The sequence below is a fragment of the Glycomyces mayteni genome, from assembly GCF_042428885.1.
In the GTDB taxonomy this organism is placed as follows: domain Bacteria; phylum Actinomycetota; class Actinomycetes; order Mycobacteriales; family Micromonosporaceae; genus Glycomyces; species Glycomyces mayteni.
Map to the genome: position 1 here is coordinate 896,281 of NZ_JBHMBP010000004.1, position 54,933 is coordinate 951,213.

Consider the following 54,933-nt stretch of genomic DNA (forward strand, 5'->3'; position numbering starts at 1 on the left):
GGAGGCGGCGCGGCTCGCGGACGAGCGCGGGTGGCTCTAACGAGGGCTCGAACCTGCGGCCGTCTGATGAGAAGTCCGATGGCGCACCGTTCGAGCCCGCGAAGCGCGCCGGGGTCGTCCCCACGACCCGCTTGAAGTGCCGCGTCAGGTGCGGCTGGTCGTAGAAGCCGGTGGCCGCGGCGACCATCGACGCGGGCATCCCGTCGAGGAGGAGCCGCCGGGCGCGGTCGACGCGGCGCGTCACGAGGTACCGGTGCGGCGCGATCCCGAACTCGGTGCTGAAGGCCCGCAACAGGTGTACCGGATGGGCGTGCAGCTCCCCCGCGGCCTCGCGGAGGGTCACGCCGGAGGCGATGCGGCGGTCGAGGAGGTCGCGCAGGCCGCGGGCGAGGCGCCGGTCCCGCACCGGCGCCGCGACGGGCTCGCGGCCGAGCAGGTGGCGGCGGAGCCGGTCGGCCACGAGCGCCACGCGGCTCTCGGCCTCCAGCTCGTCACCGGGCCGCAAGGACTCGTGGACCCCGTGGACCGCTTGGCGCAGTTGCGGATCGGCGATCTCCGGGCCGTCCACGGCGCGGCCGATGAGCGCGTCGTCCAGGAGGGTCCCGTCGAGGTAGAGCACCCGCTTGCGGAACCCGTGCGGCGTGGCCGACTGGCCGTCGTGCGGGACCTGCGGCGGCAGCAGCGTCACCATGCTCTGGAGCGCGCCGTGCTCGTGCCGGTCGAGGTCGTAGCGGACCGCGCCCTCGTCGATGAGGAGCAGCGTCCACGTGTCGTGGACGTGCATCGGGTAGGCGTGGTCGGTGAAGCGGGCGTGGAACGCCTCCGCGACCCCGCCCACGGCCGGGCGCCACGCCCTGACCTCGGCTGCGACCACCATGCTGCAAACGTACAAGACTCCGGGCCGCGGCCGTTCGTACCGTTGCGGCATGGATCAAGCAGCACCTGTCCGGTTCGACACCAAGATCGCCGTCCTGCTCCGGGGCGACCTCGCCGTCTGGCAGCGCCTCAACGTCACGGCGTTCCTGGTCAGCGGCCTCGGCACGGCCGAGCCCGAGGTGGTCGGGGAGCCCTACGAGGACGCCGCGGGGAACGCGTACCTGCCGATGTTCCGCCAGCCGGTGATGGTCCTGGAGGCGACGGCCGAGCAGCTCGCCGCCTCGCACGCGAAGGCGCTCGCCCGAGGCCTGCGCATGTCGCTGTTCACCGCGGAGCTGTTCGCCACCGGCAACGACGGGGACAACCGCGCCGCGGTCCGCGCGGCCGACAAGCTCGACCTGGCGGGCCTTGGGGTCTACGGCCCGAAGAACGCGGTCGACCGGGTCGTCAAGGGCGCCCGCATGCACCCGTGAGCGGTCCCGGGCGGGCCGACCCGCCCGGGACCTCCTGCTACGCGCCCCAGTCCGCGGCGGCCCGGCGGCGCCGGACCAGCACGAACCCGAGGACGCCCAGGACCGCGGCGCCCGCGAGCGCCGCCGTCAGCGCGACGCCGGTCGTCGGGAGCTTCCCGCCGCCTTCGCCGGGAGCCTCGACGTCCTCCACGAACTCGGCGATCCCCCAGTTGGCGTTGGTGTTCCACGACAGCCCGGTCGAGTCGTACCAGGTGCGCACGGCCGTGCGGGCCCCGTCGGTGCCGTCGTTGACCTGGAGCTCCAGGCCGTGCTCGGTGCCGATCGCGGCCTGCTCGGGTGCCATCGCGATCGCGATCTCCACGACGTACCCGGTGTCGGTCACGGCGGCGGCGCTGGTGATCTCCCCGGCGTCGGGTCCGTTGCCGCCCACCGAGACCGCGTTGGTGAAGCTGACGCGGTACTGGCCGTCGGCGGGGCCGTACCCGCCCTCGCGGGTGTTGCCGGGGTTGAGGAAGACCTCGACGGAGTCCTGCTCCCAGGGGTTGGCGCTGCCCTCGTCCAGGGACGGGTCGGCGACCTCGAAGAGCGCGTAGAGGCCCGCCTCGTCCCACAGGAGCGAGACGTCGGCCGTCGCGCCGTCCTCGGCGCCTTCGATGACGACGTCGGTCGCGACCGTGGAGGCGTCGTCCCAGACGGTGTCGCGCTCGCCGTCGATCGCGGGCGCGGCGTCGGCGAGGGGCACCTGGACGCGCGCGTACTCGGGCTCCTCCTCGTCGGGGATGTCGGGCAGCACGCTCGGGTCGACGATCCCCCAGTACGCCCACTTCGATTGCAGCGCATCGGTGAACAGCAACGGGCTCTCCAGCGGCCGGGTCTCGGAGCGGAGCCAGGAGCGGCCGTCGTGGAGGCCCCAGACGGTCACGGACTCCAGGAGGTCGCCGTGCTCGCGGTACATGGCGAACAGGTCGCGGAAGTAGTGGCCCTGCTCGATGAGGCGGGCCTCCATCTGCGGGAACTCCTCGCCCTCGCCGGGGGCGCCGATCGCCACGTCGAGTTCGGTGACCGCTTGCAGCACGCCGAGGTCGGCGAACTTGAGGAGGCTGTCCTCGATCTGCGCGATGGAGGTGTTCAGGTTGATGTGGGTCTGGTGGCCGACGCCGTCGACCGGGACGCCGGCGTCGAGCATGTCGGCGACCAGGTTGTACAGGTTGTCGCGCTTGCCGGGGTTCTCGGTGCCGTAGTCGTTGATGAAGAGCTTGACGTCGGTGGCGCCCACGGCGTCGAACTGCTCGCGGGCGATGCGGAACGCCTCGTAGACGTACTCGGGGCCGTCGAAGATCTCGTACCAGCGGCTGTGGCGGTAGACCTCGGCGTTGTTGTCGCTGATGACCTCGTTGACGACGTCCCAGGCCTGGATGCGGTCGCCGTAGTGCTCGGCGAGCGCGCCGATGTGGGCTTCGAGGCGCTCCAGCATGATCTGCCGGTCCTCGTCGGAGTTGCCAAGGGGTTCACCGGCGTTGGGGTGGCCTTCGGGGTACTCGAACCACCACTCGGGGACCTGGGTGGTGTGCCACAGGAAGGTGTGGCCGTAGATCTCCATGCCGTTCGCCTCGGCGTAGTCGACGAGCTCGTCGGCGGCGCTGAAGGTGAACTCGCCCTCGGTCGGCTGGATCGCGTCGGGCTTCATGTGGTTCTCGGCGGTGATCTGGTTGAAGTGCTTGCTCAAGAGCTGCCCGGAGTCGCCGGTGGTGTCGCGGGCGTCGATCGCGGCGCCGATGCGGAAGTCGTCGGCGACGACGTCCTTGAGGTTCGGGATGTCGGGCTCGATGCCGGGCGGCTCCAGCTCGGTGACGGTGAAGTCGTCGATCCAGTAGGAGGCGTCCACTGTGGGGGACTCGACGTAGAACGTGAGCGCCGTGGCGGGCGAGGAGATCGTGTACTCGCCGCTGAGCTCGGTCCAGTCGCCCCCCGCGGGGGCCTGGTAGACGACGCTGTCGTAGGAGGTGCCGTCGGCGGTCTCGCGCTGCACGGTCGCGGTGAGGGCCTCGCCCTCGGAGCCGTCGGCGAAGCGCACGGACACGGCGATCTCGTAGACGCCGCCGGGGGCGATGACGCCGGTCAGGTCCACCGACGGGCCGTGCCAGTCGGCGCTGCGCCCGGTGGTGAGGAGCGCGCCGTCCTCGACGGCGAGGGTGACGGGGCCGCGCGGGGCCCAGTCGCCGACGGTGCCGTCCTCGAAGTCCGAGGAGTAGACGACACCGTCCTGGGCGGCGGCGGGAGGGGCGAACGCGAGGGCGGCGACGGGCAGGAGCAGGGCTCCCGCCGCGAGCGCGGGCAGCCGTCGGCGCCGTTCGCGGGTGTGGTGACTCATGTGTTGCAGGCTCCATCGCGGAGGAGGGATACGAAGGCTCCGAAAGTTTCAGTGATTCCGTGAAACTTTCAGGTGAGGGTGCCGCCATGATATGGGCGACTTCGATCCCTGTCAATCTCCGGGCCCGCTCAGGCGGCGGCGAGGGCCTCCCGGGCGCGCAGGCGGCGGTCGATCAGGTACACCGCCAGGAGCGTGAGGGCGATGATCGCGGCCAGGCCGGAGCGGTCGACCGCGTTGTGCGCCATGATGACCATGCCTCCGGCGCTGTGCGCGACGAGCGCGCCGCCGATGAGCGCGAGCGTGTGCCGGTCGGTCCACTCGCGCGAGTCGGTCCAGCGCAGCAGGGTCCGGTAGCCCCAGGCGATGCCGATCGCCGCGGCGGCGAGTGGCGCGAGGACCCACAGGCCCTCCGTGAACGCGGGCTGCCGGGCCCCGAACACGGGGAACGTCAGGGCGAAGAACACGAGGGTGGCGAGCCCGGAGGCGAGCGCGAGGGGCCGGAGGCCGGGGACGCGGGCGGCGGTGACCGGGCGGTTCGGCGCGGGCACGGCGGTCAGCGCGAGGACGCCGACGACGAGCACGACGGCGAGGCAGCCGATCACGAACGCCGGAGGCGCCTGGTAGCCGGGGTCCTCCGAGGGCGGGACGGAGACGCGCAGGACGAGCACGCCGAGGGCCATGACGATCGCCGTCGTCGTCAACCCGAAGCGGCCCATGTAGGGGCGGTCCCGGTGGGAGGGAAACAGCAGTCCCGTCAAGGCGATCGGGATCGCGACGGTGAAGACCGCGTGGTAGCCGGTGTTGGCGAACCAGTACGGCACGTTGAACCCGAGGAGGCGGGCGCCCCAGTCGGCGGCGTCGTACAGGCGCGGACTCGTCAACGCCTGCAAGCCGATGCCGTCTTCGAGGAGTTCGTAGCAGACGGCGAGGAGCAGGATCGTGGGCCAGCCGCGGCCGCGGCGGACCGCCAGCTCGCGGATGAGCAGCACGCCCGCGCCGTAGATCGGGATCCACAGCAGGACCAGCCAGGCCATGCGGATCGGGGTGGAGCCGAGCGCGAGCTCGGCGATGAGCGGGGTGATCGCGACGAGGGTCCAGGCGGCCCTGCGGCAGTACCGCTTCGTCGGGGCGTCAGCGGTCATGCGCGGCGCGGGTCGGCGCCCGCTTCCTTGACGAGGCGGTCGCCGACGTCGAGGTCGTTCCACAGCTCGCGCGAGACCCGGACCTTCGAGGCGGTGCCGTCGTCGAGCCGGACCACCACCCGCCGGTACATGTTCGCGCCGTCGAAGGCCGCGCGCTGCTTCTTCTCCACGACGCCTTCCCAAGCCTCCTCGGACATGGCTCCCCCTTCGTTCGCTCCACTCGAAGCTTATCACTGATAAACATGAACGAGAGTGAGGTTATCATCGATAAGCATCGGCGGGCGCGGGCCCGCCCCACCACACCGGAGACGAGGTCAGGGTGCCGCACCCACGACAACTGGAACGGTCGGCGATCGTCGCCGCGACGCTCGCCGTCCTCGACGAACGGGGCCTCGACGCCCTCTCACTGCACGCCATCGCCAAGCACCTCGGCGTGCGCCAGCCCGCGCTCTACCACCACTTCCCCAGCAAGGCCGCGCTCCTGGACGCCGCGGCGGCGGAGGTCCTCGACCGCCGCCACACCGAGCGGGTCCCCCGCGACGGCGAGACCTGGCGCGACTTCCTCGCCCGCAACGCCCGCAGCCTCCGCACCGCCCTCCTCGCCGTCCGCGACGGCGCCCGCCTCATCGCCGCCACCGGCCCCCGCGCCCCCGAACCCGCCGCCACCCTCGCCCGCATCGACTGCTTCGCCGCCCAAGGCGTCGGCCCCGCCGACGCCATCCTGGCCTCCATCGCCGTCAGCCGCTACGTCATCGGCTGCGTCCTCGAAGAACAATCCGCCCCCGCCACCCCACCGCCCCCCACCCCCGAATCCACCCGCCTCCACGCCATAACCGCCACCCTCGCCACCCTCACCCCCGACCGCGAATTCGACACGGGCCTGGAGGCCCTGATCCGGGGGCTCGAACCCCGCTAGGACGCGCACATGGACGCGTCCCGACGACCGCGACACTCGCCGGGCCCGTCTCCCCGTAAGGGAAGCGCGTCCAAGGCCGCGCGGACCTCCGCTGCGTCCTGGTGGCCGAGGCGGTCGAGGATCTCCAGCGCCCGCCCGTAGTGGACGCGCGCAGAGTCGGCATCGCCGGAGGCCGTGCAGTTCTCCGCCATGCGCACGAGCGTGTCGGCGGCCCGGTACCGGTTCCCTTCAGGACTCTCGTAGAAGTCCAGGGCGCGCTCGTAGCAGTCCTCGGCGGCCGAGTGCTCCCCGCGGGCGGCGTGGACGAAGCCGAGGCTGTCCCAGCAGACGGCGAGGCCGTCGCCGTTGCCGAGTTCGCGGTAGATCCCCAGTGCGTCGCGGCAGTGGCGCTCGGCGGTGTCGTACTCGCCGACCTGGGCGAGGCTCCACCCGATGTTGTTGAGCGAGTCGGCCTGCCCGTTCCGGTCCCCAAGCCGCTCATAGCGTTCGAGGGCGGCGACGTTGCACGCGGCCGCATCCCGATGGCGGCCCTGGAGGTAGTCGATGTACCCGCGGTTCTTCAGGACCGAGGCCTCGCCCTGGGCGTCGCCCTCTTCCGCGAAGACCTCCTGCGCCCGCGAGAACCGGGCCCGGGCGGCGTCGAACTCGCGGAGGTTGCCGTGGACGCGGCCGAGCTTGCGGTGCGAGGTCGCCTGCCAGTGCCGGTTCCCGGCGCGCTCGGCCGCGGCGAGGGCGATCCGCTCGATCTCCATCCAGGTGCGCCAGCGGTTGCGGCGGTGCAGCGTCTCGGTCACCGTCCACGCCAGGGGCCAGACCAGGTCGTCCCAGCCGCGCTCGTCGCACTCGCGCACCAAGGCCAGGAGCGCGGTCGTCTCGGCGTCGAACCAGGTCTGCGCCTCCGCGGAGGTCTTCAGGTCGGGGACGGTGACGCCGGGCCCGCGCTCGGGCAGGTCGATGGGAGGGCGGCCGGGGACGAGGAGCAGCGTCGCGGCGTGCGCGGTGTGCGCGTAGTGCAGGACGAGCCTGCGGAGCGCGGCGTCGCGCCGCTTGGGCGGGTCGGTCTGCTCGGCCTGCTCGACGGCGTAGGCGCGCAGCAGGTCGTGCGCGCCGTACCGTCCCGGCTCGTGCTCGGACGCGAGTCTGGCGGTGGCGAGCTCGTCGAGGAGGCGGGCGGTCTCGGCGGCGGGGCGGCCGGCGAGGCTCGCGGCGGCCTCGACGCTCGCGTCCGATTCGGGGGCGAGGGTGAGCAGGCGGAACAGGCGGGCGGCGTCGCGGCCGACCGAACGGTAGGACCAGGAGAGGACGGCGCGGACCCCGGTGGCGGGTTCACCGGTGTCGAGCGCGTCGAGGCGGCCGCTCCCCAGAAGGTGGCGGGCGAGGTCGGCGAGGGGCCGGGCGGGCCCGGTCTCGGCGCGGGCGGAGGCGACCGCGAGGGCCAGGGGAAGGCCCGCGCAGGCGTCGATGATCGCTTGGGCCGCTTCGGGTTCGCGGTCGAGCGCGGCGGCGCTGAGACGTGCGGCGAGCAGCCGGTGCGACTCGCCGGGGTTCAGCGTCTCCAGGGCGATCGACGCGGCGCGGTGCTCGACCAGCAGCCCGGTCAACGGATTGCGGCTGGTGATGAGGGTCAGGGCACTGCCCGCGCCGGGGATGAGCGGGCGCACCTGGGCGGCGTCGCGGGCGTTGTCGAGGACGACGAGGAGCCGCAGATCGGCGGTGACGGTGCGGAAGAGGCCGGTGCGGGCCTCGGTGTCCTCGGGGATCTCGCGGGGCGGCACGCCGAGCGACCGCAGGAACCGGCCGAGCACCTCGCCCGGGGCCGCCGGGGCGGCGTGCGGGCTGAATCCGTGGAGCTCGGCGTGGAGCTGCCCGTCGGGGTACTCCCCCGAGATCCGGTGGGCCCAGTGGATCGCGGTCGTGGACTTGCCGACGCCGCCGGCGCCGGTGAGGACCCGGACGGGGCGGTCCGAGCCCCGCAGCCGGTCCAGCGCGTCCTCGCGGCCGATGAAGACCGCGGGCGCGGCCGGCAGTTGCCGGGGCACGGCCGCGGGCGGGGGCCGGGACGGGCCCGCCGACAGCGGCCGCCCGGCGAGCAGGTCGGCGTGGAGCCGCCGCAGCTCCGGGCCGGGGTCGGCGCCGAGCGCGTCGCCGAGCGCGGCCCTGACGCCTTCGTACCGGTCGAGGGCTTCGGCGCCGCGTCCGCTGCGGTCCAGGGCGATCAGCAGCCGGGTCCACAGGGTCTCGCGCAGCGGATGGGCCGCGACCAGGTGCTCCATTTCGGGGATCAGCTCATCGTGGCGGCCTTCGGCGAGGTCGAGGTCGATGCGCCGTTCGACGGTCTCCAGCCGCATCGCGTCGAGGCGGGGTGCGGCGGTCGCGGCGAGCCAGTGGCAGTCGACGTCCTCGAACGCCTCGCCGCGCCACAGCGCCAGCGCCGCCGCCAGCTGGGCGCGGTCTCCGGCGCCGCGGGCCAGGCGCTCGAACCGGGCCGCGTCGACGTCCTCGTCGCACGCGTGGAGGACGAGCCCGTGCGGGCCGCCGCCGATGCGGTCGGCGCCGAGGAGGTCGCGCAGCCGCCCCGCGTAGGTCTGGAGCGTGCGCCGGAGGTGGCCGGGCGCCTCGTCCTCCCAGATCGCCTCGCCGAGGCGGTGGTAGGGGACGGTGCGTCCCGGGGTGAGCGCGAGGATCGCGAGCAGGCACCGGAGACGGCCGGCCGTCACCTCGACGGGCGATCCGTCCCGTCGGACCGTGAGCGGGCCGAGCAGGCCGATCGTGAGGTCGCCTTCGGTTTCGTCCATGATGCCTACCAAGCCTAAAGCCGTCTCCGGCGCTTCGCGGACCCGGTCGTGAACAGGCATGACGCCGCGATGGGAGCCGATTGAGGCGCACGCGGGCTCCCATTGGGCCGGACGGCGACGGGACCGGGGCGAGGCGCGCCCCGGCGGGCGACTCGGGGAGCGCATGGGTTCAGGCGAGGCGGGGTTCCGCGAGGTCTTCGCGAGCGGCGAGTTCCGCGTGCTGTGGCTCGCGCAGGCGCAGTCGCGCATCGGCGACCAGCTCGCCCGCGTGGCGCTGGCGCTGCTGGTGTTCGACCGCACGTCCTCCGCTGCGATGACCGCGCTGGTGTACGCGCTCACGTTCCTGCCGCCGCTGCTCACCGCACCGCTGCTCGCGGGACTCGCCGACCGGTACTCGCGGCGGTCGGTCATGGTCGCCGTCGACCTGCTCCGGGCCGTCCTCATCGGACTCATGGCCGTGCCCCAGATGCCGTTGGCGGCGTTGATGGTCCTGGTGACGCTGGCGACCTGCCCGCAGCCGCTGTTCTCGGCCGCCCGCAACGCGACCCTGCCGCAGGTGCTGCCCGACGGCCGCTTCGCGGTCGGGATGAGCGTCATCACCGCCACCGACGGCCTCGCGCAGATCGCCGGGTTCACCGTCGGCGGACTCCTGGTGGCCGCCACCGGGAACCCGCACCTCGTGCTCGCGGCCAACGCCGCCACGTTCGCGCTCTCGGCGGCCCTCCTGCGCTGGGGCATCGGCCCCCACCGGCCCGAACCCGACGGGGAGGACGGGGACAGGGCCCGCCCGGGGGGCTTCGCGCTGGCCGGCGTCCGGCACGTCCTGCACGACCGGACGCTCCTCGGGCTCGCCTCCCTCATGTGGATATTCGGATGCTTCGTGGTCCCCGAAGCGCTCGCCGTCCCCTATGCGGCCGAGATCGGCGCTGGCGACGAAGCCGTCGGCTTCCTCATGGCCGGCGACGTGATCGGCATGACCGTGGGCGCGGTCGCCATCGCCAAGACCGGGGCCCTTTGGCGGCGACGGCTGCTCGTGCCGCTCGCTGCGGCGACGGGCCTGCCGCTCATGGCGACCGCGCTCACTCCGAACGTGCCGGTCACGGTCGCGCTGTGGGCGGCCGCGGGGTGCCTCGGCACCTACATGGTCATCGCGCAGATCGCGTTCACGCAGCTCGTGCCCGACCGAATGCGGGCGCGCGCCATCGCGTTCGCGTCGGCGGGGCTCCAGACCGCGCAGGGCCTCGGGGTCATGTTCGGCGGGCTGCTCGCCGAGGCCGTGCCGCCTTCGACCGCGATCGCGGTGAGCGCCGCGGTCGGGTCGGTCGGGGCGCTGGTCGTCGGCATCGGGCACCGGCTCGGCCAGGTCGACCCCGATTCCCGCGGGCGGGAGCCCGCCGAGCCCGAACCGGCGCGGTCATGACGCGACGAGGGCAGCGGGCGTGTCGCGCGAGGACGACTGGCGCGTCCCGGCGTTGCGAGCCGAGACCGAAGCTCCCGCCCCGGACCCGGGGCGGGCCCGTCGAGCAGCGAAGGAGGTGCGCCATGCGAGGCCGCGACTACTAATGCCGCCTGTTGACGGCGGTCCGTGGGACGACGCCGTCCGACGCCCCGGTACGCCGGCCCTTGTACGGCGCGCCGGCTCCGCAACCGGGGCACCCGCGTCCGCGACGCTCCTCCTCGCGGGCACGGGGCAGACGGCGGCCCGAATCCACTATGGATTCGGGCCGCCGGTCCCGTGCTCCGGCCGCGGACCCGTCCGAGAGCGGCGCCTTCCGGCGCACGGCGGCGGGGCGAGGGGGCGGACGATGCCGGCGCCAGGCCATGCCGCCGAACCGACGACGATGCCAGGAAAGGACTTCTCTCCATGATCGTGACCACGACCGCCCGGCCGGACGAGTTCGCAACCGCCGCCGAGGTCCTCGCCGAGGCCTTTCTGCACGATCCCGTGGCCCGCAGCATAGTTCCGGCCGACGCCGACCGGCGAGAACGCCTGGCGCACTTGTTCACCGCGGTCCTGCGATCCGGACCGGGAGCGTGCGGCGTCGTCGACGTCGCACGGCGGGAACACGACGAGCGCATCATCGGCGTCGCGGCCTGGGAGGCCCCGGAGGCGCGCCAGGGGGCGCTGCGCCGCGAACTGGGGCAACTGCCCCGATTCATGCGCGCGTTCGGCCTCCTCGGGCTCCCCCGCGCGATGGTGATGGAGCACCGCCTCCAGCACCACCGCCCCGCCGCACCCCACTGGTACCTCGCCGACATCGGTGTCAGCCCCGCCGCTCGCGGACTCGGCGTGGGCTCGGCGCTGCTGCGGTCCCGATTGGACGCCGTCGATCGGACCGGGCTTCCGGCCTATCTCGAATCCTCCACTCCCGACAACCGCCGCCTCTACGCGCGCTTCGGGTTCCGCGAACTCGCGCCGGTCTCCGGGATTCCGGGCACCTCACCCGTCGCCATGCTCCGCTGACCGCGGCCGCGTCGGGTTCGGCCTCACCAGGTGACGAACAGCGCGGCGACGCAGGGTCCGGTGCTGACCTCGGCCGCTCCGACGGTGACGGCGACCGGCTCGCCGCCGGCGGACCCGGTGACGTCGGCGGTGACGACGCCGAACTCATCAAGTGCGAACGCCTCCACGAGGAGGTCGGGTCGCTCCCGGGCGAGGTCGTCGACGGCGGTGCGGACCATCTCCTCGCTGCCCTCGCAGACCAGTGTCATCGCACCCGCGGCGTCTCCGGCCTCGACCTCGTCGAGGAGGTCCGCGATGACCTGCTCGGTCGGTGTGGCCGCCTCGGCGTCCGCACCGCCGGTGGTCGGGTCCGGCACTGCTGGAGACACTGCGGAGGCGTCCCCTGTGGAGGCGGTGCCGGTGCCGTCGCCGCCTCCGCCGCCGCACGCGGCGAGCAGGACGCTCCCGGCGAGCAGACCCGCGGCCAGAATGAACGGCCACCTCTGGTTCATGAATCGACTCTCGTTGTCTCGACGGTCATCTCGGCGACTACTCAGGGTTCTCCTGAAGCGCTCGAACCTCGATGCGCGAGCCCAGGGCGGCCGACGCCTGCTCGGCCCAGATCAGCGCCCGCTCCTCGTCGGGGGCCTGGATGATCCAGAATCCGCCGACGTACTCGGCCGCCTCCACGAACGGGCCCGGCGTGCGTCGCGGAGTCCCGCCCGTGGCGTCGACGGTCACCGCGGTCGACGGCGGCTGGAGGCCACCGGCGGTGACGAAGGCGCCGGCCTCCCCGAGGTCGGCGTTGAACTTCTCGACGGCGGCCATCATCGCTTGCAGCTCGGCGGGATCGATGTCCTGCATCGACTCCATCGTCGGCTCTTCGGCGGACTCGTGCGGAACCGTGAGGAAGTACTGGGGCATGTGGTCTCCTTCAATCTGTCTGACGGACGCAGTACACCGCGCCCGCCACTCGGGTGTCCATGGAATGCCGACAGTCAAGGTCCGGCCGCTCTCGCCCCGGCCTCACCTCGGCCTCACCGCAGATCAGCCGATCACGGCACTGTGCCTACGGACGCACACGAAAAAACACCGGGAACATCATCGATGCTCCCGGTGTCCGTCTGTCGGGACGACAGGATTCGAACCTGCGACCCCCTCGTCCCAAACGAGGTGCGCTACCAAGCTGCGCCACGTCCCGGTTCGGCCGCTGCGCGGCCTTCGCAAGGGTACAGCACGGATGCCGGGTGGTGGGGGGCGGTGGCGGGGGCGGGGGATGGGGGTTGAGCTGGGGCGGGAGGTCAGACGGTGGGGGCGGCGGGGCCGTTGAGGAGGCGTTTTGTCAGGTTGGCGACGATCATCCAGAGGAGGAGGACGAGGGGGAGGCTGAGCAGGCCGAAGAGGACGACGAGGGGGATGAAAACGGCCCAGTCGCCGGCGCCGGGGGCCCAGGCGCGGGGCTCGTCGTAGCCGGTGAAGAGGGAGGGGCGGCCGGGCATGAGGCGGGCCTCGACCTGCTGGCCGATCTCGCAGCGGCCGTCGACCTCGATGCGGGCGTCGGTGGCGGGGCCGCCGCCGGCGGGGGTGAAGGTGCCGCGGCAGACCTGCTCGTCCTTGGTGTCGGTCGCGGTGGCGACCGTGGCGGTGCCGAGGGTGCCCGCTTCGCCGTGGGACGCCCGGTAGCCGTCGATCAGGGCCGTCGTGTTCGCGTGGAGCGCCAGGGGGAAGGCCGAGAGCACCAGGACCACGACGGTCAGGAGCACCGCGGTGAGCGCCGGGTGGAGGCGCTTGGCGGCGGGGTCGTCGGCCATTGCGGGCTCCCCGGGGTCGATCGGGACGGTCTTTCACAGGATGCACCGGCACTGCCAGCGCCCGGGCCAACGGGAGCCGAAAATTCGCGGATTTGCTTGCAACGCACGCGAGTCGGGCACGCGTAATTGGTGCGGCCGGGGTGATCCGCCCCGGAATCCCCACGAAAGGACGACATCGTGCCGAACACGAACGAGCCGCGCGCCCTGATTCGCCGCGCACTGGCGGCGGGCGGTGCGCTGACCGCCGCCGCTGCGGCGGCCGCGGTCATGCCGGTGCAGGCGGCGGTCGCCGCGCCGGGTGAGGAGGCGTGCGTCCTCCAGGAGCTGCCGATGCCCGAGGACAAGTACTTCAGCATCGTCACGGGCATGAGCGGCGACGGCGGCGTGGTCGCCTACCGGGCCTACCCGGCCGGGCTGGAGACCTACGAGCGCTACCCGTACCTGTACGAGGACGGCGAGGTCACCGAGGTCCCGATGCCCGGCGAGGACCAGTCGCTCAACGGCGTGAACGAGGACGGCGTCGCGGTCGGGTCGGCCTGGGTCGACGGCGTGGTCCTCCCCTACGTCTACAAGGACGGCGTGCTCACCGAGCTGGCCGCGAACGACGGCGGCGGCGCCAGCGACGTCAACGACGACGGCGACATCGTCGGCATGAACGGCCAGGACGTGCTCGTGCCGGTCGTGTGGCGCGAGGGCCGGGTCAAGCCCGAGGCGCTGCCGCTCCCCGAGGGCGCGAGCAGCGGCAGTGCCGGCGCGATCGACGAGGACGGGAACATCGCCGGGGGCGTGGCCTACGACGACGGGACCCGCGCGCCGTACGTGTGGCACGCCGACGGCACCGGCGAGGAGCTGGCGCTGCCGGACTGGGTCGACCCGGCCGAGGTGATGGCGTTCGCCGCGAACGACATCGCGGGCGAATGGGTCTCCGGGTACCTGCTCACGGCCGAGGAGGAGAACGCGGTCCGCTGGAACCTGGAGGACGGCACCGTCGAGGTGCTGAAGCTGAACTACGCGCCCGCGATCAACGAAGACGGGCTCACGGGCGGCGCGAGGGACCCGGAGGCCGCGGTCGTGAACGCCGACAGCGAGCTGACGTTCCTGCCGGGGCTGGTCGATCCGGCCCGGAACTGGTTCGGGGACATGGTGTCCGAGGTGAGCGAGGACGGCGAGCGGCTGGCGGGCCAGGTGTTCGCCGGTGAGGACGAGGCCGGGAACCACATCCTCAAGGCCGTGCTCTGGGAGTGCGACTAGTCAGGGGCCGGGCCCGAGAGGGCCCGGCCCTCACTCGTCCTCGGCGTCGCAGCGGCGGTGGGCGCAGAGGATCGGGTGGAGCAGGTGGGCGAGGTCGTGCTGGCCGGCGACGGGGCGGGCGAACTCCAGGCGCATCCAGCGGCGCCGCTCGCCGCGCGCGGAGCCGGGGCCGGGGTTGAGGTCGAGGACGATGCCGTAACGGTCGAGCCGCATGGCCTGCGGCGGTCCGTGCGCGAAGGCCCGGGGGTCGTCGAGGAGGCGGCGGAGGTAGTCCTCAAGCTGGGTCCGGTGGTGGTCGGCGAGGTCATGGAGGAGGTCCCGCTCGCATTCGTGGAGCGGGTCGGGCTCGGCGGCGGCGTACGCGGCGGGGTCGATGATCTCGGTCGCGCCGCCGCGCTCGGAGGAGGCGCGGCTGAGGGTGACGCGGGACGGTTCGAGGCGGTGGATCGCGACGCGGTCGCCGGGGTCGGAGCCGACGTCGAAGAGGTCGGGGTCGGCGCTGGAGCCCGCGTATTCGAGGACCGCCTCGCGGGTCTCGGCGGGCGACACGGGGCGCAGGTCGCCGACGATGCGGACGCGGCCGAGGCTGGGGGCGCCGGGGCGGGGCGGGACGTCGTCCACGCTGAGCGACAGGCGGACCGGGCCTTCGGCGCGGGCGAGGCGGGTCGCGAGCTCCTCCCCCGCCGGGGCGAGGAGCAGGGGCCGCCCGAGCCGGTCGGTGGCGTGCTGGATCCCCGCGACGGGCAGGTCGCCGAAGGGGCCGCCGGAGGAGGCGCCGGGGGAGGCGTCGCCGATCCGGACGAGGCCGGGCAGGCGCCCGCGGGCCAGGGTGCGGGCCGTCTCGGCCGCCGATGGGCGCATGGCGACTCCTTCCGTCGGGTTGGCGCAGAGCCGTGAAGTTAGCTGAGCCTACATGAATTTAGGCTAGGCTAACAAGCACCTCCCTAGGAGAACCGGCCACATGGCTGAAGCGCCGCGGCCGCGGCCGCGACCAGGATTGCCGTATGGACACCACCCCGCCCCTCCCGACCCGCCGCCGTCGCGAGTGGATGATCGCCGCCGGGCTGATCCTCCTCGCGCTCGTCCCCTCGATCGCCGGAGCCTTCCGCATCGGCGAGATCGCCTCGGGCGCAGCGCAGACCGAGGCGAACGCCCGGTTCATGCAGATGCCGCTGCCCGTCGTCCTGCACATCGCCGGGGCGCTCGTGTACGCGATCGTGGGCGCCTTCCAGTTCCTCCCGGGCCTGCGCCGCGACCACAACGGGTGGCACCGCTTCGCCGGGCGGTACCTCCTCGTCCCGGCCGGGATCGTCGTGGCGTCCACAGGGCTGTGGATGACCGCGTCCTACGACGTGCCGCCCACCGACACCGGCCCGGTCGCATTCTCGCGCTACGTGGTCGGCGGTCTCATGCTGGCCTTCATCGGCCTCGGGATCGCCGCGGTCGCGCGGCGCGAGTACGTCGCGCACGGCTCGTGGATGATCCGCGCCTACGCGCTCGGCATGGGCGCGGGCACGCAGGTCCTCACCTCGGGCCCGGCGCTCGTCATCCTCGGCGAGCCGGACGCGCTCATGCGGCTCGTGCAGATGGACGCGGGCTGGATCATCAACGCGCTCTTCGCGGAATGGGTGATCGCCCGCCGCCGCCGGGCGCTGCGGCTCGAAGCGGTCCCGGCGTGAACCGCCTGGGGCGCACGGCGGTCAGGGCCTGGGCGCGGCCCCGGGCCGCCGGGGGCGAAGGCCCGCGGGCCCGGGACGCGCTCCTGGTCGCCGGTGCGGCCCTGGTGTCCGTGTTCGAGGGCGCGGTGCGGCCCGACCTCGAATGGCCGCCGGCCACCGTGCTGGTGACGATCGCGATCCTCCCGGTCCTGCTGTGGCGCCGCTCCGCGCCGCTGGCGGCGGTCGCGGTCCTGACGGCGTGCACCTCGGCGTTCGCGTTCGCGCACAAGGCCGCCGGGATCGAGCCGAACGCGCTGGTGACGACGTTCGCGTTCCTGACCGTGCCGTACGCGGTCTTCCGCTGGGGCTCGGGCCGGGACCGGATCGCCGGAGCGTCCATAGTGGTGGCCGGGTTCGTGTTCACGAGCCTCCTCGGGAGCGACCCGGTGGCTGACATGATCGCCGCGGTCGCGTTCATGGGCGGCGCGTGCCTCATCGGGGCGCTGCGCCGCGAGCGCGTGGAGTCCCGTGCGCGGCAGGCGGACTCGGTGCGCTCGCGCGAGCGCGAGGCCCTCGCGCGGGACCTGCACGACACGGTCGCGCACCACGTCTCGGCGATCGTCATCCGCGCGCAGGTGGCGTCCGCGGACCCGGCGCAGGTCCCGGAGTCGCTGCGGGTCATCGAGGCCGAGGCGCAGGCGGTGCTCGCGGACATGCGCTCGCTCGTGCGCACGCTGCGCGCCCCGCCGGGCCTCGCGCCGATGCCGGGCCTGGAGGAGCTGGCGCGCCTGGCCGACCCGGGGCCGCCGCCGGTGGCCGTGCGGATCGACGCCCCGGTGGAGGTCCCGGGCATCGTGGCCTCGACGCTGTTCAGGATCGCGCAGGAGGGCGTCACGAACGCGCGCAGGCACTCCCGCGGAGCGAAGGGGATCGAAGTGGTGGTCGCAGTGGACGAGGCGTCGGCGCGGGTCGCCGTCACCGACGACGGCGCGCCGCCGCGTCCGGTCTCGGGCGAAGGCCATGGGCTGCAGGGGATGGCCGAGCGCGCGGCGCTGCTCGGCGGGGAGACGAGCGCCGGGCCGGGCCCGGACGGGGGCTGGACGCTGCGCGCGTCGGTGCCGCTGCGGGGTGCGCCGTGATCCGGGTGCTCGTGGCCGACGACCAGGAGCCCGTGCGCACCGGCCTGCGGCTCCTGCTCCAGTCGCTGCCCGATGTGGAGGTCGTGGGCGAGGCCGCCGACGGCGTCGAGGCGGTGCGGCTCGCGCGGGAGCTGCGCCCCGACGTGGCGCTGCTCGACATCAGGATGCCGGGGCTCAACGGGATCGAGGCGACCTCGCTGCTGGCGGGCGCGGCGGTCGGCGAGCCGGTCGCGGTCGTCGTCATCACCACGTTCGACCTCGACGAGTACGTGCACGGCGCGCTCCGCGCGGGCGCCAAGGGGTTCCTGCTCAAGGAGTCGGGCCCGCAGCTCATCGGCGAGGCCGTGCGCGCCGCGGCGAACGGCGACGCGCTCATCTCCCCGCAGGTCACCGCCCGGCTCCTCGGCGAGTTCTCGCGCCCCGCGAAGCGGGCGCGGCAGCCGAGCTCGCCGCTCACGGCCCGGGAGGAGGAGGTCCTGGCGCTGCTGGCGACGGGGCTGACGAACACCGAGATCGGCGAGCGCCTGTACCTGTCGCTCGGGACGGTGAAGACCCACATCGCGGGCGTCCTCGCGAAGCTCGGCGTGCGCAACCGGGTCGAGGCGGCGATGTGGGCCTACGAGACGGGCCGCGTCGGCTAGGAGCCGATGGGCTCGCCGGTCTCCAGGAGCGACTTCAGGCTCGACAGGAGCGCGGGCCAGCCCTGCGAGACCATGTCGCGGGCGGTGCTGAGGTCCGGGAAGCCGTCGTGCGTGACGGTGAGCTTGACGGCCCCGCCGTCGGGTTCGAGGTCGAAGCGCACCTTCGAGCGCGGCTCGGCGGCGAGCTTCGCGAGCACGTCGCCGGGGACGCCCACGCGCTCGGCCCACTCGGGCGTGAACGTGTGCCAGGTGTAGGCCAGGCGCTTCGGCGGGTCGTATTCGAGGACCTCCTGGCCCGGCGCCGACGTGGTCGCGCCGTTCTCGTCCCAGGTCATCGGCGAGCCGGGCGTCCAGTCGGTGTCGAAGGCGACGCCCCAGTAGCGGGTCGTGAACTCGGGTTCGGTCAGGGCCCGCCACACCCGCTCGGGCGGGGCCTTGACGTAGGTGACGCAGACGAACTCGCTGCCGCTCATGTCCTGCTCCTCCGGTCGACCGTGGCAGCGTATCCGCCGGTCCCGGCCGCGTGGCCCGGTCCGCGGAATCGAGCTAGCCTTGAGGCGGACGCGGCCTCGGCCGGCGCCCCGGACGAGTTCGCCGTACCCGGTCACGACAAGACGGCGGAGCAGTTGCCAGCTCTCGTCTTGGAGGTGCCGTCATGGCATGGGTCGTCCTCGTTCTCTCCGGAATCCTCGAAACCGTCTGGGCCGCAGCCCTGGGGGCCTCCGCGGGCCTGTCGAAGCTGCGGCCGAGCCTGCTGTTCTTCGCGGCCCTCGCCGCGTCCATGGCCGGGCTCGCGTACGCCATGCGCACCATCCCGATCGGCACCGGCTACGCCGTGTGGGTCGGCATCGGGGCGGTCGGGACCGCCGTGTACGGCATGGCCGTCCTCGGCGAGCCCGCGACCGTCCCGCGGATGCTGTGCCTGCTCCTGATCGTCGCGGGCGTGGTGGGCCTGAAGTTCCTGCACTAGCGGCGCAGAGGGCGGTGCCGTCCGCCGGCACCGCCCTCGCGCGTCAGAACGCGGCGTCGATGGTGGGGGCGGCGAACGCGGTCAGGGCGAAGGCGGCGGCCAGGAGGCCGAGGCCGACGCCGCGGGTGCGGCGCTTGCCGAGGGGCAGGGCGGCGGCCACCAGCAGGATGATGGCGATCAGGTAGAACAGGGCTTGGAACGTGGCCATGGGGGCCTCCTATCGTCGCGGCCGGCTCGCGCCGGCCTGCGTCGGAGGTACCCAGAAGCGCACAGGGGACACCGGTTCCCGTTCGTGCATTTCGGAGGGTGGGCGGGCGGGCGACCGCGCCCTGGAGACGACGAAGGGAAGGGGCCCATCGCTCCTTCCCACTTCAGTTTATACAACGACTCACCCGGCGACGGGTGCATCGGGGTCCCGAAAGGGCGTCTGACCTGCTGCACAATATGCATCCTGACCACGAGACGGGAGCCGGGTATGCGATTTCTGATGACGACCTTCGGGTCGCGCGGGGACGTCGAGCCGATCGCGGGACTGGCCGCGGCACTGCGGGCGCAGGGCGCAGAGGCGGTGGTGTGCGCGCCGCCGGACGAGGAGTTCGCGCGGCTCCTCGCCGGGCTCGGCGTCGAGTTGGCGCCGATGGGGGCGCCGGTGCGCCCGCAGATCAGCGGCCCGAAGCCGCCCTCGATGGCCGACGCGCCGAGGCGCGCGGCCGGGCTCGTCGAGACCCAGTACGCCGCGGTCGTGGCCGCGGGCGAGGGCTGCGACGCCGTCGTCGGCACCGGCCTGCCGCCGGTCGGGGCGCGGCTCGCGGCCGAGCGGCTCGGGACGCGGTTCGTCTACGCGGGCTTCGTGCCCGGCGTGCTGCCCTCGCCGCACGTGCGGCCCCACGGCAGGCCCGGGAAGCCGTTCCCCGAGGGCGAGACCGACAACCTCAAGCTGTGGGAGGTCGACCGGGAGAACCTCCACGCGCTGTACGGGCCGCCGCTGAACGAGCGCCGCGCCGCACTCGGCATGGAGCCGGTCCCCGACGTGCGGGACTACCTGCTCGACCACCGCCCGTGGCTCGCCACCGACCCGGAGCTGGGCCCGTGGACGCCCGCACCGGGCTACGAGGTCGAGCACCCCGGCGCGTGGTTCGCGCCGGACGACCGGCCGCTCCCGGCGGACCTGGAGGCGTTCCTCGACGCGGGCGATCCGCCCGTGTACATCGGCTTCGGGTCGATGCCGTTCCAGTCGGGCCGGGACGCGGCCGCGGCGGCGGTCGCCGCGATCCGCGACCGGGGCCGCCGCGTCGTGGTCTCGCGCGGCTGGGCCGAGCTCGCGGCGGACGGGGACGACTGCTTCGCCGTGGGCGAGGCCAACCACCGCAGGCTGTTCGCGCGCGCCGCGGCCGTGGTCCACCACGGCGGGGCCGGGACCACCCACAAGGCCGCGCTCGCGGGCGCGCCGCAGGTCGTGGTCCCGCAGATCGCCGACCAGCCGTACTGGGCCGGGCGCGTCGCGGCCCTCGGCCTCGGCGCGGCCCACGACGGGCCGGACCCGACGCGCGCGTCGATGGCCGCGGCCCTCGACGTCGCCCTCGCGCCCGAGACGAAGACGGCGGCGGCCGGGTTCGCCACCCGGATGCGCACCGACGGCGCCGAGCGGTCCGCGCGGCTCCTCATTGAAGGGGGCCGCCGGTGACGAGCCCCTTCGCGCTCCCCGACCGCCTCGCCGCCAAAGCGGACCCGGCGCTCATCGCCGAGGACGAGGCGCAGTTCGCGGCCATCGAGGCGAGCCTCGCGGCGTCCATCGCGGACCTCACCGCGCGCCTGGAGGCCGCCCGCAGGTCCGAGGGCGGGTCGGGCCAGTTCGACGGCCAGCACGCCGCCGACCGCGACCGCGACATCCACCGCCTCACCAACCGGCTCCAGACCCTCCGCCGGTACGGCCTGGACCTGTGCCTGGGCAAGGCCGTCGGCCAGGACGGCGGCACCGTCTACATCGGGCGGATCGGGCTCACCGACGGGAAGGGGACGCGCCTGCTCGTGGACTGGCGCTCCCCCGCGGCCGAGCCGTTCTTCGGTGCGACGCACGGCGACCCGATGGGCCTGGACAGCCGCCGCCGCTACCGCTGGACCGGGCCGCGGATCACCGACTACTGGGACGAGGTGTTCACCGCCGACTCCTTCACCGGCCACGCCGCCGCCCTCGACGACCAGTCCGCGTTCATCGCCAGCCTCGGCACCGAGCGGTCCGAGCGCATGCGCGACGTGCTCGGCACCATCCAGGCCGACCAGGACGCCGTCATCCGCGCCGGTTCGAGCGGCGCGCTCGTCGTGGACGGCGGGCCCGGCACCGGCAAGACCGTCGTCGCCCTCCACCGCGCCGCCTACCTGCTGTACTCCGACCCGCGCCTGGGCCACCACCGCGGCGACGTGCTCGTGGTCGGCCCCTCGGAGCCGTACCTCGCGTACGTCTCCGACGTGCTCCCCAGCCTCGGCGAGGAGGGCGTCCAGACCTGCACCCTGCGCGACCTCGTCCCCGGCGGCGCCGAGGCCGCGGCCGAGACCGACCCGGAGACCGCGCGGCTCAAAGCGAGCGCCGACATGGTGCGGGCGATCGAGCCCGCCGCGCGCCGCTACGAGCAGCCGCCGCGGCGCGGCCTGAGCGTCGAGACCAACTGGGGCGACGCGTACCTCACCGCCGCCGACTGGGCCGACGCGTTCGCCGCCGCCGGGTCCGGCACCGCCCACAACGAGGCGCGCGACCAGGTGTGGCGCGAACTCACCGAGATCGTCCTCGCGAAGCTCCCCGAGGACGCCGAGGTCTCGGAGGACCTGCTGCGCCGCTCCCTCGCCCGCAACCGGGAGCTGGTGGCCGCGTTCGACAAGGCGTGGCCGCTCATCGAGCCGGGCGACCTCGTCGCCGCGTTCTGGGCCTCCCCGGAGTTCCTCCAGTGGTGCGCCCCGCACCTCGGCGACGCCGACGTGCAGCGGTTGCAGCGGAAGGACCCGTTCGCGTGGACCGTGTCCGACCTGCCGCTGCTCGACGCGGCCCGCCAGCGCCTGGGCGACCCCGAGGCGTCGCGCAACGCCCGCCGCCGCGAGGCCGAGATCGCCTCCGAACGCGAGGTCATCGACAGGGTCGTGGAGGACATCCTGGAGGCGGGCGACGGGAACGTGGAGGAGATGATCCTCCTCAAGGGACTCGACCTCCAGGACGCGCTGGTCCACTACGAGGACCTGGAGACCGCCGACCCGGACCTGCTCGCGGGCCCGTTCGCGCACGTCGTCGTGGACGAGGCGCAGGAGCTGACCGACGCCGAGTGGCAGATGCTGCTCCAGCGGTGCCCGTCGCGGTCGTTCACGATCGTCGGCGACCGGGCCCAGGCCCGCCACGGGTTCACCGAGTCGTGGACCGAGCGCCTGGAGCGGGTCGGCATGGGCCGCATCGCGATCAGCACGCTGACGATCAACTACCGCACGCCCGAGGAGGTCATGGCCGAGGCCGAGCGGGTCATCCGGGAGGCGCTGCCGGACGCGAACGTGCCGACCTCGGTGCGCCGCAGCGGCGTCCCCGTCGCGCACGGCCCGGTCGCGGACCTCGACGCGATCCTGGACGAGTGGCTCGCGGCCCACGCCGACGGCACCGCCTGCGTCATCGGCGCGCCCGGCTTCGCGCCGCCGCCGCGCGTCCGCTCGCTCACGCCCGAGCTGTCGAAGGGCCTCGAATTCGACCTGGTGGTCCTGGTGGACCCCGACGGGTTCGGGACCGGCGTCGAAGGGGCCGTGGACCGGTACGTCGCCATGACCCGCGCGACCGGGAGGCTGGTGGTCCTCGACTGAGGCCGGATCGGCGATTCGCGTGCGGCGATGAATCCGGTGATCCAGTCTCGTCCTATCCCCAGAAACCCTGAACCGCGAGGAGACGACATGACCGATCCGACGACGCACACGCTCGAAGCGCCCGGCGCCGAACTGCACTACGACGTCCGGGAGGGCGAGGCGGCGAACGCGCCCACGCTGCTGATCATCGGCTCGCCGATGGCCGCGGCCGGGTTCGCCACGCTCGCCTCGCACTTCCCGGACCGCCGCGTGGTCACCTACGACCCGCGCGGGTCCGAGCGCAGCCGCCGCACCGACGGCGCCGCCGAGTCCACGCCCGAGGAGCACGCCGACGACCTGCACCGGGTCATCGCCGCGGTCGGCGGGCCCGTGGACGTGTTCGCCTCCAGCGGCGGGGCCGTGAACGCCCTCGCCCTGGTCGCGAAGCACCCCGAGCAGGTGCGGACCCTCGTCGCGCACGAGCCGCCCGCGTCCAGCGCCCTCCCCGACCGCGACGCGGCCCTGGCCGCCGCCCGCGACATCCAGGACACCTACCGGGCCTCCGGGTTCGGCCCCGCCATGGCGAAGTTCATCGCCCTGGTCTCCTACGACGGCGAGATCCCCGCGACCTACCTCGACGGGCCCGCGCCCGACCCGGCCGCGTTCGGCCTCCCCGCCGAGGACGACGGCACCCGCGACGACCCGCTGGTGGGCCAGAACATCGTCACCTGCAACGCCTACGAGCACGACTTCAAGGCGCTCCGGGCGGCCCCGACCCGCATCGTCCTCGCCGTCGGCGCCGACTCCGGCGAGACCCTCGCCGCCCGCGGCGGCCGGGCCGTCGCCGAGCGCATCGGCGTCGAGCCGACCGTGCTCCCCGGCGACCACGGCGGGTTCCTCGGCGGCGAGTACGGCCAGACCGGCAAACCCGACGAGTTCGCCGCGGCCCTGCGCGAAGTCCTCTCGGCGTAGGAGGACACGACGATGGGGAGCGAAGTCTGGCCGCTGGTCCACGCCGAGCGCGCCGCGCTCATCGAGGACCTCGACGGCCTCGATGCGGCGCAATGGGACACGCCGTCGCTGTGCGAGGGCTGGAGCGTCCACGACGTGGCCGCGCACCTGGTGAACACCGCGAGGACCACGCGGCTGGGCTTCCTCCTCACCATGGTCGGAGCCGGGTTCGACTTCGACCGCCAGAACGCCCGCGGCGTCGCCCGGTCCCGCGGCGCGACCCCGCGCGAGACCCTGGAGCGGCTCCGCGGGGCCGCCGCGCTCACGAAGACCCCGCCCGCGCCGCTCGACACGCGCCTGGTCGAGGAGGTCGTCCACGGCGAGGACATCCGCAGGCCCCTCGGGATCGCGCGCGAGTACCCGGCGGAGGCGGTGGCCCGGGCGCTGCGCGTCCACACCGGCATGTCCGCCTCCATGGGCGGCGCGAAGGAGCTCACGGCCGGCATCCGCCTGGCCGCCACGGACGCCGACCTCGTCATCGGCGACGGCCCGGAGGTCCGCGGCCCGGCCGCGTCCCTGCTCCTGGCCGTCTCCGGACGCCGCACCGCGCTGTCCGAACTCGACGGCCCCGGCCTCGCCCGCCTCGAATCGGCCTGAACCGGGCCGCACCGGCTTAGACTGGCGCGCATGGCACCAGCGAGGATCACGCCGTGCCCGGCTGGCTGAGCGCGGGCGGCTGGGGCCTGCTCGCGGGCGGCGCGCTCGTCGCCGGCGCCCTGTTCGGGTACCTCGTCCGCGTCCCGCAGCCGGTCATCGCCGCGATCATGGCGTTCGGCTCCGGCGTCCTCATCTCCGCGGTCGCGTTCGACCTCATCGCCGACGCCAACGAGCGCGGCGGCCTCCTCCCGACCGCCGTCGGCGCGGTCGCCGGGGCCCTCGCCTACACGCTCGCCAACGTGGCGCTCGCGCGCCGCGGCGCCCGGCACCGCAAGCGCTCGGGAACCCAGCAGGCCAAGGAGACCGACCGGCCCGGCTCGGGCGCGGCCATCGCGCTCGGGGCGCTGCTCGACGGCATCCCCGAGTCCATCGTCATCGGCACGAGCCTCCTCGGCGGCGGCCCGGTCAGCGCCGCCACCGTCATGGCCGTGTTCGTCAGCAACGTCCCCGAAGGGCTCTCCAGCGCCGCGGGCATGCGGCGGGCCGGGCGCGGACGCGCCTACGTGTTCGGGCTGTGGACGGCGATCGCCCTCGCCAGCGGCCTGGCCGCCGCGGCGGGGTACGCGTTCCTCGGGGACGCCCCCGCGGAGCTGCTCGCGGCGATCACCGCGCTGGCGGCGGGCGCGATCCTGTCGATGATCGCCGACACGATGATCCCGGAGGCGTTCGAGGACGCCCGATTGTGGACGGGGCTGATCGCGGTCCTGGGATTCCTGGCCGCGTTCGCCATCGCCCAGTGGTTAGCCCGCGTGGGCCTCGTTGTACTTGGCGACGACGCCGTCGGGGAGCTTCCCGCGGGTCTTGACGGGGAGGTCGTTCTCCTCGGCCCAGCGGCGGATGTCGCGGTTGCGGTCGCGGTCGTCGCGGGTGGGGACGCGGGGCACGCGGGGCGGGACGGCCCGCGCCACGTGGTAGCGGCCCAGCTCGGTCCCGAACTCGCGGTAGGCGGTGAGGCGGTCGCGGAGCTCGTCGGCGTGGGCCCCGGAGAGGTCCACGCTGTACAGATAGCCGTCGATGCCGAACTCGACCGACTCGGCCGCTTCGCTCCCGTCGATGTCGTCGAACAACGTGACCACGGTCTTCTTCGCCACGGCTTCGCCTTCCTAACAGGATTGTGACCAGTGCCGGTGCGCATTGGAGCGCAGCAGTTCCGCACATACTAGCGAAAGCGCCTCCCCGCCTTTCTGACGCGGGCCTCGCGAGTGGGACCGCCCCGGGGGCGGCGCGGCGGTCACTCCAGGCGCAGCGCGGCAGCGGGGCACAGCTGCACCGCTTCGGCCACCTCGGTGTCGCAGTCCTCGGCCTCGTCGGCGAGGAGGACGACGCGGCCGTCCTCGTCGTTCTGGTCGAAGTACTCCGGCGCGGTCAGCGCGCACATGCCCGACCCGGCGCACTGCTCGGTGTCGGCGACGATCCTCACCACGGTCGGCCTCCGCTCCTCGATGCCTGCATATATGGAGACTATACGTATACGCGGGCGGTCGGGGTCAGGCGGGGAGCACCAGCGTGTTCCGCCACCCGCCGTCGGGGGTCGCCTCCCAGGTCAGCGTCCCGCCGAGGAGCACCGCGCGCTGCTGGAGCCCGAGCAGGCCGTGCCGCGAACTCGGCAGCGCCACGGGCGTGCGGGTCGGCGCGGAGTTCGCCACCGTCACCGTGATCGCGCCGCCCTCGTGCGCCAGCGCGATGTCGGTGCTCGCCCCCGGGGCGTGCTTGCGCACGTTCGTGAGCGACTCCTGGACGGTCCGGTAGACCGCCCGCTCCTTCGGCGGGTCCAGGTCCGGCAGCTCCCCGACGCGCAGCACCGCGTCGATCCCGGAGTTGCCGACGAGGTCGCCGAGCTGCGCGAGGGTCGGCTGCGGCGCGAGGTCGGTGGGGCCGCCGCCCCCGGCGCGCAGCACGTTCACCATGTGCCGCAGCTCGTCCAGGGTCCTGACGCTCAGCTTGCGGATCGTCCCGGCCGCCTCCTTCGCCTCGGGGTCGGCGGTGCTCACCTGGAGCGCCCCGGCCCGCACCGCGATGAGCGACACCTGGTGCGAGACCACGTCGTGCATCTCCCGCGCCAGCTGCGCGCGCTCCTCGGCGAGCACCTTCTGCGTCGCCATGAGCTGCTCGTGCTCGCGGGCCTCGGTGATCTCCTCCAGGCGGGCCGAGAGCTCCCGGCGCACCTGCACGAGCTGGCCCAGGAACGCCGCGGCGGCGGCCGGGGCCAGCGCGTACGCGATGCTCGCGAGCCACCACGAGTCCGCGAACAGGTCGGCCGGGCCCGATTCGAGCGGCCAGATCATGCACATCGCCAGCACCACCGAGCCGACCGCGAGCAGCCAGCGCCGGTGCGTGGAGGCCGCGAGCGTGTACAGGGCGATGAGCGGCGCGGCGGCCTCGCCCATGAAGTACGCGGTCGGCAGCGTCAGCGCGAAGACGGCGAGCGGGAAGCGGCGCCGGAACGCGAGCGCGGCCACGCCTGTCCCGGTCACCGACATCTCGAAGGTGAGCGGCGGCCACCACCAGTACGTGAACCACAGGTCGGCCGCGGCGACGGCGACGAGCGCCGCGTCCGTCATCCACGGGCGCCACCACCGCTTCACCGCTCGCCCCGCAGGAGCCCGGCCCGCTCGGCGACGAGCGCGGCCTGGACCCGGCCGTTCACCTTGAGCTTGGTGAGGATGGCGCTGACGTGGTCCTTGACGGTGCCCACGCCGAGGTAGAGGCGGGCGGCGATGTCGCCGTTGGAGAGCCCTTCGGCGAGGAGCACGAGGATCTCGCGCTCGCGGGCGGAGAGGCGCTCGACGGCCGCGGAGGAGCGGGTGCGGCCCGCGAGATAGCCGTCCACGACGGTGGAGGTGACCTTCGGGGAGAGGACCACGCCGTCGGCGGCGAGGGTGCGGACCTGCACGGCGAGGTGCTCGGGGTCGGTGTCCTTGAGGAGGAACCCGGCGGCGCCCATGCGGAGCGCGGCGGCCACGTACTCGTCGGTGTCGAACGTGGTGAGCATGGCGACCACGGGCGGGGAGGGGAGCGCGCGGAGGCGTTCGAGGATGGTGAGGCCGTCCACGTCGGGCATGCGGATGTCGAGGAGGACCACGTCCGGGCGGAGGCGGCCGACCTCGGCGAGGGCCTGGCGGCCGGAGACGGCCGCGACCACCTCGATGTCCCCGGCGGCGTCGAGGATGTGCTGGAAACCGGTGCGGATGAGGGCTTCGTCGTCGACGACCAGTACCCGGATCATGCGGCCTCCTTCTTTCGGTCCGGTCCGATTCGTAGCACGCGCGCGCCACCTCGTGCGCGCGAGGAGCGGCGGGGGTGTGCGCGTTGTCGCAGTTCCGAGCGGTGGCCCGGCCCGCGATCCCCGCCGATCGGCGGGTGCGGAACGGCCGGGCGGCGGGACGGCCCCGTCCCGGCGGCGGGCGCGGTCCCGCGCATCGAAGGATGGGAACGGCCCCGGGCCCGCCGCACTCTGGGGCGATGACTGACACCGTCGCCTTGCGCGCCGAGAAGCGGGAGCCGCAGGACCCCGCGCTCGCGCCGCCCCCGGACAAAGGCCCGTCGATCGGGCGCATCGTGGGCCTCGACGCCGCCCGCGCCGTCGCCGTCTTCGGCATGTACTACTCGCACGTCGGCCCGTGGTCCGACGAGACCGGCACGTGGAAGTCCTTCCTCATGGACCTCCCCCACGGCCGCTCGTCGGCGCTGTTCGCGACGCTCGCCGGGCTCTCGCTCGTGCTCATCGCGGGCGGCTCGGAGCCGAAGACGGGCCGGCCGCTGCGCCAGGCCGTCGTCAAGATCGCGATCCGCGCGGTCCTGCTGCTGGCCCTGGGCACGTGGCTCACCAGCACGGGCACCTCGATCGTGGTGATCCTCGCGTTCTACGGCCTGTACTTCCTGCTCGCACTCCCGTTCATCAGGCTGCGGGCCCGGACCCTCGCGATCCTCGCCGCGGCCTTCGGCCTCGGCGGGCCGATCCTGGTGCAGCTCATGTGGACCGCCACGTGGACCGAGGGCTTCGACAAGCACGACCCGCTCGTCCAGTGGGGCGGGGACGGCCTGCTGTCGCTGCTGCTCATGGGCACGTACCCGGCGATGGCGTGGATGGCCTACATCCTCACCGGCATGGCACTGGGCCGCCTCGACTTCGCCCGCAAGGCCGTCCGCGTGCGGCTGGCCGTCATCGGACCCGCGCTGGGCCTGCTCGGCTACGGCGGCGCCTGGCTGTGCGGGAAGCTCGTGCGCGAACCCGCCGCGGCGGCCGACGACGAGGCGTACGCGGCCTTCGACAAGGCGTGGTCGGCGGCGGTCGGCAGCGCCGACACCGACACCTGGACCGAGGAGCAGTGGAAGGCGTTCGACGAGGAGCACGCCTCGCTCTGGGACAAGCTCCCTGCGGGCGACGTCGCGGGCACCGGCTCGGGCGTCGACTGGGCGGGCCTGACGGCCGCGTACCCGCACTCGGGCACCCCGTTCGAGCTGGCGGGGAACATCGGCGTCGCGATCAGCGTCATCGTCGGGCTCGTCGCGCTCCTGGGCCACTGCGGCGCCGTGAGCAAGTGGTCCCGCCGCGTCCTCGCCCCGCTCATCGCGGTCGGCTCGATGTCGCTGACGGTGTACGTCGCGCACATCGCGGGCGTCTGGTTCCTCGTGGACCACCCCGCGAACGGGGTCGGGTACGAGACCGGCTGGCGCATGTGGGCGGTGTTCTGCGTGGCCGCGATGCTGTTCGCGCTCATCTGGAAGCGGCTGCTCAAGCGCGGCCCGCTCGAATGGGCGCTGACGCTCGCGACTAGACCTGCGAAGTTCGTGAAGTAGGGAAGTACGTGAAATAGGACGGTCGGCGGGGGCCGGTGCGGCGGCCCCCGCCGACCTGTCCAGGGTCAGCGATCCGGGTCGGGAGCGGGACGGCTCCTAGTTCAGACCGGCGGCGATGGCGTTGACGAGCTGTCCGTTGCTCGTGTCGCCCGAGAGCTCCCAGGAGAACGCGCCGCCGAGGCCCTGGCCGTCGAGCCAGGCCGTCTTCGTCGCGATCGTCGCCGGGGTGTCGTAGCTCCACCACTCGTTGCCGCACTTGGCGTAAGCGGTGCCCGCGACGGTGCCCGTGGCCGGGCACTCGTTCACCAGGACCTTGTAGTCCTCGATGCCCGCCTCGTAGGTGCCCGGGGCCGCGCCGGTGGCGGAGCCGCCCGGCGTCGCCTGGGTGACGCCCGTCCAGCCGCGGCCGTAGAAGCCGAAGCCGAGGAGCAGTTTCGATGACGGAACGCCGAGCGACTTGAGCTTGGCGATCGCGGTGGCGCCGTCGAATCCGGCGATGGGCTGGCCGCTGTAGGAGTTCAGCGGCGAGTGGGGTGCGGTGGGGCCGTCGGCGTCCCAGGCGCCGAAGTAGTCGTAGGTCATCACCTGGTAGTAGTCGACGTACTGGGCGGCCGTGCCGTACCCGCCGAGGTCGATCTTGCCGCCGGAGGTGCCGTCGGCGGTGATCGCGGCGGTGACGAGCTCGTTCCCGAACTTCGAGCGCAGCGCGCTCATGAGGTTCGTGAACGCTTGCGTCCCACTGGAGTCGCAGGTGAGGCCGCAGGCGTTCGGGTACTCCCAGTCGATGTCGATGCCGTCGAACAGGCCGTTCCAGCGGGAGTCGTGCAGCAGGTTGTAGCAGGACTCGGCGAAGGCCGCCGGGTTCTGCGCGGCCTGCCCGAAGCCGCCGGAGTAGGTCCAGCCGCCGAAGGACCAGACGATCTTGATGTCCGGGTACATCTCCTTGAGCTTCAGGAGCTGGTTGAAGTTGCCGCGCAGGGGCTGGTCCCACGTGTCGGCGACCCCGTCGACCGACTGGTCGGCGGTGTAGGCCTTGTCGATCGCCGCGTACGAGTCGTCCAGCGTGCACTGGCCGTTCTTGACGTTGCCGAAGGCGTAGTTGATGTGGGTGAGGTCCTCGGCCGAGCCGGAGGAGACGATGTTCTTCACGTGGTAGTTGCGGCCGTAGACGCCCCACTCGGTGAAGTACGCGGCGTTGATGGAGCCGCCGGTGCCGGGTTCGCCCGTCGGTTCCTCGGTGGGCTCCTGGGTGGTCGGGTTCGCGCTGGTCGTCGGGTCGGTGCCGCCGCCGCAGGCGTCGAGCGTCTGCCAGACGCCCCACTCGCCGGTGGTGCCGGGTTCCTCGTTGGTGGTCCACCACTTGGCCTTGTAGTTGTAGCCCTCGTGGCTGACCAGGTCACCGCCGACGTAGACCTTCGAGGAGGCCCACGGGGTGTTGCAGGTGACGGCAGCGTTCGCAGTGAAGGGATTCGCGACGGTGTAGATCAAACCGGTCGTGAACAGGGCCAGAGCCGCGGTCACGACGGCGATGAAGCGCCGGGTCCTCAGTCGTCTCAATGTTCCTCCCAAAAGTAAAGAGACTTAACTGATAGGTATCTTTATTTTTATGGGAGGGCCTGTCGAAAGTCAAGCATTCGCATCGAAAAATTTCAATGGCGGCTTTGTTACCGAAATGGGAGCGCGGCCGCGGCGCGCACGCACCGTCACCATTGGCTCGACGCTTTCGCTTTGCGGGGCACCGCTAAGGTGTTCATTGAAGGCAGGCAGGGCCGGAGGGGCGGATCCGCCGCGAGGGCGCGTCGTTCGCGATGCGGCCCAAGGTGGACCCGCCCCTCACTGCGCCCCATTGCGATTCACGGACATCGATCCGTAACAGCCAGCCGTTGCGTTTGAAACCTCGGAAGAGTAGGACGCACACGACCACCATCGCCGCCAGCGCGAGCGGGTACCCGACCACCCAGTGCAGCTCCGGCATCACCTTGAAGTTCATGCCGTAGATCCCGGAGATGATCGTCGGCGCGATCGCGATCGCCGCCCACGCCGATATCTTCTTCGTGTCCTCGTTCTGCCACGTCCCGATCTGCCCCTGGTGCGCGGTGAGGACCGTGGTCAGCAGGCTCATGCACGTCTCCACCGAGGAGTCCACGCGGATGAGGTGCCCGGCGACCTCCCCGAAGCCCGAGCGGTCGAACACCGGCGCGCCCGCGCGGCCCTGGCGCACCGCGTGCGCGAAGGTCGTCAAGGGCCGCACCGCGTTCTGGAACTCCAGGGTCTCGCGGATGAGGAAGTAGATCTCCTGGTTGCGGTCGAGGCGCTGCCCGGAGAAGACGGCGCGCTCCAGGTCGGCCACGTCGTCGGTGAGGTCCTCGACGGCGTCGTCGTAGTGCTCCACGACGGCGTCGAACAGGGCGTGGACGACCGCGCCGACCCCGCCGGAGCGGAACTTCTGCTCCTGGAGTCGTTCGCGCACATGGGGAACGGGGTCCACGACGCCGCGGCGCACGGTGACCAGCGACCGGCCGTCGGTGAAGATCGCGAGGTCCCCGGTCTCGACCTGGCGGGTGGACTCGATGTACCAGACGGTCTTGACCAGCAGCAGCGCCGCGTCGTCGATAACCTCCACTTTGGGCCGCGGGTGGACGGCCGCGGCCGGGTAGGTCCCGAAGCGGTCCATGCCGAGCGCGGCGAGCGCCTCGGGCAGCGCCTCGGCGTCGTCGGCCTCGAACTCGACCCACGCGAACGCCCCGTCCGCGCCCGCATCGGCCCTGAGCCGGTCGCCGCCGCCGCGCCGGTCCTCCGCCCCGTCGGCCGTGACCACGGTGTAGTCGATCATCCGCTCCCCCAGTTCCGCCAGGGTTCCGAGTCTAAGCCGCCCAGGACGATGCGTTGGGCGGCTTCGTGGGCGCGGCGGGTCAGGCGGCGGTACTCGTTGAGGAACCGCTCGGTGTCCTCGCCGAAGCCGAGGGTCTGGGCGAGCGCGGCCAGTTCGGGGCCCGAGCGCGGGAGGTCGTCGCGGGGGACGCCGCGCGCGAGCGTCATGTCGTTGCGCACCCGCGAGACGAACAGCCACGCCTCGCGCAGCGACAGGAGGTCGGCGGCGTTCAGGTGCCCGGCCGCGGCCGCGGCTTCGAGGGCCGGGACGGTGCGGGTGGTGCGCATCGCGGGCTCGTCGCCGTGCTCCAGTTGCAGCAGCTGCGCGGTCCACTCGATGTCCACGAGGCCGCCGCGGCCGAGTTTGGTGTGGCCGTTGGGGTCCGCGCCCCGCGGGAGGCGCTCGGAGTCCACGCGGGCCTTGACGCGGCGGAACTCGACGCGCTCGGCCTCGGTGAGCCCGCCGGGGCGGTACCTGACGCCGTCGGCGAACTCGGTCCAGACCGCGGCGAGCGCCTCGTCCCCCGCGACGGGCCTGGCGCGCAGGAGCGCCTGGCGCTCCCACAGCCGGGCCCGGTCGGCGTAGTAGCGGCGGTACGCGGCGAAGCTCGGCGCGATCGCGCCGCCCTTGCCCTCGGGCCGCAGATCGAGGTCGAGGTCCAAGGGCGGATCGGCCGTGGGGGCGCCGAGGAGGGTGCGCACGGTGCCGACGACCTTCGCGGCGGCCTTGCGCTGGGCGTCGTCGGCGCCGTCGTGGACGAACACCACGTCCGCGTCGGACCCGTACCCGGTCTCGCGCCCGCCCAGGCGGCCCATGCCGACGACGAGCATCGGCGGCACGTCGTCCAGGCCGCGCGAGCCGATCTCCAGGGCCGCTTCGAGGACGGCGTCCGTCAGGTCCGAGAGCGCCAGGCCCACTTCCTGGTCGTCGATGAGCCCGAGGAGGTCGGCGGCGGCGATGCGGATGAGCTCGCGGCGGCGGATCGAGCGGACCGCACCGACCGCGGCGGTCGGGTCCGAGTGGCGCGCGGCGGCCTGGCGCATCCCGGCGGCCAGCTCCTCGCGCGGGCGCGGCGTCAGGTCGGCGTTGTCGGAGAGGTACCGGAGCGACTGCGGCACATGCAGGAGCAGCGACGCGAAGTACCGGGAGGTGCCGAGCAGGCGCGCGAGCCGGACCGCCGCGGGGCCGCCGTCCCGCAGCAGCCGCAGGTACCAGGGGGTGGTGCCGAGCTTGTCGGAGACCTGCCGGTACGCGAGGAGCCCGCGGTCGGGCTCGGGCGAGTCGGCGAGCTCGTGGAGGACGACCGGCAGCAGCGCCTTCTGCACGGTGGCCGTGCGGGAGACGCCCGCGGTGAGCTTCTTGATGTGGGTGAGCGCGCTCGCGGGGTCGTTGAAGCCGAGGACGGCGAGCCGCCCGGCGGCCTGCGCCTCGCTCATGCGCAGCTCGGCGGTGGGGACGCGGGTGACGGCGTCCAGGAGCGGCTTGTAGAGGAGCTTCTCGTGGAGCCGCCGCGCGGTCGTGGCGTGCGCGCGCCAGGCGGCGAGGAAGCCCTCGTCGGTGGTGTAGCCGAGGGTGCGGGCGAGGTGGTGGAGCGGCTCGCCGCTCTCGGGGACGCGGTGGGTGCGCAGGAGGCGCTGGAGCTGGAGGCGGTGCTCGACGGTGCGCAGGAAGACGTAGGTGTCGGCGAGGTCCTCCCCGTCGCGCCGGGCCAGGTACCCGCCCGCGACGAGCACGTCGAGGGCCTCCAATGTGGACCGCACCCGCAGGGCCGGGTCGCCGCGGCCGTGGACCAGTTGCAGGAGCTGCACGGCGAACTCGATGTCGCGCAGGCCGCCCGGGCCCAGCTTGATCTCGTACCGGCGCTCGGCGGCGGGCACGGAGTCGACCACCTTGCGGCGCATGTCGCGGATGTCGGCGACCACCCCGGGCCGGTCGGCCGCGCCCCAGATGAACGGCTGCACGGCCGCGAGCCATTCGAGCCCGAGCTCCAGGTCCCCCACGGCCGGGCGGGCCTTCAGGAGCGCCTGGAACTCCCAGGTGCGGGCCCAGTCCTTGAGGTACGCGGTGTACGACTCGATCGTGCGCACCAGCGCCCCGGACCGGCCCTCGGGCCGCAGCCCGGCGTCGACGGGCCACGTCGCGGGGCCGACGACCTGGATCAGGTGCGCGGCCTGGCGGGTGGCGAGCGCGAGGTCCCCTTCGGCGACGAACACGACGTCCACGTCGGACACGTAGTTGAGTTCTTCCGCACCGGTCTTGCCCATGGCGATCACGGCGAGTCGCGCGTCCCCGGGGTGCTCCTCGCGGGCCAGCTCCAGGCCGCGGGACAGGACCGCGTCGGCCAGGCGCGAGAGCGCGTCGGAGGTGGCCTTCAGGTCCGTGGCGCCGGTGAGGTCGGCGGCGGCGATGCGGAGCAGGTTCTCCTTCCAGGCGGTGTTCAACCGGAAGGGCCCGGCGGCGCGCAGCCGCGCGAAGCCGGCGTCCTCGTCCTCGGTGAGCGCCGGCTCGGACTCGGGGTGGGCGCGCAGGAAGTCGGCCAGCGCGTTGCTGGCCGCGACGACCGCGAGGCGCGCCTCGTCCGCGTCGATCACATGCTCGCTCTCAGACGTCAAGGAGCGGCAGCATCTTCTTCTCGCCCGCGGCGACCTTCGCGAACCGCTGGAGGATGGGCTTCCACGTGCGGACGATGTGCTCGTCCACTTCGGCGGCCTTCGCGAGCGCGGCCTCGTCGAACCCGTCGAAGCCCGCGAGCTGCTCCGGCGTGAACTCGAAGTGCGACTGGACGCCCCAGGCGCTCTCGCGGATGCGGAAGATCTCAAGGGCCCCTTGCGGGGAGGCCGCCAGCAGCGTCGCGTCCTCGGGGAGCTCCACGAGCTCCTGGCGGCGCCAGCGGATCACGTCGATGGTCATGGGGGCGGGGCCGAACACGAGGTCCCGTCCGGCGGCGTCGCGCTTGGCGAGCATCCGCGGGCCGTTCGGGGCGTCGTGGTCCTCGACCCGGCCGCCGAACGCGGCGGCGAGGAGGCGGGAGGAGGAGCAGATCGCGAGGAGCGGCGTCTGGTCGGCGACCGCGGTGGTCAGGAGTCCGGCGAGGTCGTCGCTCCAGTCCTTCCCGCGGCCGCCCCCGAGCGCGATCAGGGCCTCGTGCCCCCCGGCCGAGTTCGGCACGGCCTCACCGAGGTGCGGCCGCACGACGTCCAACTCCATACCGGCCTCGGCCAGCCATGCGGCGGCCCGCCCGAGGCCCTGCTCCGGATCGTTCTCGATGACAAGCGCGGTGGTCACCCGTACATGCTAAACCGTCACAGATTGATGTAGCGCTTCCGCTCGAAGGCGGTCACCTGGGTGCGGTAGTCCTCCCACTCCTGGCGCTTGTTCTTCAGGAAGTAGTCGAAGACGTGTTCGCCGAGGACTTCGGCGACGAGCTCGGAGGACTCCATCTTGTCGAGGGCCTCGGCGAGGTTGCTCGGGAGGGACTGGTACCCGGCGGCGACGCGTTCGGCGCTGGTGAGGGCCGAGACGTCGTCCTCGGTGCCCGGGGGCAGCTCGTAGCCCTCTTCGATGCCCTTGAGGCCCGCGCCGAGGAGGACGGCGTAGGCGAGGTAGGGGTTCGTGGCGGAGTCGAGGGAGCGGATCTCGACGCGGGCCGAGTTCGGCTTGCCGTAGACGGGGACGCGCACGAGCGCGGAGCGGTTGGCCTTGCCCCAGGAGACGTACGAGGGCGCCTCGGAGATCTGGCCGGGCTGGGCGCTGGAGTAGAGGCGCTTGTAGGAGTTGACCCACTGGTTGGTGATCGCGGTGAACTCGGGCGCGTGGCGCAGGAGCCCGGCGATGAACGCCTTGGCGGTCTTGGAGAGGCGCTGCTCGTCGCCCGGGTCGTGGAAGGCGTTGTCCTCGCCCTCGAAGAGCGACAGGTGGGAGTGCATGCCGGAGCCGGGCTGGGTGTTGTACGGCTTGGGCATGAAGGACGCGGTGACGTCGGAGGTCATCGCGATCTCCTTGACGACGTGCCGGAACGTCATGATGTTGTCGGCCGTGGTCAGCGCGTCGGCGTACCGCAGGTCGATCTCCTGCTGGCCGGGGGCGACCTCGTGGTGGGAGAACTCGACGGAGATGCCGACCCGCTCCAGGGCGAGGATGGCCTGGCGGCGGAAGTCGCGGGCCACCGAGTGGGTGGTGTGGTCGAAGTAGCCGCCGTCGTCCACGGGCTCGGGCTTCGCGCCGGTCTCCGGGAAGATGTCCTTGAACAGGAAGAACTCGATCTCGGGGTGGACGTAGAACGTGAACCCGCGGTCGGCGGCCTTGGACAGGGCCCGGCGGAGCACGTGGCGCGGGTCGGCCCAGGACGGGGCGCCCTCGGGGGTGAGGATGTCGCAGAACATGCGGGCGGACTCGCCGATGCCGCGGCCCTCGAACGGGAACACCTGGAACGTGGTCGGGTCGGGCATGGCGACCATGTCGGACTCGTACACGCGGGCGAAGCCCTCGATGGCGGACCCGTCGAAGCCGATGCCCTCCTCGAACGCGGACTCCAGCTCGGCGGGCGCGACGCTCACGGACTTGAGGGTCCCGAGGACGTCGGTGAACCACAGCCGCACGAAGCGGATGTCGCGTTCTTCGAGCGTGCGAAGCACGAACTCCTTCTGTCGTTCCATGGTGTCCTCCTCTGTCCTGGGGCGGCAATTGTCTCACCCGATTATGTCGCCGAAGTAAACCCGGCCAGGCCGAGTCCAAAACGTGAGTGGAGGTACATTCGGAAGCATGTTCGCAGGTGAGATCACAGCATTGTGGCGTTATCCGGTCAAGGGCCTCAGGGGGGAGCCCTTGACGTCGGCGGTGGTCGACGCGGCCGGGATGGCGGGCGACCGCCGCCTCGGCCTCTACGAGCCCGGCACCGACAAGTCGGTGTGGGGCGGCAGCCACCCGAAGATGATGGGGTGGGAGGCCGCGTTCCCGGCGCAGTGCGGCACCGCCGACTCCTCCGCGGGCGACCCGGTGCTCTACGAGTCCGGCGGGGCCGCCTGGGGCGTGGACGACACGGGCCTGCCCGCGCGCCTCGCCGAGACCATCGACGCCGGCAAGGGCGTCGAGATCCGGCCGACGAAGGGCGCCGGGGACCGCGTCCTCGTGGTCTTCGAGGCGAGCGTGCGGGCGCTGAGCGAGCGGATGGGCCGCGAGATCGAGGCGGCGCGGTTCCGCCCGAACGTGATCGTCTCCGCCGACCTGGAGCCCTTCGCCGAGTACCGGGTCCCGATCGGCACGCCGATCCGCTTGGGAGACAACGAGTTCGTGCTGCACAAGCCGTGCGAGCGGTGCGTCCTGCCGAGCTGGACCCCCGACGGCTCGAACGTGCGGGACAAGGAGCTGCACCGCACGATCATCGCCGAGCTGGACAACCACTTCGGGCTGTACCTGAAGACCCCCGAGCGCGCGGTCATCCGCGTGGGCGACAAGATCGCCGCCTGAGCGCTAGGACGCCCTGAGCCGGGGATCGGTCGGCTCAGGGCGCAATCCCAGCATAAACGCCGGGTGCGACATGCTGGGTTCACGAGCCCGTGACGCGCGCGACCCTCACGTGTACGCGTTCTATCCCTCGGTCGCCCAGCGGTGGATGAACCCGTACAGGTCCTCCACTGAGCGTCCGGTGGCGGTCGCGCGGGGCCACGGGCGGCCGTAGTGGTCGATGTAGGCGGTCGGGCAGCCGCGGTCGGCGGCCGGGGCGAGGTCGTTGACGGGGATGTCGCCGACGCTGAGGATGCGCTCGGGCTTGCGGTCCTCCAGCAGGTCGTCGAGCATCCGCTCCAGGCCCACGGGCTTGGCGGCGTCGCCGACGACGCGGTCGAACAGGCCGTCGAGGCCGAGCCGGTCGAGCACGGGCTCCAAGGTCGCTTCGGGCGCGTTGGTCACGAGGTGGACCTCGACGCTGCGCGGCAGGCTCCAGATGAACTCCGCGAAGCCCTCCGGGGCCCAGACCGCGAAGTCCCCCGCGGCCATGCGCTCCCGGGTGGCCTCGTACGCGGCGGCGCGGGCCGCGTCGGGAACGCCGAACTCGCCCGCGAGGCGGCGCACGGCGTTGTCGGCGTCGAAGGCGTCGAACGTGGACGCGGTGGTGGGCTTGCCCGCGACGAACGCGGCGTGGGCGGCGAGGAAGGCGCGTTCGTCCTCGGGTTCGAGTTCGGCCGCGACGAGGCGGGCGTAGTGGGTGGCGTGCTCGGAGCCGAGCCGCACGGTGCCGTCGTAGTCGAAGAGCAGGATGGCGTCGTTCACGTACTGAGACGCTACGCGATGCGGCACCGGAACCCCTAGGGCCGGGCGCGTTCGCGGCTCGAAAGCTTCGTCACACGCGCCCGGCGGGGGCTGCTACTCGAAGCCGTGCTCCTTCGCGGGGAACTCGCCCGCGCGGACCTCGTCGGCGTAGGCCTTGACGGCCCCCTGGAGGACGGACGCGAGGTCGGCGTAGCGCTTGACGAAGCGCGGGGGCTTGCCCTGCCGCAGCCCGGCCATGTCCTGCCAGACGAGGACCTGCGCGTCGGTCTCCGAGCCCGCGCCGATGCCGATCGTGGGGATCGGGAGGCGCTTGGTGATCTCGGCGGCGACCGAGGAGGTCACCATCTCCAGGACCACGGCGAACGCTCCGGCGTCGGCGACGGCGTGCGCGTCGGCCTCGACCTCCGCGGCCTGGGCGTCGCGGCCCTGGACGCGGTAGCCGCCGAGCGTGTGCTCGCTCTGCGGCGTGAACCCGATGTGGCCCATGACGGGGATGCCCGCGCCGGTGAGGGCCCGGATCTGCTCGGCCATGCGCCGCCCGCCTTCGAGCTTGACGGCGTGCGCGCCGGCCTTCATGAACCTGACGGCGGTCTCCAGGGCCTGCGCGGGCCCGGCCTCGTAGGAGCCGAACGGCAGGTCGGCGACGATCAGGGTCCGGCGGGTCGAGCGGGCGACGGCCGCCACGAGCGGCAGCAGCTCCTCGACCGACACCTGGAGGGTCGTCTCGTAGCCGTAGACGTTGTTCGCGGCGGAGTCGCCGACGAGCAGCGCCGGGATGCCGGCCTCGTCGAAGAGGGCGGCCGTGTACTGGTCGTAGGAGGTCAGCATCGCCCACTTCTCGCCGCGCTCCTTGGCTTCGACGAGGTGGCGGGTGCGGACCCGCTTGACGGTCTTGCCCGGCCCGTACAGGCTCGGGATCTCGTCGGGGGAATTCGATGCGTCGTTGGCTGACAGCGTCATCGCAGTGCTCCAGAATCTCCTCGTGGCCGGCTCGCCGGTCCCCGGGTGGTTACAGAACAAAACTAACGCTCATCGATATATATGTCACGCGTCCGCAATGCCGATGTGACAAATCACCCCGGGGACCGCCCCCGGGGTGACCGACTACTTCCCCCGGCTGGGCTTCCCTCTGAACTGGTTGGTGATCGGGAGCCTGCGGTCCCTCCCGAAGGACTTCACGGTGATCTTCGTGCCCGGCGCCGACTGGCGCCGCTTGTACTCGGCGCGGTCGACCAGGCCGGTGATCCGCTCCACGACGTCGGCCGGGTAGCCCTGCTCCACGAGGTCCTCGCGCCCGGCGTCGCCGTCCACGTACCCGGCGAGGACGCCGTCGAGGACCTCGTAGTCGGGCAGCGAGTCGGAGTCCTTCTGGTCGGGCCGCAGCTCCGCGCTCGGGGGCTTCAGGATCGTGTTCTCCGGGATCGGCTCGGGCTCGCCGAGGCTGCGGGCCTTCGCGTTCCGCCAGGTCGCGAGCTCGTAGACGAGGGTCTTGTAGACGTCCTTGATCGGCGCGAACCCGCCCACGGCGTCGCCGTAGATCGTCGAGTAGCCCACGGCGTACTCGCTCTTGTTGCCCGGCGCGAGCACCAGGTGCCCGTGCTGGTTCGACAGGGCCATGAGCAGCGTGCCGCGCACGCGCGCCTGGAGGTTCTCCACGGCGAGCCCCGAGACGGCGATCTCCGAGAGGTAGGCGTCCACGATCGGCTGGATCGCCTCCACCGAGTACTCCAGGCCGCATCGGCGCGCCAGCTCGGCGGCGTCGTCGAGCGAGTGGCCCGAGGAGTACTGGCTGGGCATGGACACGACGTGGACCTTGTCGGCGCCGATCGCGTCGCGCGAGAGGACCGCGGTGAGCGCGGAGTCGATGCCGCCGGAGAGCCCGAAGATCACCGACTTGAAGCCGTTCTTGCGCACGTAGTCGCCCAGGCCCAGGCGCAGGGCCTCCCAGATCTCCTCCAGGCGGTCGAGCTCGGGCGCGAACGGCGGCTCGATGCGGGTCTCCACGGCGGCGGGCGCCTCGGAGAGGACGTGCAGCGAGGTGCTCATCTCGGTCGCGGAGTGGTTCGCGAGGTCGCCGTCGGCCGCGGCCTCCAGTTCGAGGTCGGCGACCAGCAGCTCCGAGCCGAAGCGGCGGCCCGAGGCGAGGAGCTTCCCGTCGGGGGCGGTGATGAACGAGCCGCCGTCGAAGACCAGCTCGTCCTGGCCGCCCACGATGTTCAGGTACGCGATGGGCGCCCCGGCCTCGGCGGCCCGCTGCGCGACGATCGCGCGGCGCCGCTCCTGCTTGCCCTGCTCGTAGGGGGAGGCGTTGACGTTGACGACCAGGCCCGCGCGGGCCTGCGCGGCGGCGGTGACCGGGACCCCGCCCCACACGTCCTCGCAGATGGTGAAGGCCACGTCCACGCCGCCGATGCGCGCGAGGTGCAGCTCGTGGCCCGGCACGAAGTACCGCTCCTCGTCGAAGACGCCGTAGTTAGGGAAATGCCGCTTGTAGTAGCGGAACAGGACCTTGCCGTCCTGGATCAGCGCCAGCGCGTTGCGGATGCCGCGCCCGCCGACCGCGCCGATGCTCGCGGGCACGGACCCGTCTGCGTCCAGGTATCCGACGGCGACGGGCAGCGCGCCGTTCCCGTCCGCGGCGAGTTCTTCGGCGAGGCGGGCGAGGCGCTCGCGGCTGGCCTCGACGAAGGAGTGGCGCAGGGCGAGGTCCTCGACCGGGTAGCCGGTGAGGGACTGCTCGCCGGTCGCCAGCAGGTGGGCGCCCGCGGCGGTGGCCGCGGTCGCCGCGCTGCGGATGAGTTCGGCGTTGCGGTCGAGGTCGCCTACGACCGGGTTGTCCTGGGCGAGTGCGATACGAAGCGTCGGCATGCGCCTATTCTTCCGCGCTTCCGTGCCTTACGTCATGTGACTTGCGCGAAGTCCACTTTTTGAACGGGGCTAGAAGGAGCGGTAGAGGAGGATGCCGGAGAGCACGAACCCGTAGACGACGATCGCGATGCGCAGGGGCCGCTCGGGGATGCGCTGGAAGATGCGGGCGCCGATGTAGCCGCCGATGAAGGTGGCGGGGACGAGGGCCGCGATGGCGAGCCAGTCGACGTCGGCCCAGACGCCGTACATGACGCTGGTGACGATGCCGACGATCATGGTGCAGAAGTTCTTGAGCGCGCCGACCTTCGCGAGCTTCTCGGAGACGCTCATGGCGATGACGGCCATGAGGATGAGGCCGAGCGCGGCGTTGAAGTAGGAGCCGTAGAGGCATCCGGCGAAGACGCCCGCGTGGAGCGCGGCCGGGTGGAGGTCGCGGCCGCCGTTGAGGGCGGTGACCTTGCGGTTGATCCACGGGCCGATCGCCATGAGGACGGTCGCGGCGAGGACCAGGAACGGCACGATCGCCTCGAAGACCGAGTGCGGGGTGTTCAGCAGCAGGAGCGCGCCGCACACGGAGGCGGCGAGCGCGGTCGGGATGAGCAGCAGTGCGCGGCGCTTCTGGGGGCGCAGGTTCTCCCGGGAGCCGACGGCCGCGGCGGCGTAGGCGGGGGCTACGGCGATGCCGTTGGTGGCGTTGGCCTGGAGCGCGGGCACGCCGACGGCCATCAGCGTGGGGTAGGTGATGAGCGACCCGCCGCCGGCGACGGCGTTGAGCCCGCCGCCGAGGAGGCCCGCGACCACCAGTAGGGAGACCTGGAGCAGATTCATGGCCCGGCCAGCGTACGCTTGACCGCTGGGACGAGATGGCCAGGCGGCCGCGGCAGTGACGGGAGACCATCACTGTCGAGGAACGTCCGGGCTCCACAGGGCAGGGTGGTCGCTAACGGCGACCCGGGGCGACCCGCGGGACAGTGCCACAGAGAACAGACCGCCAGCTCGACTGGTAAGGGTGAAACGGTGGTGTAAGAGACCACCAGCGCCGCCGGTGACGGCGGCGGCTCGGTAAACCCCACCCGGAGCAAGGTCAAGAGGCGCCGCGAGGCGCTGCGCGAAGGCCACACAGGGCTGCCCGCCCGAACCCGCAAGGGTGCCTTCGCGGGTAGACCGCTTGAGCGCATCGGCAACGGTGCGCCTAGATGGATGGCCGCTCAACGACAGAACCCGGCGTACCGGTCATCTCGTCCCTCAGTCTTTTTCCGCCAGGGGTCCGAGTCCGTAGTGGGACAGGAGCTTCGCGGTCGCGCGGGTCATCTCCGGGAGGTCGTCGGCGGGGTGCCAGCCGGCGTCCCAGACCTCGTGGCCGTCGACGATGACCTGGGTGGTCTCGGGGTCGCGGACGAGGCGGAAGACGTTGTCGACCCAGCGGCCGTTGGTGTGGACCACGGCGTTCGGCCTCGCGGGGGCGAGCTCGTCGAGGTCCGCTTCGATGCCGGTCTCCTCGTTGAGCTCGCGGCGGGCGCCTTCGATCGGCTGCTCGCGGCGGTTGAGAAGCCCCGCGGGGAGGGACCAGCGGGTGCCGGGGGGCTGTTTGAGCATGAGCAGCTGCGTGCGTTCGGCGTCCATGACGAGGACGACGGAGCCGAGGGTGTACGTGGGGGTCGCGATCCGCACGATGCGGCGGCGCAACGGGTGCGGGAGGCTGTAGAAGACCGTGCCCACGAAGCGCCGCAGCAGAGGCGCTTTCCGGCGCCGCACAGAGGGAGTCACGCCCACACCCTACAGACGCGCGAAAGGCCCGGAGCGTGGCGCTCCGGGCCTTTCGATGCGTCCTTGCTACTGCGGGCCGAGCTTGCGCGTGCCCGTGTAGTACTCGTAGGTCAGGCCGCCGACGGCGAACAGGACCGCGACGATCCCGGCGGTGATGAGCCACGGAAGCCAGAAGACGAGGCCGAGGCCGGTGAGGACCGCGGCGAGCGCCAGGCCCAGGGGCCAGTAGGAGCCGGGGCTGAAGAAGCCGACCTCGCCCGCGACGTCGGAGATCTCGCCGTCGGGGCGGTCCTCCGGGCGCGGGTCGATGCGGCGGGAGATCACCCAGAACACGAGCCAGACCATGCCGGTCAGGAGCCCCGAGAAGATGAGGGCGATGGTGCCGACCCACTCGACCTGGCCGGGGTGCCCGTAGGCGGGGTTCTCGTTGAGGTACGTCCAGTAGCCGTATCCGGCCGCGAAGATGAACATCGTCACGGCCACGATCGCGAACAGCTTGTTCTCGGTCTTCATCGCTGGTCCCCTAGCTCGCTTCGCCCGAGGCCGGGTCGGTGTTGAACGGGTGCGTGGTGGTCGCGTACGGGTCCTGGCCGATGAGCTCCAGCGCCTCGGGGGTGGTCATCCCCTCGACGCGGGCGTTCACGAAGGTCTCGTAGTCCTCGGGGGAGACCACGCGCATCTCGAAGTTCATGAAGGCGTGGTAGGCGCCGCAGAGCTCGGCGCAGCGGCCCACGAAGGTGCCCTCGGAGTTGAAGTCGACCTCCCAGCGGGTGGTCTGCGCTTCGCTGCCGGGGATGAGGTCGCGCTTGAAGAGCAGGTCGGGGACCCAGAAGGAGTGGATGACGTCCTCGGCGTTGCCGACGAAGCGCACGTCGTCCTCGTTGGGGACCACGATGATCGGGATGTAGTCGGAGTCGCCGGTCTCGGTGACGGGCTGGCCGTCGGCGCCGGTGAGGGCCTCGCAGTTCTCGTCGGTGTACGTGAACTGCCAGTTCCACTTGAAGGCGGTGACCTCGGTGCAGGCGTTCGGCTGGTCGCTCAGCTCGGTGACGTTGTCCTGGACGACGACCGTGTAGTAGAAGAGGATGCCGATGAGCACGAACGGCAGGGCCGTGAAGGTCAGCTCGGCGGGGAGGTTGTACTTGGTCTGGCGGGGCAGCTCGGTGTCGCTGTCCTTCTTCTTGTAGGCGGCGACGCACCAGAAGATCAGGCCCCACACGATGACGCCGACCACGAGGGCCGCGATCGTGGAGCCGACCCAGAGGTCGAACATCTGCTCGGACTGCGTGGTGGGGCGAGTCCGGGGCCAGCCCAGGTAGAAGGCGTCGTCAAGGCTGCACCCCGCGAGGACGATTGGGAGCAGCGCGGCGATCCCGGTGAGACCTATCGCGCGGCGGGCTCGGCCGCGACGTTCTCGGGACGGTTTTCCGACCACCTGTCTCATGCCTTTCTCAGCGCTCGGCTCCGCGTCCGCCGCCGGGCAGGCGACATGGCACGGACTTGACGGCAAGAGCCTACTGCTTGGCTCGTGAAGCGGGGCGCAAGGGGTTGGGTTCGGGTCCGGGTGTCTTCTAGATTGGAACGGTGACCGAGACCTACTTCGACGGCGCGACCGCCCAGCCGCCCCATCCGGCGGCCCGCGACGCCTATGCTGCGGCTTTGTCGGAGGGCTGGGCCGGGCCCGGCCGACTGTACACATTGGGCCGCCGGTCCCGGATGCTGCTGGAGGCGGCGCGCCAGTCGGCGGCGGCCTCGCTCGGCGTGAGTGCCGATGAGGTCACTTTCACATCGAGTGGGACACAGGCCGTGCACGCGGGCGTACTCGGCGTCATCGCGGCCCGCAGCGGGCCCGGTCCGCTCGTCCACAGCGCGGTCGAGCACTCGTCGGTGCTGCACGCGGCCCAGTGGCACGAGGCCCGCGGCGGCCAGGTGTCGGTCGTCCCGGTGGACCGGCTCGGCCGGGTCGATCCGGACCCGCTCGCGGTCGTCGACAGTGCGGCCTCGGTGCTGGCCGTGCAGTCGGCGAACCACGAGGTCGGGACCCGGCAGCCGGTCGCCGAGATCGCGGCGAACGCGCAGGGCGTGCCGCTGGTGGTGGACGCGGCCGCGAGCCTGCCGTGGGAGCCGGTGCCCGCGGGCTGGTCGGTGCTGGCGGCCAGCGCGCGGAAGTGGGGCGGCCTGTCGGGCGCGGGCATCCTCGTGGTGCGCAGCGGGGTGCGCTGGCGCAACCCGTTCCCCGGGGAGGACTCCTCGATCCGGGAGGCGCTCGGGGAGGTGGACGTGGCGGCGGCGGTGGCCGCGGCGGCGTCGCTGCGGGCGGTGGTCGCGGAGCGGGAGGCGCTGTCGGCGCGGATGCGGGTGCTGACGGACCGGATCAGGGAGCACATCGCGGAGACCGTCCCGGAGGTGGAGCTGCCGGGCGATCCGGTGGACCGGCTGCCGCACATCGTCACGTTCTCGTGCCTGGGGGTGGACGGGGAGGTGCTGCTGACGGAGTTGAACCGGGCCGGGTTCGCGGTGTCGTCGGGGTCGGCGTGCGCGTCGACGCGGCTGCGGCCCTCGCACGTGCTCCAGGCGATGGGGGTGCTCTCGCACGGGAACGTGCGGGTGTCGCTGCACCGGGAGACGACGGAGGCGGACGTGGAGCGGTTCCTGGAGGTCCTGCCGGGGATCGTGGAGTCGATCCGGCGGCTCGCAAGGTGATCGGGACTTAGGTCCTAAGACGACAGGGATCACGGGGCGACGCGCGCGGCTTTCTATTGCAAAGGACTTGCAGTTGTGAAACGGTTGCAACAACGTTCGACTGCCGCGACAGAGAGAGGCGACGATGACCGTCTACACGCTCCCGGACCTGCCCTACGACTACGGCTCGCTGGAGCCGCACATCAACGGGCACATCCTCGAACTGCACCACGACAAGCACCATGCGGCGTACGTCAAGGGCGCCAACGACACCCTTGAGCGCATCGAGGAGGCGCGCGACAAGGGCGACTTCACGTCGATCGTGGGCCTTGAGAAGACCCTCGCGTTCAACGTCTCCGGGCACGTCCTGCATTCCCTGTATTGGGAGAACATGAGCCCCGACGGCGGGGACCGCCCCGAGGGGGACCTCGCGGAGGCGATCAACGAGTACTTCGGGTCGTTCGAGGGCTTCCACGGGCAGCTCTCGGCGGCGACGACGCTCGTGCAGGGCTCGGGCTGGGGCGTGTTGTCCTACGAGCCGACCTCGAAGCGGCTCATCGTGGAGCAGGTCTACGACCACCACGGGAACGTCGCGCAGACCTCGGTGCCGCTGCTGGCGTTCGACGCGTGGGAGCACGCGTACTACCTCCAGTACAAGAACGTGCGCCCCGACTTCGTCAAGGCCATGTGGGAGGTCGTGAACTGGCGCGACGTGGCCGCGCGCTACGAGGCCGCCAAGGGCGCGTAGGCCCGTCCGGTCTCCGGGCCGCGTCCGCTCACCCCCGTGGCGGACGCGGCCCGGTCCCGTCTCAGGCGGCGGTGCAGCGGGCGAGCGAGCCGGTCTCCAGGGCGGCCCAGACCGCGCCGTCGGGGCCCGCGGCGAGGCCGTGGGGCTCGCTGCCGGGCTCGGGGAGCGCGGCCGCGGCGATGTCGCCCGCGACGGTGATGCGGCCGATGCGGTTGCCGCCCCACTCGGTGAACCACAGGGCCCCGTCGGGGCCGGTGGCGATGGCGTGGGGGCGGGAGGCGCGGTCGGGCAGCGGGTACTCGACGACGGTGCCTTCGGTGTCGATGCGGCCGATCTGGCCCGCGCCGATCTCGACGAACCAGACCGCGCCGTCGGGACCCGCGCCGATGCCGACGGGCGCGGCGGCCTCGGTCGGCAGCGGGTGGACCGCGATCGCGCCGTCGGTGGTGATGCGTCCGATCGCGTTGGCGGCGTTCATGGTGAACCACAGGGCCCCGTCGGGACCGGCGGTGATCGCCGAGGGGAACGCGTTCGCGACCGGGAGGTCGAAGCCGGTGACGTCGCCTGCGGTGGTGATGCGGCCGATGCGGTTCGCGGCGGTCTCGGTGAACCAGAGCGCGCCGTCCGGTCCGGCCGCGATGCCGAACGGGGCCGCGCCCGCCTCCAGGTCGAACTCGGCGACGTCCCCGGCGGTGGTGATCCGGCCGATGCGGTGGGCCTGGTACTCGGTGAACCACAGGGCCCCGTCGGGGCCCGTGGCGATGACCGTGGGGCCGCAGCCGGGGTCGAGCGCGAAGGTCTCGGGCTCGGTGCCCGGGACGAGGCGGCCGATGCGTCCGCTGTGGACGAGGGTGTACCACAGGGCCCGGTCGGGGCCGGTGGTGATCGCGTAGGGGCCGCTCTGGTCGTCGGCGACCGCGAGCGTCGTGATGTCGATACCGGTCAAGAGGTCCGCTCCAATCCGTTGGCGACGGGCGACGATACCCGACGCCGGGCCGGAGCGCACCGGGCTTTCACCAGCGCAGGTCGGCGCCCTCGTCCTCGTCGGCGCGGGTCTTGAGGTGGCCGACGGCGAGGAGGACCATGATGACCGGCAGGCCCGCGGCGGCGGCGAGGAGCGGGAGCTGGTCGGCGGGGCCGAACCAGGACGGGGCGGCGTCCTTGAGCAGCGCGGTCAGCTCGTAGCTGGCCCAGTCGCCGATCGGGAGGTCGCCCGCGAGCTTCTGGACGCCGAACCAGGCGATGATGGCCGTCCCGGCGGCGCTGAGCGACCCGGTCGCGTGGACCGACCACTGGGGACCGAAGCGGATGGCGACGGCCAAGGCGGCGAACAGGACCGCGATCGCGAGGTAGGCGACGGCGGAGTCGGTGAACCGGAACCGCACGATCTCGTCGAGGTGCAGGAGGTAGAGCTCCACGAAGTCGTCGCCGCGGGCGCGCAGGACCTCGGCGGCCCCGGCGCGGGCCTCGATCGCCGCGATCCACACCGCGGCCGCGCAGACCAGCGAGACGGCGGCCACCGCCGAGGTCGTCAGGAAGGCCGCCCGCGAGCGGCGCGGGGCGGGGTCCGGGAGCCCGGTCAGCGGTCGGAACAAGGGAGTCTCCGATCATCGAGTGATATCCCATCCTACGAGGTCGCACCCTTCCGGGCCAGCTCGCTCCGGGCGGCGCGCCTCACCCGGGCGCGCCGCGGCCCGCTAGCCTTGGACGCAAGACCCCTCCCGCCACACCCGAACCACGTAGAACGGCACCCCAGTGACCCCAGAGCACCTCCGCGACGCCGCCGGGATCGCGGCCGTCTTCGGCTTCTTCGCGATGAGCTGGTTCGGCTGGGCCCAGGAGAAGCCCCCCGCGGCCTGGCTGTGGCCCTTGCGGACCGGATCGGTCCTCAGCGGACTCACCGCCGTCGCGGGCGGGCTCCTGGTGTGGCGGCACTGGGACGACGGCACCGTCATCGACGCGAGCGTCGGCCCCGCGTTCGGCGTCGTCGTCGGCATCGAGTTCGCCGCCGCGGGCATCGGCGCCGCGTTCCTCGCCGTCCGCGGCAAGGCCCACCTGATGTCCGCGTGGATCGCGTTCGTCGTCGGCGTGCACCTGTTCCCCGTCGCGGTGCTCCTGGAGATCCCCTGGCTCCACGTCCCGGCCGCCCTCGTCACGGTCGCGGCGGCCGCCGCCCCGTTCCTCGCCCGAAAGCGGGGCGTCCTCGTCTCGGCCGTGGTCGGCGCGACCACCGGCCCGATCCTCCTCGTCGCCGCCCTCGCCTCCCTGGCCGACGCCCTCACCCGCTGAACCCGCGGCGGCGCTCGGCAAGGGGGCGTTAGCCTCACGTGATGAGGGTTCTGCAACTGTCGGACACGCACCTGACCGGCGACGGCGCACTGCACCGCACCGGCGTCGACGCCGCCGAGGCCCTCACCGGCCTCCTCGCCGACCTCGAAGCGCTGCGCCGCATCGACCTCGTCGTCGTCACCGGCGACATCGCCGACGACGGCTCCGCCGCCGCCTACCGGCTCGCCCGCGACCGCATCGGCGCCTACGCCGCCGACCGCGGCGCGCCCGTCCTCTTCACCACCGGCAACGCCGACGACCGCGCGAACTTCACCGCGGTCCTCGGCAGCGGCCACCTCGGCCCCTCCGGCCGCCCGTGCTCGATCGACGCGGTGGACGGCCCCGACCGGGCCGCCGCCACCGCGCTCGACGGCGTCCGGTTCATCACCCTCGACACGCTCGTCCCCGGGAAGGTCCACGGCCGCATCGGCTCCGAGCAGCTCGCCTGGCTCCGCGGGCTCCTCGCCGCCCCCGCCCCGCGCGGCACCGTCCTCGCCTTCCACCACCCGCCCATCCGCTTCCCCAACGCGGTCCAGGAGCCCCCGACGCTCGTCAACCCCGACGACCTCGCCGAGGCGATCGAGGGCAGCGACGTCCAGGTGATCCTCACCGGCCACTACCACCTCCAGCTCGCCGGGAGGCTCGGCGCCGCGACGGTGTGGACCGGCCCCGCCGTCGTCAACCGCCGCGACCTCTCCTGCGGCGACGACGCCGTCAGGTACGTCAGCGGCTCCGCGGCCACCCTCATCGACCTCGCCGACCCCGCCGCCCCCGTCTTCCACACCCTCCAAGCGGGCGCCCCGATCGCCGAGATCGGCGGCGACCGACTCCGAGAAGCCCTGCGCCACACCAGCCCCGAAGACTGACGACGGGACGGGAGGCCGGACCGGGGGGAACCGGCCTCCCGTCCCGCGGCGGGCTACTTCACCGCGTGCGTGACGTCGCGTTCCTCGGCGTAGAAGCAGGCCGTCGGATGGGTGCCGCCGTCGCCGGCGTCCAAGGTGGGGACCTCTTCGGCGCAGTGGTCGGTGGCCTTCCAGCAGCGGGTGCGGAAGCGGCAGCCCGAGGGCGGGTCGATCGGGGATGGGACGTCGCCTTGGAGGACGATCTCGTCGCGCTGGCCGCGCAGGTCCGGGTCGGGGACCGGGACCGCCGAGAGCAGCGCCTGCGTGTACGGGTGGCGCGGGCGGTCGTAGATCTCCGGGCCCGAGCCCTGCTCGACCACCTTGCCCAGGTACATGACCGCGACCTCGTCGGCGATGTGCCGCACCACCGACAGGTCGTGCGCGATGAACACGTACGCCAGGCCCAGCTCGTTCTGAAGGCGCTCAAGCAGGTTGATGACCTGCCCCTGGATCGACACGTCCAATGCGGACACCGGCTCGTCGCACACCAGCACCTGCGGGCGCAGCGCGAGCGCCCGCGCGATCCCGATGCGCTGGCGCTGCCCGCCCGAGAACTGGTGCGGGTACCGGTTGATGTGGTCGGGGCTGAGCCCGACCATGTCGAGCAGCTCCTTCACCTCGGCCGCCCGCTTGGCCCGCGGCACCACCTCGGGATGGATCTCGAACGGCTCCCTGACGATGTCGCCCACCGTCAGGCGCGGGTTCAGCGACGTGTACGGGTCCTGGAACACGAGCTGGATGTCCCGCCGGAACGGCCGGATGCGCCGGTTCGACAGGTGCCCGATCTCCTTGCCCAGCAGCTTGATCGAACCCGACGTGGGCGCCTCCAGCCCCACCAGGAGCTTCGCGAGCGTCGACTTCCCGCACCCCGACTCCCCCACCACGCCCAGGGTCTTCCCCGGGTACAGCTTCAGGTCCACGCCGTCCACGGCCTGCACCTGACCCACGGTGCGCTTGACGACCAGGCCCCGCTGGATCGGGAAGTGCTTCACCAGGTCCCGCGCCTCCAGGACCGGGTCCACACCCAGGTCCGCCTGTCCCAGTTCAGCGTTCATCGGTGTAGACCTCCTCGGCGAAGTGGCAGCGGGACCCGTGGCCCTCCGCGGGCTCGGCCCACGGCGGCACCTCGGTCTTGCACTTGTCCTCCGCGGCGAAGCACCGCGGATGGAACGGGCAGCCGCCGGGCAGCCGCGCCGGGTTCGGCGGCAGGCCGCCGATCACCTCCAGCTCCTGCCCGACGGTGTCCACGCGCGGGATCGCGCGCAGCAGCGCCTTCGTGTACGGGTGGGCCGGCCGCTTGAACGCGTCGCGGATGCCCGCCCGCTCGACCACCTCCCCCGCGTACATGACCGCCACCTCGTCCGCTACGTCGGCGACCACGCCGAGGTCGTGGGTGATGAGGATCAGGCCCATGCGCCGCTCGGTCTGGATCCGCTTGAGCAGCCGCATGATCTGCGCCTGCACCGTGACGTCCAGGGCCGTGGTCGGCTCGTCGGCGATGAGCACCTCCGGGTCGAGCGCCAGCGCCATCGCGATCATCACGCGCTGGCGCATGCCCCCGGAGAACTGGTGCGGGTAGTGCCCGACCCGGTTCTTCGCGTCGGGGATGCCGACCTGGTCGAGCAGCTCGACCGCCTTGAGCCGCGCGTCTTTGCGGCTGGTGCCGCGGTGGACGCGGTACAGCTCGCCGATCTGGAACCCGACCGACCACAAGGGGTTGAGCGCCGACAGCGCGTCCTGGAAGACGATCGCGATGTGGTTGCCGCGCACCGACCTGCGGGTCTCCTCGCTCTGCTCCAGGAGGTCCACGCCGTGGAGGCGCACGGCCCCGCGGGTGATCTTCGCGGGCGGGGTGTCGAGGATGCCCATGATCGCCTGGGAGGTCACGGACTTGCCGGAGCCGGACTCGCCGACGACGGCGAGCGTGCGGCCCTGCTCCAGCGTGAAGCTCGCGCCCCGCACGGCCGGGATGCGCTCGCCGCGCACCCGGAACTCCACGTGCAGGTCGTCCACTTCGAGCAGCGGGGAGTTGAAGTCGGCGCCCGGGAGGGTGTCGCCGATGACGCGGACGGTCTCTGCCACCGGGGTCACCTCAGTTTCGGGTCGAGGGCGTCGCGCAGCGCGTCCCCGAAGGTCGCGAACGCGAACACGGTCAGGACGAGCAGCCCCAGCGGCCAGGCGAAGAGGTAGACGTACCCGCCGCCCGCCCACTCGGTGCCCTTGGACAGCAGCACGCCCCAGGAGGTCGCGGGCGGCTGGACGCCGATCCCGAGGACCGCCAGGGCCGCCTCGGTGACGATGATCCCGCCGATGGTGGTGGGCACGACGGCGGTGACCGGGACGATCGCGTTCGGCAGGATGTGCTTGAACATGATCCGCCGGTCGCTCGCGCCGAGGCACTTGGCGGCCACCACGTAGTCGAGGTTCTTCGTCTCCAGCGTGGCCGCCCGCGTGTAGCGGCAGAACTCCATCCATCCGAAGAGCGTGAGCGCCAGGAACGGGACCGCGATCGTCTCGAAGAGGTTGTCGGTCGAGACGCGGCCGCGGAACAGGCTCAGGATCAGGATGGCGCCCATGAGCATCGGGATGACGATGAACACGTCGAGGGCCCGGGAGATCACCGTGTCGAGCCAGCGGCCGTAGTACCCGGCGTAGATCCCCAGGATCAGTCCGATGAGGACCGAGGCGGTGATGACGCTGAGCGCCAGCGTGATCGTGGGCCGGGTGCCGTGGACGAGCGTGGCGGCGAAGTCGCAGCCGAACGCGTCCGTGCCGAGCGGGTGCTCCCCGGTGAACCACGTGCCCGGCCGGAGCCGGGCGTCGCGGCCGACGCACTGCGTCGGGTCCTTGTCGGTGAACAGGCCCGGGAACGCGGCCATGGCGAACACGAACAGCAGGACGGCCGCGGCGAGGATGACGTCGGGGCGGCGGCGCATGCTGCGGAAGGCGTCCGACCACAGCGATGCGGCGCGCTCGGCGGTCGGCACGGGTGCGGCGAGTTCACTCATAGCGGATCCTCGGGTCGAGTACGGCGTAGAGCAGGTCGACGACGAGGCTCACGAACACGACGACGAGCGACGAGACCGTCAGGCCCACGATGACGAGGTTGCCCTCCTGGCGCTGGACGGCCTCGAAGATCATCCGGCCCATCCCCGGGATGCCCATGACGCCCTCGGTGAGGACCGCGCCGGAGAGCATGAACGCGAACAGGAACCCGATGCCGGTGACGATCGGGATCATCGAGTTGCGCATGACGTGGACGACGGTGATCCGGTTCTCCCTGAGGCCCTTGGCTTTCGCGGTGCGCACGAAGTCGGCGCCCATGTTCTCCAGGAGGCTCGCCCGGATCAGGCGGGTCATGGTCGCCAACCCGACCGTGCCCACGATGATGCCGGGGATGATGATCGTCGTCCATGGATAGTCGGGGTTGTAGTTCGGTCTGAACACCTGGCCCATGAACGACTCGGTCCCCCAGATGCCCCTGGCCCACCGCGTGAGCGGCACCGCCACGATGTACACGTAGGACAGGAGGATCAGGAACACCGGGATCGAGTCGGCGAGGATCGTGGTGCCCCTGACGGTGTGGTCGATGAGCCCGCCGCGGTGGCGGGCGGCCCAGGTGCCCAGGAGCATCGAGACGGCCACCAGCGTGATCGTCGCGAAGATGAACAGCCGCAGCGTGTTCGGGATGTAGATCGAGAGCAGCTGCGCGACGTCGCGGTTGCCGTTGAGGGTGGTCCCCAGGTCGCCGGACACGTAGTTCTGGAGCCGGTCCACGAACGGCGCCAGGCACGGGTCGCCGATCCGTTCGTAGCACTTGTTGTCGAGCCCGTAGAGGCGCTCGACCTGCGCGAGCATCGCCGGGTCGGGCGTGCGTTCGCCGCCGAAGAACAGCAGCGCGGGATTGCCGCGGACCTGCACCGACAGCGCCATGAGGTAGTGCAGCAGGAACAGCACGATGCCGAGGGTGAGCAGGGATTGGAGCAGGCGGCGGATGACGTAGCGTCCCATGTGATTATCCGTTCCAAGGGCCGCGGGCGGGCTCTCGCCCGCCCGCGGTCGCCGTTCGGTCCGCTAACCGACGATCGTGACTTCGCGCAGCTCGCAGTCGCCGCCCGGGCCCGAGTAGATCCCGTGGACGTACACGTTCTCCAGCCGGTCGGTGTAGAAGTAGTTGAACTTCTCGCCGAAGACCGGGACGCTCGGCATGTCGTCGGCGAGGATCTGCTCGGCCTCGCCGTACAGGGCCACGGCCTCGTCGAGGGTCGCGGCGGAGCCGGCCTCGGCGATCTTCGCGTCGTAGTCCGCGTTCTCCCAGCCCATGTCGTTGACGGTGGGGCCGCCGCCGTAGATCGGCTCCAGGTAGTTCTCGTTCAGGTTGTAGTCGGGGCTCCAGCCGTTGCGGAAGGGGCCGTCGAGCCCGTGGCCCTCGCGGGTGGTCAGGTAGTCGGTCCACTCCATCGGGACGAGCTCGTACTCGATGCCCAGGGACTGCGAGATCGAGTCGCCGATGGCGCGGAAGATGTCCACGTTGTCGTTGGCGTCGTTCACCCAGATCTTGAGCTTCTCGCCCTCGGGCCAGCCGCCGGCGCTGGCGAGCAGCTCGGCCGCCGCTTCAGGGTCGTAGGTGCAGTACTCGCCGCAGGTGCCGAGGCCGCCGCCGAGGATCGAGGACGGCACGAAGGAGTCGAGCGGGTAGAAGCGCTCGGGGCCGACGACGTTCGCGACGCCCTCGCGGTCGATCGCCATGGAGATCGCGCGCCGCAGGTCCACGTTCTGGAACTTCGGGTCGTACAGCGGGAACGAGAGCATCAGGATGCTCGGGTCGTCCTCCTGGATGTGCCTCGACTCCAGGTCGGGGTCGTTCATCGCGTTCTCGTAGTCGGCCGCGGTCGGGCGGCAGACGTCGATGTCGCCGGTGAGGAAGTCCGCCCAGCAGTCGTCGCCGCCGACGTAGACCTTCCAGTTGACGCCGTCGATCTTGGCCGGCATGTCGCCCGCGTAGTCCTCCCAGCGGACCGCGGTGCCGCCGGACTCGATGTCGTACTCCCCCTCGAACATGAAGGGGCCGTTACCGATCGGCTTCTTCTCGCAGGCCTCGGTGTCGGCCAGGCACGCCTCGGCGACCGGCAGGAACGCCTCGTAGCCGAGCATGGTCGGGAAGCCGATGAACGGGGCGCTGAGCTTGACCTCGATGGTGAGGTCGTCCACCGCGGTCACGCCGGAGAGGTGGGTGACGTCGATCGGCGCGTACTCGGGGACCTCCGGGTCGGCCCACTGGTCCTCGGGGAGCGGGTCGGGGTTCATCTCCGCGTAGCCCTCGAAGGTGGCGAAGAAGTAGTTGAGCGGCAGCGCGTTCGAGGCGAGCGCGGTGCGGTCCCAGGAGCGGATGAAGGCGTCGGCGTCGACCGGCTCGCCGTTCTGGAACGTCAGGCCGTCCTTGATCTTGATGGTCCAGACCTGGTTGTCGGGCGAGGAGATGTCCTCGGCCGCCAGGTTCACGGGCTCGCCGGACTCGCGGTCGTAGTAGATCAGGCCGTCGTAGACGTTCTTGATGATCCGGTAGCCCTCGGACTCCCCTGAGCCGCCGGGGATCAGGCTGCGGACCTCGCCGATCTGCATGTTGATGGTGCCGCCACCGCCGCCGCCCTCGCCGTCGAGGTCGCTTTCGTCGCCGGCACAGGCAGCGGTCGAGACCGCGAGACCGGCGACCGCAATGGCGGCCACCGTCATTC

Annotated in this window: 53 protein-coding genes, 1 tRNA gene, 1 other RNA gene, 1 pseudogene and 1 riboswitch (3 of these 57 running past the window's edge); of the genes and pseudogenes, 22 read left to right on the forward strand and 34 right to left on the reverse strand. The window is 72.4% G+C overall.

The features are described from left to right. Positions 1–40 carry the final stretch of a response regulator transcription factor gene (locus tag ACFFXY_RS19445; protein ID WP_382354331.1) on the forward strand. Its footprint begins 566 nt before the window's first position, so 40 of the gene's 606 nt are visible here — the last part of the coding sequence; its start codon lies beyond the left edge, outside the window; the stop codon is at positions 38–40. Here the strand turns inward: ACFFXY_RS19445 and ACFFXY_RS19450 are convergent. Next, positions 1–877: the 5' portion of an AraC family transcriptional regulator gene (locus tag ACFFXY_RS19450; RefSeq protein WP_382354334.1), read on the reverse strand. It extends 38 nt beyond the left edge of the window; the window shows 877 of its 915 coding nt (coding positions 1–877); the start codon lies at positions 875–877; the stop codon falls past the left edge of the window. The genes ACFFXY_RS19445 and ACFFXY_RS19450 overlap by 78 nt on opposite strands. A gap of 49 nt (positions 878–926) precedes the next feature. Here ACFFXY_RS19450 and ACFFXY_RS19455 point away from each other — a divergent pair, with 49 nt between their 5' ends. Beyond that, positions 927–1,349: a DUF2000 family protein gene (locus ACFFXY_RS19455; protein WP_382354337.1), complete on the forward strand. Its 423-nt coding sequence runs from the start codon at positions 927–929 to the stop codon at positions 1,347–1,349. A gap of 37 nt (positions 1,350–1,386) precedes the next feature. Here the strand turns inward: ACFFXY_RS19455 and ACFFXY_RS19460 are convergent, their stop codons facing one another. From ACFFXY_RS19460 to ACFFXY_RS19470, 3 genes are all read right to left on the reverse strand, one after another. Continuing rightward, positions 1,387–3,720 carry an endo-1,4-beta-xylanase gene (locus tag ACFFXY_RS19460; protein WP_382354340.1) on the reverse strand — a complete coding sequence of 778 codons (2,334 nt, stop codon included), beginning with the start codon at positions 3,718–3,720 and terminating at the stop codon, positions 1,387–1,389. Between the two features lie 128 nt (positions 3,721–3,848). Further along, on the reverse strand, positions 3,849–4,862 hold the full coding sequence (locus ACFFXY_RS19465) for an AF_0692 family protein (RefSeq protein ID WP_382354343.1): 1,014 nt from the start codon (positions 4,860–4,862) through the stop codon (positions 3,849–3,851). Next, positions 4,859–5,059: a DUF7489 domain-containing protein gene (locus ACFFXY_RS19470; protein WP_382354346.1), complete on the reverse strand. Its 201-nt coding sequence runs from the start codon at positions 5,057–5,059 to the stop codon at positions 4,859–4,861. The genes ACFFXY_RS19465 and ACFFXY_RS19470 overlap by 4 nt, the downstream gene beginning before the upstream one ends. A gap of 122 nt (positions 5,060–5,181) precedes the next feature. Between ACFFXY_RS19470 and ACFFXY_RS19475 the strand changes: the two genes are divergently transcribed. Further along, positions 5,182–5,778 carry a TetR/AcrR family transcriptional regulator C-terminal domain-containing protein gene (locus ACFFXY_RS19475; protein WP_382354349.1) on the forward strand — a complete coding sequence of 199 codons (597 nt, stop codon included), beginning with the start codon at positions 5,182–5,184 and terminating at the stop codon, positions 5,776–5,778. On the opposite strand, the gene ACFFXY_RS19480 is transcribed toward ACFFXY_RS19475, so the two are convergent. Then, positions 5,775–8,573, reverse strand: a complete 2,799-nt coding sequence (locus ACFFXY_RS19480; protein WP_382354352.1) for an AfsR/SARP family transcriptional regulator — start codon at positions 8,571–8,573, stop codon at positions 5,775–5,777. The two genes, ACFFXY_RS19475 and ACFFXY_RS19480, sit on opposite strands and share 4 nt — an antisense overlap. A 163-nt stretch (positions 8,574–8,736) precedes the next feature. On the opposite strand from ACFFXY_RS19480, the gene ACFFXY_RS19485 reads away from it, so the two are divergent. Further along, positions 8,737–9,993, forward strand: coding sequence for an MFS transporter (locus ACFFXY_RS19485; RefSeq protein WP_382354355.1), 1,257 nt, complete (start codon positions 8,737–8,739; stop codon positions 9,991–9,993). Positions 9,994–10,437: 444 nt separating this feature from the next. Then, positions 10,438–11,037, forward strand: a complete 600-nt coding sequence (locus ACFFXY_RS19490) for a GNAT family N-acetyltransferase (protein WP_382354358.1) — start codon at positions 10,438–10,440, stop codon at positions 11,035–11,037. Between the two features lie 23 nt (positions 11,038–11,060). Here ACFFXY_RS19490 and ACFFXY_RS19495 read toward each other — a convergent pair whose 3' ends face one another. From ACFFXY_RS19495 to ACFFXY_RS19510, 4 genes are all read right to left on the reverse strand, one after another. After that, a complete protein-coding gene (locus tag ACFFXY_RS19495; protein ID WP_382354361.1) occupies positions 11,061–11,528 on the reverse strand; it encodes a hypothetical protein in 468 nt (155 codons plus the stop codon). A gap of 37 nt (positions 11,529–11,565) precedes the next feature. Beyond that, the gene (locus ACFFXY_RS19500; protein WP_382354364.1) at positions 11,566–11,940 is read right to left on the reverse strand and encodes a YciI family protein; all 375 of its coding nucleotides are present in this window, start codon (positions 11,938–11,940) and stop codon (positions 11,566–11,568) included. Between the two features lie 203 nt (positions 11,941–12,143). After that, positions 12,144–12,217: transfer RNA gene (locus ACFFXY_RS19505), tRNA-Pro, on the reverse strand. Between the two features lie 100 nt (positions 12,218–12,317). Then, positions 12,318–12,827: a hypothetical protein gene (locus tag ACFFXY_RS19510; RefSeq protein ID WP_382354367.1), complete on the reverse strand. Its 510-nt coding sequence runs from the start codon at positions 12,825–12,827 to the stop codon at positions 12,318–12,320. 177 nt (positions 12,828–13,004) lie between these two features. On the opposite strand from ACFFXY_RS19510, the gene ACFFXY_RS19515 reads away from it, so the two are divergent. Beyond that, positions 13,005–14,078, forward strand: coding sequence for a hypothetical protein (locus tag ACFFXY_RS19515; RefSeq protein ID WP_382354370.1), 1,074 nt, complete (start codon positions 13,005–13,007; stop codon positions 14,076–14,078). Positions 14,079–14,108: 30 nt separating this feature from the next. Here the strand turns inward: ACFFXY_RS19515 and ACFFXY_RS19520 are convergent, their stop codons facing one another. Next, on the reverse strand, positions 14,109–14,939 hold the full coding sequence (locus ACFFXY_RS19520) for a DUF2470 domain-containing protein (protein ID WP_382354373.1): 831 nt from the start codon (positions 14,937–14,939) through the stop codon (positions 14,109–14,111). A gap of 143 nt (positions 14,940–15,082) precedes the next feature. Between ACFFXY_RS19520 and ACFFXY_RS19525 the strand changes: the two genes are divergently transcribed. Genes ACFFXY_RS19525 through ACFFXY_RS19535 form a run of 3 tightly spaced genes read left to right on the forward strand, consistent with a single transcriptional unit; the run spans position 15,083 to position 17,516 of the window. Then, positions 15,083–15,757 (forward strand): DUF2306 domain-containing protein, encoded by a 675-nt coding sequence (locus tag ACFFXY_RS19525; protein WP_382354376.1) that lies wholly within the window; start codon positions 15,083–15,085, stop codon positions 15,755–15,757. After that, complete coding sequence (locus ACFFXY_RS19530; RefSeq protein ID WP_382354379.1) at positions 15,754–16,875, forward strand: sensor histidine kinase; 1,122 nt, start codon at positions 15,754–15,756, stop codon at positions 16,873–16,875. Before ACFFXY_RS19525 ends, ACFFXY_RS19530 begins: the two co-directional genes overlap by 4 nt. Beyond that, entirely contained in the window at positions 16,872–17,516 is a 645-nt protein-coding gene (locus tag ACFFXY_RS19535; protein ID WP_382354382.1) for a response regulator, read from the forward strand. The genes ACFFXY_RS19530 and ACFFXY_RS19535 overlap by 4 nt, the downstream gene beginning before the upstream one ends. On the opposite strand, the gene ACFFXY_RS19540 is transcribed toward ACFFXY_RS19535, so the two are convergent. Then, positions 17,513–17,989 carry an SRPBCC family protein gene (locus tag ACFFXY_RS19540; protein WP_382354385.1) on the reverse strand — a complete coding sequence of 159 codons (477 nt, stop codon included), beginning with the start codon at positions 17,987–17,989 and terminating at the stop codon, positions 17,513–17,515. The genes ACFFXY_RS19535 and ACFFXY_RS19540 overlap by 4 nt on opposite strands. Before the next feature lie 84 nt (positions 17,990–18,073). After that, a riboswitch (guanidine-III (ykkC-III) riboswitch) is annotated at positions 18,074–18,140 on the forward strand. Between the two features lie 31 nt (positions 18,141–18,171). Here ACFFXY_RS19540 and ACFFXY_RS19545 point away from each other — a divergent pair. Then, positions 18,172–18,486, forward strand: coding sequence for a DMT family transporter (locus tag ACFFXY_RS19545; RefSeq protein ID WP_382354388.1), 315 nt, complete (start codon positions 18,172–18,174; stop codon positions 18,484–18,486). Positions 18,487–18,529: 43 nt separating this feature from the next. Here the strand turns inward: ACFFXY_RS19545 and ACFFXY_RS19550 are convergent, their stop codons facing one another. Further along, entirely contained in the window at positions 18,530–18,694 is a 165-nt protein-coding gene (locus ACFFXY_RS19550; protein WP_382354391.1) for a hypothetical protein, read from the reverse strand. 267 nt (positions 18,695–18,961) lie between these two features. Between ACFFXY_RS19550 and ACFFXY_RS19555 the strand changes: the two genes are divergently transcribed. The 5 genes and pseudogenes from ACFFXY_RS19555 to ACFFXY_RS19575 form a co-directional block, all read left to right on the forward strand. Further along, complete coding sequence (locus ACFFXY_RS19555) at positions 18,962–20,170, forward strand: glycosyltransferase (protein ID WP_382354394.1); 1,209 nt, start codon at positions 18,962–18,964, stop codon at positions 20,168–20,170. Continuing rightward, positions 20,167–22,314: an RNA polymerase recycling motor ATPase HelR gene (gene helR / locus ACFFXY_RS19560; RefSeq protein ID WP_382354397.1), complete on the forward strand. Its 2,148-nt coding sequence runs from the start codon at positions 20,167–20,169 to the stop codon at positions 22,312–22,314. Before ACFFXY_RS19555 ends, helR begins: the two co-directional genes overlap by 4 nt. Positions 22,315–22,401: 87 nt before the next feature. Further along, positions 22,402–23,265: an alpha/beta fold hydrolase gene (locus tag ACFFXY_RS19565; protein ID WP_382354400.1), complete on the forward strand. Its 864-nt coding sequence runs from the start codon at positions 22,402–22,404 to the stop codon at positions 23,263–23,265. 12 nt (positions 23,266–23,277) lie between these two features. Continuing rightward, entirely contained in the window at positions 23,278–23,901 is a 624-nt protein-coding gene (locus ACFFXY_RS19570) for a maleylpyruvate isomerase family mycothiol-dependent enzyme (RefSeq protein WP_382354403.1), read from the forward strand. A gap of 53 nt (positions 23,902–23,954) precedes the next feature. Beyond that, positions 23,955–24,695: pseudogene (locus ACFFXY_RS19575) on the forward strand (ZIP family metal transporter); the annotation flags it as partial. Between the two features lie 497 nt (positions 24,696–25,192). On the opposite strand, the gene ACFFXY_RS19585 reads toward ACFFXY_RS19575, so the two are convergent. The 3 genes from ACFFXY_RS19585 to ACFFXY_RS19595 form a co-directional block, all read right to left on the reverse strand. After that, positions 25,193–25,384, reverse strand: a complete 192-nt coding sequence (locus ACFFXY_RS19585; RefSeq protein ID WP_335986929.1) for a ferredoxin — start codon at positions 25,382–25,384, stop codon at positions 25,193–25,195. Positions 25,385–25,448: 64 nt separating this feature from the next. After that, on the reverse strand, positions 25,449–26,522 hold the full coding sequence (locus ACFFXY_RS19590) for a sensor histidine kinase (RefSeq protein WP_382354407.1): 1,074 nt from the start codon (positions 26,520–26,522) through the stop codon (positions 25,449–25,451). A gap of 20 nt (positions 26,523–26,542) precedes the next feature. Beyond that, on the reverse strand, positions 26,543–27,187 hold the full coding sequence (locus ACFFXY_RS19595; RefSeq protein WP_382354410.1) for a response regulator: 645 nt from the start codon (positions 27,185–27,187) through the stop codon (positions 26,543–26,545). A gap of 236 nt (positions 27,188–27,423) precedes the next feature. Here ACFFXY_RS19595 and ACFFXY_RS19600 point away from each other — a divergent pair, with 236 nt between their 5' ends. Further along, positions 27,424–28,761 carry a heparan-alpha-glucosaminide N-acetyltransferase domain-containing protein gene (locus ACFFXY_RS19600; RefSeq protein WP_382354413.1) on the forward strand — a complete coding sequence of 446 codons (1,338 nt, stop codon included), beginning with the start codon at positions 27,424–27,426 and terminating at the stop codon, positions 28,759–28,761. A gap of 96 nt (positions 28,762–28,857) precedes the next feature. Here the strand turns inward: ACFFXY_RS19600 and ACFFXY_RS19605 are convergent, their stop codons facing one another. The 5 genes from ACFFXY_RS19605 to glnA form a co-directional block, all read right to left on the reverse strand. After that, complete coding sequence (locus ACFFXY_RS19605) at positions 28,858–30,318, reverse strand: glycosyl hydrolase family 18 protein (RefSeq protein WP_382354416.1); 1,461 nt, start codon at positions 30,316–30,318, stop codon at positions 28,858–28,860. Positions 30,319–30,511: 193 nt separating this feature from the next. After that, complete coding sequence (locus ACFFXY_RS19610; RefSeq protein WP_382354419.1) at positions 30,512–31,594, reverse strand: CorA family divalent cation transporter; 1,083 nt, start codon at positions 31,592–31,594, stop codon at positions 30,512–30,514. Further along, a complete protein-coding gene (locus ACFFXY_RS19615) occupies positions 31,591–34,245 on the reverse strand; it encodes a bifunctional [glutamine synthetase] adenylyltransferase/[glutamine synthetase]-adenylyl-L-tyrosine phosphorylase (protein ID WP_382354422.1) in 2,655 nt (884 codons plus the stop codon). Before ACFFXY_RS19615 ends, ACFFXY_RS19610 begins: the two co-directional genes overlap by 4 nt. Further along, positions 34,235–34,918, reverse strand: coding sequence for a type 1 glutamine amidotransferase (locus tag ACFFXY_RS19620; protein WP_382354425.1), 684 nt, complete (start codon positions 34,916–34,918; stop codon positions 34,235–34,237). The genes ACFFXY_RS19615 and ACFFXY_RS19620 overlap by 11 nt, the downstream gene beginning before the upstream one ends. Before the next feature lie 17 nt (positions 34,919–34,935). Then, positions 34,936–36,288 carry a type I glutamate--ammonia ligase gene (gene glnA, locus ACFFXY_RS19625; RefSeq protein ID WP_382354428.1) on the reverse strand — a complete coding sequence of 451 codons (1,353 nt, stop codon included), beginning with the start codon at positions 36,286–36,288 and terminating at the stop codon, positions 34,936–34,938. A gap of 106 nt (positions 36,289–36,394) precedes the next feature. Between glnA and ACFFXY_RS19630 the strand changes: the two genes are divergently transcribed. Next, positions 36,395–37,099, forward strand: coding sequence for an MOSC domain-containing protein (locus tag ACFFXY_RS19630; protein ID WP_382354431.1), 705 nt, complete (start codon positions 36,395–36,397; stop codon positions 37,097–37,099). A gap of 120 nt (positions 37,100–37,219) precedes the next feature. Here ACFFXY_RS19630 and ACFFXY_RS19635 read toward each other — a convergent pair whose 3' ends face one another. The 4 genes from ACFFXY_RS19635 to ACFFXY_RS19650 all read right to left on the reverse strand — a co-directional run bounded on the left by ACFFXY_RS19635 (position 37,220) and on the right by ACFFXY_RS19650 (position 41,596). Continuing rightward, on the reverse strand, positions 37,220–37,900 hold the full coding sequence (locus tag ACFFXY_RS19635) for an HAD family hydrolase (RefSeq protein WP_382354434.1): 681 nt from the start codon (positions 37,898–37,900) through the stop codon (positions 37,220–37,222). Between the two features lie 93 nt (positions 37,901–37,993). Continuing rightward, entirely contained in the window at positions 37,994–38,860 is an 867-nt protein-coding gene (panB, locus tag ACFFXY_RS19640; protein WP_382354437.1) for a 3-methyl-2-oxobutanoate hydroxymethyltransferase, read from the reverse strand. 144 nt (positions 38,861–39,004) lie between these two features. Beyond that, positions 39,005–40,768: an NAD+ synthase gene (locus tag ACFFXY_RS19645; RefSeq protein ID WP_382354440.1), complete on the reverse strand. Its 1,764-nt coding sequence runs from the start codon at positions 40,766–40,768 to the stop codon at positions 39,005–39,007. A gap of 69 nt (positions 40,769–40,837) precedes the next feature. Continuing rightward, complete coding sequence (locus ACFFXY_RS19650) at positions 40,838–41,596, reverse strand: sulfite exporter TauE/SafE family protein (protein WP_382354443.1); 759 nt, start codon at positions 41,594–41,596, stop codon at positions 40,838–40,840. 31 nt (positions 41,597–41,627) lie between these two features. Here ACFFXY_RS19650 and rnpB point away from each other — a divergent pair. Further along, positions 41,628–42,013: RNase P RNA component class A (rnpB, locus tag ACFFXY_RS19655), an RNA gene on the forward strand. On the opposite strand, the gene ACFFXY_RS19660 is transcribed toward rnpB, so the two are convergent. From ACFFXY_RS19660 to ctaC, 3 genes are all read right to left on the reverse strand, one after another. Continuing rightward, complete coding sequence (locus ACFFXY_RS19660) at positions 42,014–42,535, reverse strand: NUDIX hydrolase (RefSeq protein WP_382354446.1); 522 nt, start codon at positions 42,533–42,535, stop codon at positions 42,014–42,016. Positions 42,536–42,601: 66 nt separating this feature from the next. After that, entirely contained in the window at positions 42,602–43,048 is a 447-nt protein-coding gene (locus tag ACFFXY_RS19665) for a cytochrome c oxidase subunit 4 (RefSeq protein WP_382354449.1), read from the reverse strand. A gap of 10 nt (positions 43,049–43,058) precedes the next feature. Next, on the reverse strand, positions 43,059–43,979 hold the full coding sequence (gene ctaC / locus ACFFXY_RS19670) for an aa3-type cytochrome oxidase subunit II (RefSeq protein ID WP_382354452.1): 921 nt from the start codon (positions 43,977–43,979) through the stop codon (positions 43,059–43,061). 131 nt (positions 43,980–44,110) lie between these two features. Between ctaC and ACFFXY_RS19675 the strand changes: the two genes are divergently transcribed. Continuing rightward, positions 44,111–45,238, forward strand: a complete 1,128-nt coding sequence (locus ACFFXY_RS19675) for a cysteine desulfurase family protein (protein ID WP_382355523.1) — start codon at positions 44,111–44,113, stop codon at positions 45,236–45,238. Between the two features lie 124 nt (positions 45,239–45,362). After that, entirely contained in the window at positions 45,363–45,965 is a 603-nt protein-coding gene (locus ACFFXY_RS19680; RefSeq protein WP_382354455.1) for a superoxide dismutase, read from the forward strand. A gap of 61 nt (positions 45,966–46,026) precedes the next feature. On the opposite strand, the gene ACFFXY_RS19685 is transcribed toward ACFFXY_RS19680, so the two are convergent. Further along, positions 46,027–46,902, reverse strand: a complete 876-nt coding sequence (locus ACFFXY_RS19685; protein ID WP_382355526.1) for a Vgb family protein — start codon at positions 46,900–46,902, stop codon at positions 46,027–46,029. 76 nt (positions 46,903–46,978) lie between these two features. Then, positions 46,979–47,560 carry a hypothetical protein gene (locus ACFFXY_RS19690; protein ID WP_382354458.1) on the reverse strand — a complete coding sequence of 194 codons (582 nt, stop codon included), beginning with the start codon at positions 47,558–47,560 and terminating at the stop codon, positions 46,979–46,981. Between the two features lie 160 nt (positions 47,561–47,720). Here ACFFXY_RS19690 and ACFFXY_RS19695 point away from each other — a divergent pair, with 160 nt between their 5' ends. Both ACFFXY_RS19695 and ACFFXY_RS19700 read left to right on the forward strand, forming a co-directional pair. After that, positions 47,721–48,254 (forward strand): hypothetical protein, encoded by a 534-nt coding sequence (locus ACFFXY_RS19695; RefSeq protein ID WP_382354461.1) that lies wholly within the window; start codon positions 47,721–47,723, stop codon positions 48,252–48,254. Positions 48,255–48,295: 41 nt separating this feature from the next. Continuing rightward, the gene (locus tag ACFFXY_RS19700) at positions 48,296–49,159 is read left to right on the forward strand and encodes a metallophosphoesterase family protein (protein ID WP_382354464.1); all 864 of its coding nucleotides are present in this window, start codon (positions 48,296–48,298) and stop codon (positions 49,157–49,159) included. A 53-nt stretch (positions 49,160–49,212) separates the two neighbouring features. Here the strand turns inward: ACFFXY_RS19700 and ACFFXY_RS19705 are convergent, their stop codons facing one another. The 5 genes from ACFFXY_RS19705 to ACFFXY_RS19725 all read right to left on the reverse strand — a co-directional run. Next, a complete protein-coding gene (locus ACFFXY_RS19705) occupies positions 49,213–50,253 on the reverse strand; it encodes an ABC transporter ATP-binding protein (RefSeq protein WP_382354466.1) in 1,041 nt (346 codons plus the stop codon). Continuing rightward, positions 50,243–51,289: an ABC transporter ATP-binding protein gene (locus tag ACFFXY_RS19710; RefSeq protein WP_382354469.1), complete on the reverse strand. Its 1,047-nt coding sequence runs from the start codon at positions 51,287–51,289 to the stop codon at positions 50,243–50,245. Before ACFFXY_RS19710 ends, ACFFXY_RS19705 begins: the two co-directional genes overlap by 11 nt. Next, positions 51,286–52,206 carry an ABC transporter permease gene (locus ACFFXY_RS19715; RefSeq protein ID WP_382354472.1) on the reverse strand — a complete coding sequence of 307 codons (921 nt, stop codon included), beginning with the start codon at positions 52,204–52,206 and terminating at the stop codon, positions 51,286–51,288. The genes ACFFXY_RS19710 and ACFFXY_RS19715 overlap by 4 nt, the downstream gene beginning before the upstream one ends. Next, positions 52,199–53,209, reverse strand: coding sequence for an ABC transporter permease (locus ACFFXY_RS19720; protein ID WP_382354474.1), 1,011 nt, complete (start codon positions 53,207–53,209; stop codon positions 52,199–52,201). Before ACFFXY_RS19720 ends, ACFFXY_RS19715 begins: the two co-directional genes overlap by 8 nt. A gap of 63 nt (positions 53,210–53,272) precedes the next feature. After that, on the reverse strand, positions 53,273–54,933 hold the 3' portion of the coding sequence (locus ACFFXY_RS19725) for a peptide ABC transporter substrate-binding protein (protein WP_382355529.1). The gene runs 4 nt beyond the window's last position; only the last 1,661 of its 1,665 coding nucleotides appear in the window; the start codon falls outside the window, past its right edge — the gene reads right to left on this strand; it ends in the stop codon at positions 53,273–53,275.

Bases quoted from the DNA above. Each gene is read 5' to 3' on its own strand.
- ACFFXY_RS19500 (WP_382354364.1), bottom strand. From the start codon at position 11,940: ATGCCCCAGTACTTCCTCACGGTTCCGCACGAGTCCGCCGAAGAGCCG.
- ACFFXY_RS19565 (WP_382354400.1), top strand. From the start codon at position 22,402: ATGACCGATCCGACGACGCACACGCTCGAAGCGCCCGGCGCCGAACTG.
- ACFFXY_RS19480 (WP_382354352.1), bottom strand. From the start codon at position 8,573: ATGGACGAAACCGAAGGCGACCTCACGATCGGCCTGCTCGGCCCGCTC.
- ACFFXY_RS19630 (WP_382354431.1), top strand. From the start codon at position 36,395: ATGTTCGCAGGTGAGATCACAGCATTGTGGCGTTATCCGGTCAAGGGC.
- ACFFXY_RS19550 (WP_382354391.1), bottom strand. From the start codon at position 18,694: ATGGCCACGTTCCAAGCCCTGTTCTACCTGATCGCCATCATCCTGCTG.
- ACFFXY_RS19665 (WP_382354449.1), bottom strand. From the start codon at position 43,048: ATGAAGACCGAGAACAAGCTGTTCGCGATCGTGGCCGTGACGATGTTC.
- panB (WP_382354437.1), bottom strand. From the start codon at position 38,860: ATGACGCTGTCAGCCAACGACGCATCGAATTCCCCCGACGAGATCCCG.
- ACFFXY_RS19555 (WP_382354394.1), top strand. From the start codon at position 18,962: ATGCGATTTCTGATGACGACCTTCGGGTCGCGCGGGGACGTCGAGCCG.
- ACFFXY_RS19700 (WP_382354464.1), top strand. From the start codon at position 48,296: ATGAGGGTTCTGCAACTGTCGGACACGCACCTGACCGGCGACGGCGCA.
- ACFFXY_RS19705 (WP_382354466.1), bottom strand. From the start codon at position 50,253: ATGAACGCTGAACTGGGACAGGCGGACCTGGGTGTGGACCCGGTCCTG.
- ACFFXY_RS19680 (WP_382354455.1), top strand. From the start codon at position 45,363: ATGACCGTCTACACGCTCCCGGACCTGCCCTACGACTACGGCTCGCTG.
- glnA (WP_382354428.1), bottom strand. From the start codon at position 36,288: ATGGAACGACAGAAGGAGTTCGTGCTTCGCACGCTCGAAGAACGCGAC.
- ACFFXY_RS19545 (WP_382354388.1), top strand. From the start codon at position 18,172: ATGGCATGGGTCGTCCTCGTTCTCTCCGGAATCCTCGAAACCGTCTGG.
- ACFFXY_RS19645 (WP_382354440.1), bottom strand. From the start codon at position 40,768: ATGCCGACGCTTCGTATCGCACTCGCCCAGGACAACCCGGTCGTAGGC.
- ACFFXY_RS19495 (WP_382354361.1), bottom strand. From the start codon at position 11,528: ATGAACCAGAGGTGGCCGTTCATTCTGGCCGCGGGTCTGCTCGCCGGG.
- ACFFXY_RS19455 (WP_382354337.1), top strand. From the start codon at position 927: ATGGATCAAGCAGCACCTGTCCGGTTCGACACCAAGATCGCCGTCCTG.
- ACFFXY_RS19570 (WP_382354403.1), top strand. From the start codon at position 23,278: ATGGGGAGCGAAGTCTGGCCGCTGGTCCACGCCGAGCGCGCCGCGCTC.
- ACFFXY_RS19595 (WP_382354410.1), bottom strand. From the start codon at position 27,187: ATGATCCGGGTACTGGTCGTCGACGACGAAGCCCTCATCCGCACCGGT.
- ACFFXY_RS19460 (WP_382354340.1), bottom strand. From the start codon at position 3,720: ATGAGTCACCACACCCGCGAACGGCGCCGACGGCTGCCCGCGCTCGCG.
- ACFFXY_RS19720 (WP_382354474.1), bottom strand. From the start codon at position 53,209: ATGGGACGCTACGTCATCCGCCGCCTGCTCCAATCCCTGCTCACCCTC.
- ACFFXY_RS19600 (WP_382354413.1), top strand. From the start codon at position 27,424: ATGACTGACACCGTCGCCTTGCGCGCCGAGAAGCGGGAGCCGCAGGAC.
- ACFFXY_RS19510 (WP_382354367.1), bottom strand. From the start codon at position 12,827: ATGGCCGACGACCCCGCCGCCAAGCGCCTCCACCCGGCGCTCACCGCG.
- ACFFXY_RS19525 (WP_382354376.1), top strand. From the start codon at position 15,083: ATGGACACCACCCCGCCCCTCCCGACCCGCCGCCGTCGCGAGTGGATG.
- ACFFXY_RS19465 (WP_382354343.1), bottom strand. From the start codon at position 4,862: ATGACCGCTGACGCCCCGACGAAGCGGTACTGCCGCAGGGCCGCCTGG.
- ACFFXY_RS19490 (WP_382354358.1), top strand. From the start codon at position 10,438: ATGATCGTGACCACGACCGCCCGGCCGGACGAGTTCGCAACCGCCGCC.
- ctaC (WP_382354452.1), bottom strand. From the start codon at position 43,979: ATGAGACAGGTGGTCGGAAAACCGTCCCGAGAACGTCGCGGCCGAGCC.
- ACFFXY_RS19650 (WP_382354443.1), bottom strand. From the start codon at position 41,596: ATGAATCTGCTCCAGGTCTCCCTACTGGTGGTCGCGGGCCTCCTCGGC.
- ACFFXY_RS19590 (WP_382354407.1), bottom strand. From the start codon at position 26,522: ATGACGGACGCGGCGCTCGTCGCCGTCGCCGCGGCCGACCTGTGGTTC.
- ACFFXY_RS19485 (WP_382354355.1), top strand. From the start codon at position 8,737: ATGGGTTCAGGCGAGGCGGGGTTCCGCGAGGTCTTCGCGAGCGGCGAG.
- ACFFXY_RS19715 (WP_382354472.1), bottom strand. From the start codon at position 52,206: ATGAGTGAACTCGCCGCACCCGTGCCGACCGCCGAGCGCGCCGCATCG.
- ACFFXY_RS19470 (WP_382354346.1), bottom strand. From the start codon at position 5,059: ATGTCCGAGGAGGCTTGGGAAGGCGTCGTGGAGAAGAAGCAGCGCGCG.
- ACFFXY_RS19520 (WP_382354373.1), bottom strand. From the start codon at position 14,939: ATGCGCCCATCGGCGGCCGAGACGGCCCGCACCCTGGCCCGCGGGCGC.
- ACFFXY_RS19540 (WP_382354385.1), bottom strand. From the start codon at position 17,989: ATGAGCGGCAGCGAGTTCGTCTGCGTCACCTACGTCAAGGCCCCGCCC.
- ACFFXY_RS19610 (WP_382354419.1), bottom strand. From the start codon at position 31,594: ATGATCGACTACACCGTGGTCACGGCCGACGGGGCGGAGGACCGGCGC.